A 52,308-nucleotide genomic window follows, 5' to 3' on the forward strand; every position below is an offset into this window, starting at 1 on the left:
CGGGCGGGCCGCCCCCCCCCCCCGCCCCCCCGCTTCATGTCTGGGCCCTGCGGGTTCATCCCCGCGGGCTCGCCCGGGCGATTAGCTCAGTTGGTAGAGCATCGGTTTTACACACCGAGTGTCGGCGGTTCGAGCCCGTCATCGCCCACCAGCTCCCGGCCGCTCCGGCGGCGTCGCGGCCTACGAATCCCAGGTCACTCCCCAGGGTTCGGACCGCCGCGAAAATACCGCTCCGCCCTCGGCAATTCGAGTTGACAGCCCCCGGTGGAGTGGGTATCTCAAGCGCCTCGCCGCGATGAGCGGCCAGATGCGCGGGTGTAGCTCAGTTGGTTAGAGCGCCGGCCTGTCACGCCGGAGGCCGCGGGTTCAAGTCCCGTCACTCGCGCCACGTCCTGTTTTCCGGTCTCGCTCCGGGTTTCGGCGGTCCGCCGAAGGCCCCGTGATCGTTGCCGGCACCCTGCGCGGGTGTAGCTCAGTTGGTTAGAGCGCCGGCCTGTCACGCCGGAGGCCGCGGGTTCAAGTCCCGTCACTCGCGCCACTTCCTCCCCGACTTCAATCGGTATTTCCGCCTCGCCGGTCTCATCCTGTCGCCAGGATCGCGCCCCGCACGGGACCGATGCAGGGCGTCCGGCGAAAGACCAAGGCGAGGACTGCTCGGCAGCTCGGATGTAACATCTCGCCTCTCCCCATCGTAGTCAGAGTGAGACGGCCGGGAAACGGCCGGCGAACCCTCCAGGGGAGAGACGTCATGTCCACAATGGCGAAGATCAGCGCGGCCGTCCTAGCCGGTGCCGTCGCGACCGCGCTCGCATCGATGGCGGCCGCGGCGCCGCTGACACAGGAGCAGGTCAAGGCGGCGATGGATGCGGGCAAGGAGAAGTGCTTCGGGGTCGCGCTCAAGGGGCAGAATGACTGCGCGGCCGGCCCGGGCACGACCTGCCAGGGGACCTCGACCGTCGACTACCAGGGCAACGCCTGGAAATTCGTTGATGGCGGGACCTGCACCACGATGGAGCTGCCCGACGGCCGCCACGGCTCGCCTCAAGCGCTGACCCGCGACCTTCCTTCGTAAGCAAAGCCAAACGTCGGAAAGCGGAGATCACGATGAGCCGCCCGGCAACACGCCCGGACCCCGGGACGTCGCACGGCCTCCGCTTTCCGGCCCATTCCGTCGCGGGCATGGCAGGCACCAGCCTCGAGCATGAGCATCTGCCCGCGATCCTGGCCGACAAGGAATGGGCGGGCTTCTTCGAGGTCCATGCCGAGAACTACATGGGGGCCGGCGGCCCGCCGCACGACGCGCTGACCCGCATCCGCCGCGACCACCCCGTCTCGCTCCATGGCGTGTGCATGTCGATCGGCGGTCCGCAGCCCCTGGACACCGCGCATCTCGCGCGCTTCAGGGCGCTTGTCGACCGTTACGAGCCGGCGCTGGTGTCCGAGCATCTCGCCTGGTCGACCCACGGCGGCACCTATTTCAACGATCTGTTGCCCTTGCCCTATACGCCGGCGACGCTCGTGCGCGTCGCCGATCACGTCGACCAGGTCCAGGAGGCGATCGACCGCCCGATCCTGATCGAGAATCCGTCAACCTACCTCCTGTTCCGGGACTCGACCATGAGCGAGACGGAATTCATTCGGGGGATGGTCCGGCGCACCGGATGCGGCCTGCTGCTCGACGTCAACAACGTCTTCGTCTCGGCCATCAACCACGGCACCTCGGCGTCGGCCTATCTCGCGGATTTTCCGCTGGACCATGTCGGCGAGATCCATCTGGCCGGGCACACCGAGCAGCTGGACGATGAAGGCGACCCGCTCTTGATCGATAGCCATGATCGCCCGGTCGCCGACCCGGTCTGGACCCTCTTCGAGACCGTGATCGACCGCGTCGGCCGCACCCCGACGCTGATCGAACGGGACAGCGAGATCCCCGACTGGCCGGCGCTGAAGGCCGAGGCCGAGGCCGCTCAGGCGATCCTCGACCGCCATGCCTGCGGCTCCATCCGGGGCGAGGTCCATGATGCCCGCTGACCATCGGACTCCGGATGGCGGCGACAGGCTCTCCTATCCGGCCGCCTTCGCCGCCGGTCTGCTCGATCCCGGTCACGCCACACCCGCTATGGTCACCGGGCCGAACGGCAAGTCCGCTGGCAGGCGCTACGATGTCTATCGGAACAACGTCACGGTCAGCCTCATCGACGCGCTGGCCGCGGTGTTTCCGGCGACGATGCACATCACCGGCGCGGAGTTCTTCCGCGCCATGGCGCGCTTCCACCTGCGCGCCTGCCCGCCGACCTCGCCGCTGCTGCTCGACTACGGCCGCGACTTTCCCGACTTCATCGAACGCTACGACTATGCGCGGCCGATGCCGTGGCTGGCGGATGTGGCGCGGATCGAGCGGGCCTGGCTCGACGCCTATCATGCGGCCGATGCGAACCCGTTGCCGTCGCAGGCCCTGGCGGCCGTCCCGACGGAACGTCTGGCCGACACTGTCTTTACGCCGCACCCGGCGATCCGGATCGTGCGCTCGCGCTTCCCGGCCGTCACCATCTTCGTGGCCAACCGGAACGACGGCCCAGTTGGCCGCATCGAGGCGGTTGAGCCGGAGGATGCGCTGGTGACCAGGCCTGGCCTGGAGGTCGCCGTCCGGCACCTCCCGCCCGGCGGTGCGGACTTCCTGGCCCGCCTGATCGCGGGCGAGCCTCTCGGCTCGGCTGCCGACGCTGCGTTCTCGGACAGCCCCGAGTTCGATCTTTCCGCCGCCATCGCCGCAATGCTCGAGGCGGGAGCCTTCACCGCCATCCAGCAGGGGCTTGAAGACGATGAGTGTCGAACGGCCAGTCGCCGCCGGTGACAGGCGGCGGGGAGTCGGCGGCGTCACCGCACGGGTGAACGCCGTCGTCCAGGCGATTGCGCAGCCGTCCCTGACGCAGTTCGTCCTGCGCTGCGGCCTCGCCGTCCCGTTCTGGCGGTCCGGCATCAACAAATGGGACGGTTTCCTGCAGCTGAACGATGTCGCCGTGCTGCTGTTCAGCTCGGAATTCCAGCTCCATCTCCCGGGCGGCCCCTATCCCTTCCCGGCCCCCGGCGTCGTGGCCTTCGCCGTCGGCTCGGCAGAGATCCTGCTGCCGAGCCTGCTCATCCTCGGGCTCGCGACACGGCTGGCTGCGCTCGGGCTGCTGGTGATGACGCTCGTCATCCAGCTGACCGTGCCGGATGGCTGGCCGATCCATCTGACCTGGGCGGCGATGGCGCTCGCCGTGATGCGATGGGGGCCAGGACGGCTTTCGCTTGACCGATGGCTCGGCGGACGCTCTGTCTGAACACCGATCGACCGCCTCGGCCCCCCGTCCGGTGTCAGTCCGGCCGGGCGCTGCCCTCGTACATGAAGGACATCGGCTTCGGCCCCGGCATGTAGCCGGTTTCGATGCGATCGACGCGGAACCCGCTCGACTCGATCATGGCCTGGATCGGCCGGTTGAGATGACAGCCGCCGCTGATGCGCCGCCAGGCGGGCGTCAGCCAATCCTGCCACCGGCGAACACCCGCGTCCGGTGCCAGCCCATGCTCGACGAAGAGCAGCCGCCCGGCCGGCCGAAGCACGCGGCGCATTTCGCCGAGCGCCCGGGAGGCGTCCAGGATCGTGCACAGGGTCCAGGTCGTGACGATGGTGTCGACGCTGCGGTCGTCCAGCGGGATCGCCTCCGCCGAGCCGCCGATGAAGGCGGCCGGCGTCCGCGTCCCGCGTGCCGTCTCCCGTGCCATGGCGATGAGCTGCGGGGCTGGCTCCAGGCCCAGCACCTCGCGCACGGACTCTCGATAGAACGGCAGGTTCAGCCCCGACCCGACGCCGATCTCCAGGACGCGCCCTTCAGCCGCACCGACCACCCGCTCGCGATAGGGCAGGAGGCCGCGATTGCGCATCGCCAGATGGCAGAGTCTCGGCAGGACGACGCTGCGGTAGAAACCCATGGCGCGCTTCTCCTCGATCCCGGGACGGCATTGCGGCATCGGTCCGGGCTGACCCGGGCAGTCTATGCGAGTTGCGCCGCCCGCGGACATCGGCGCGATATCCGGTCGGGACCCACGGCGCCCGCCCGGTCCGAGAGCCCGAAGATCCCAGCAAAATCATGCGGTTGAGAAGCATTCGCATTTACAAAATGTGGCGGAAATTCGCTTCTCTCGTCCGACATGCCGGCCTATAAAGGCCGCGCCGGAAGGGCGGCCAGACGGACGGCCTTCACGACGAAGAACGAGATTTGGGGTGGAGCGCCTGCCGATCAAGATCGCGCAGGCTCCACGTGTGACGGGTGAGCGATGACGACCTCTCTTGTGTCGGAGTACTTTCCGATCCTCGTCTTCCTGGCGATCGCCATCGTGATCGCCGGCGCCGCGGTCGGCGCATCCCTCGTCGTCGGGAAGCAGAATCCGGACAGCGAGAAGCTCTCGGCCTATGAGTGCGGCTTCGACGCCTTCGCCGATGCGCGCTCCAAGTTCGACGTCCGGTTCTACCTGGTCTCGATCCTGTTCATCATCTTCGACCTGGAAGTGGCCTTCCTGTTCCCCTGGGCCGTGGCGCTCAAGGACATCGGGATGTTCGGCTTCTGGTCGATGATGGTGTTCCTCGGCGTCCTGACCGTCGGCTTCATCTACGAGTGGAAGAAGGGAGCGCTGGAATGGGAGTGAGCGCGACGCAGCCGGGCAGCCCCGTGGGCGTCGGCACGCCGATCCCGCCGGGCGCCGGGCAGGACGCGGTGATCCGCGCCGCCAACGCCGAGATCCAGGACAAGGGCTTCCTGCTGACCCAGTTCGACTCGCTGATCGACTGGGCGCGCACCGGGTCGCTGTGGCCGATGACCTTCGGCCTGGCCTGCTGCGCGGTGGAGATGATCCACGCCTACATGCCGCGCTACGACCTCGACCGACTCGGGGTCATCCCGCGGCCCAGCCCGCGCCAGTCCGACGTCATGATCGTCGCCGGCACCCTGACCAACAAGATGGCCCCGGCCCTGCGCAAGGTCTACGACCAGATGCCGGAGCCGCGCTGGGTCATCTCGATGGGCTCCTGCGCCAATGGCGGCGGCTACTACCACTATTCCTATTCGGTGGTGCGCGGCTGCGACCGCATCGTCCCGGTCGACATCTATGTCCCGGGCTGCCCGCCGACGGCCGAGGCCCTGGTCTACGGCATCATGCAGCTGCAGAAGAAGATCCGGCGCGGCAACCGGATCGTCCGCTGAGGGATCGGGAAGCAAGAATGGCATCGATCCAGGAACTGACCGATCTCGGCACGGCCCTCGCGGCGGCGCTGGGCGAGGACGTGCTCGGCCATGCGGTGTCGCCGACGGCCGAGCTGACCCTGACCGTCCGGCGCGAGTCGATCGTCCGGGTGCTGACCCATCTGCGCGACGCGCCCGATACCCTGTTCGAGCAGCTGACCGACATCTGCGGCGCCGACTACCCGACCCGGCCGGAGCGGCTGGAGGTCGTCTACCATCTGCTCAGCTTCCGGCATAACCGCCGGATCCGGATCAAGCTGACGACCGACGAGGACACGCCGGTGCCCTCCGCCGCCGGCACCTTCCCGGCCGCGACCTGGTTCGAGCGCGAGGCCTGGGACCTGTACGGCATCTTCTTCGCCGACAATCCGGATTTGCGCCGCATCCTGACCGATTACGGCTTCGAGGGGCATCCGCTGCGCAAGGACTTCCCGCTGACCGGCTATGTCGAGGTCCGCTACGACAGCGAGCAGAAGCGAGTGGTCTATGAGCCGGTGAAGCTGACCCAGGATTTCCGCACCTTCGACTTCCTCAGCCCGTGGGAGGGCATGACGCGCGACGGCCCGGTGCTACCGGGCGACGAGAAGGCGGCGCTGAACGAGCCGAAGGCGTAAGCATCATGGTCGAGACCCAGATCAAGCCCTACACCATGAACTTCGGGCCGCAGCACCCGGCGGCGCACGGCGTGCTGCGCCTGGTGCTGGAGCTGGACGGCGAGGTGGTGGAGCGGGCCGATCCGCATATCGGGCTGCTGCATCGCGGCACCGAGAAGCTGATCGAGTACAAGACCTACATGCAGGCGACGCCGTATTTCGACCGCCTGGACTACGTCGCGCCGATGAACCAGGAGCACGCCTTCGCCCTGGCGGTGGAGCGGCTGCTCGGCGTCACCGTGCCGGAGCGCGGCCAGTACATCCGCGTGCTGTTCTCCGAGATCAGCCGCATCCTCAACCATCTGCTCAACATCACCACCTATGCGCTCGACGTCGGCGCGGTGACCCCGTCGCTGTGGGGCTTCGAGGAGCGCGAGCTCCTGATGGAGTTCTATGAGCGGGTGTCGGGCGCGCGGCTGCACGCCAACTATTTCCGTCCCGGCGGCGTCGCCCAGGACATGCCGGCCGGCTTGGCCGACGACATCTGGGCTTACACCGAGCGCTTCCCGAAATTCGTCGACGACCTCGAAAGCCTGCTGACCGAGAACCGGATCTTCAAGCAGCGCCTGGTCGATATCGGCGTGGTGACGGCGGAGCAGGCCAAGGCCTGGGGCTTCACCGGCGTCATGCTGCGGGCCTCGAACGTGTCCTGGGACCTGCGCAAGTCGCAGCCCTACGAGGTCTACGACAAGCTCGATTTCGACATCCCGGTCGGCCTGACCGGCGACTGCTATGCCCGCTATCTGCTGCGGATCGAGGAGATGCGCCAGTCCAACCGCATCATTCGGCAGTGCCTGGAGCGGATGCCGAAGGACGGCCCGGTGAAGACCACCGACCGCAAGGTGTCGCCGCCGCCGCGGGCCGACATGAAGCGCTCGATGGAAGCGTTGATCCATCACTTCAAGCTCTACACCGAGGGCTACCACGTCCCGGCCGGCGAGACCTATGCCGCGGTCGAGGCGCCGAAGGGCGAGTTTGGCGTCTATCTGGTCGCGGACGGCACCAACCGGCCGTATCGCTGCCGCATCCGCGCCCCGGGCTTCGCCCATCTGCAGGGGCTCGACTTCATGAGCCGGGGGCACATGCTGGCCGATGCCGTCGCGATCATCGGCAGCCAGGACATCGTGTTCGGGGAGATCGACCGATGACGGCCGCAGGGATTGCGCCGGAGGCGGACCAGCCGAAGGAATTCGCCTTCACGCCCGAGAATCTCGAGCGGGCGAAGAAGATCATCGCCAAATACCCCGAGGGCAAGCAGCAGAGCGCGGTGATCCCGCTGCTCGACATCGCCCAGCGCCAGCACCACAACTGGATCCCGCGGGTGGCGATGGACTACGTCGCCGACCTGCTGGAGATGCCGCGGATCCGGGTGTACGAGGTCGCCAGCTTCTACACCATGTTCAACAAGGCGCCGGTCGGCCGCCACTTCTTCCAGGTCTGCACCACCACCCCGTGCTGGCTGCGCGGCTCGGGCGAGGTGATGCGGGCGCTGCAGGACAAGGCCGGCTGCGGCAACCACGAGACCAGCGAGGACGGCCAGTTCTCGGTGCTCGAGGTCGAATGCCTGGGCGCCTGCGTCAACGCCCCGATGGTCCAGATCAACGACGACTTCTACGAGGATCTGGACTACGACAAGACGGTCGCGCTGATCGAGGCGCTGAAGGCCGGCCAGCAGACCACGCCGGGGCCGCAGAACGGCCGCACCAACTCCGAGGCCCTGTCCGGCGCCACCACGCTGCTCAACATGAAGCCCGGCCATCGCCCGGCGGTGCCGTCCTCGGCCACCGCCCCGGATCAGGGAGAGAAGTGATGCTGCGCGACGAAGACCGCATCTTCACCAATCTCTACGGCTGGGACGACTGGGGCCTGGACGGCGCCCGCCGCCGCGGCATCTGGAGCGACACCAAGGCGCTGGTCGATCTCGGCCGCGACAGGATCATCGAGGAGGTCAAGACCTCCGGCCTGCGCGGCCGCGGCGGCGCAGGCTTCCCGACCGGCATGAAGTGGTCCTTCATGCCGAAGGAGAGCAAGGACGGCCGCCCGAGCTACCTGGTCATCAACGCCGACGAGTCCGAGCCGGGCACCTGCAAGGACCGCGAGATCCTGCGCTTCGACCCGCACCGGCTGATCGAGGGCGCGCTACTGGCCTCCTTCGCCATGGGGGCGCACGCCTGCTACATCTACATCCGGGGCGAGTTCTACGGCGAAGCCTCGAACATGCAGGTCGCGATCGACCAGGCCTATGACGCCGGCCTGCTCGGCAAGAACGCGGCCGGCACCGGCTGGGACTTCGACCTGTACCTGCATCGCGGCGCCGGCGCCTATATCTGCGGCGAGGAGACGGCGCTGCTGGAGAGCCTGGAGGGCAAGAAGGGCCAGCCGCGCAACAAGCCGCCGTTCCCGGCCGGCGCCGGCCTCTATGGCTGCCCGACCACGGTGAACAACGTCGAGACCATCGCCGTCGTCGGCGAGATCCTGCGCCGCGGCGGCGCCTGGTTCGCCGGCATCGGCCGGCCGAAGAACCAGGGCACCAAGCTGTTCTGCATTTCCGGCCATGTGAACCAGCCCTGCAACGTCGAGGAAGAGCTCGGCATCCCGATGCGGGAGCTGATCGACCGCCATGCCGGCGGCATCCGCGGCGGCTGGGACAACCTGAAGGCGGTGATCCCCGGCGGCTCTTCCGCTCCGATCCTGCCGAAGGACATCTGCGACACCGTCCTGATGGACTTCGACGCACTGCGCGAGGTCAAGTCGGCGCTCGGCACCGCCGGGCTGATCGTCATGGACAAGTCGACCGACGTGATCTACGCGGTCGCCCGCCTGTCGCGCTTCTACATGCATGAGAGCTGCGGCCAGTGCACCCCGTGCCGCGAAGGCACCGGCTGGATGTACCGGGTGATGCAGCGCATGGTCACCGGCAATGCGCGGTCGGACGAGATCGACATGCTGCTCCAGGTGACCAAGCAGATCGACGGCCGCAGCATCTGCGCCCTGGGCGATGCGGCCGCCTGGCCGGTCCAGGCGCTGATCCGGCATTTCCGCGACGAGATGGAGGAGCGGATCCGCGACTATCGCGACCGCGCCCATCGCCGCGAAGCTGCGGAATAGGAAGGCACCGATGCCCAAGCTGACGATTGACGGGGTCGAGATCGAGGTCGAGCCGGGCACGTCGGTGCTGCAGGCCTGCGAGCGCCTCGGCATCGAGGTGCCGCGCTTCTGCTTCCACGACAAGCTCTCGGTGCCGGCGAACTGCCGCATGTGCCTGGTCGAGATGGAGAAGGCGCCGAAGCCGATCGCATCCTGCGCGATGCCGGCCGGCGACGGCATGGTGATCCGGACGAACACCGATGTCGTGCGCGACGCGCGCCGCGGCATCATGGAGTTCCTGCTGATCAACCATCCGCTCGACTGCCCGATCTGCGACCAGGGCGGCGAGTGCGACCTGCAGGACCAGGCCGTGGCCTATGGCTTCGACCGCGGCCGCTACACCGAAGGCAAGCGGGCGGTCACCGACAAGTATCTCGGGCCGCTGATCGAGACCTTCATGACCCGGTGCATCCAGTGCACCCGCTGCATCCGCTTCATCGACGAGATCGCCGGCGTGCCGGTGCTCGGCGGCGTGAACCGCGGCGAGCACATGGAGATCACCACCTATGTCGAGCAGGCGATCGCGTCCGAGCTGTCGGGCAACCTGGTCGATGTCTGCCCGGTCGGGGCGCTGACCTCCAAGCCCTACGCCTTCAGCGCCCGGCCGTGGGAGCTGCGCAAGACCGAGACGGTCGACGTGCTCGACGCCATCGGCTCGAACATCCGCATCGACGCCCGCGGCGGCGAGGTGATGCGCGTGCTGCCGCGGCTGAACGAGGACGTCAACGAGGAGTGGATCAGCGACAAGACCCGCTACGCCATCGACGGGCTGAAGCGGCGCCGCATCGACCGGCCCTATGTCCGGCGTGACGGCAAGCTGCAGCCGGCCAGTTGGGCCGAGGCCTTCCAGGCCATCGCCGACAAGGCCAAGGGGCTGGACGGCCAGCGCATGGCGGCGATCGCCGGCGACACCGTCGATGCCGAGGCTATGGTCGCGCTGAAGGACCTGATGACCGCCTTCGGCTCGCCGAACCTCGACTGCCGCCAGGACGGGGCCAAGCTGCCGGCCGGGCCGCGCGGCGCCTATCTGTTCAACAGCGGTATCGCCGGGATCGAACAGGCCGACGTCATCCTGCTGGTCGGCACCAACCCGCGCTCCGAGGCGGCGATCGTCAACGCCCGCATCCGCAAGCGCTGGCTGAAGAACGGCCTGACCGTCGGCGTGGTCGGCCCGGCCGTCGACCTGACCTACCGCACCCGCCATCTCGGCGCCGGGCCGGAGACGCTGGCGGCGATCGCCGACGGCACCGACGGCTTCGCCGAGGTGCTGCGCAACGCCAAGGCGCCGCTCTTGATCGTGGGGCAGGGGGCCCTGACCCGCGAGGACGGCGCCCAGGTGCTGGCCGCCTGCCGCCGGATCGCCGAGACCTACGGCCTGGTCCGCGACGGCTGGAACGGCTTCAACGTGCTGCACAGCGCGGCGGCGCGGGTCGGCGGGCTCGACCTCGGCTTCCTGCCGGGCCCGGGCGGCCGCGACGTCGCCGGCATCCTCGACGGCGCCGGCAAGGGCGAGATCGACTTCGTCTGGCTGCTCGCGGCCGACGAGATCGACACCGGCCGGCTGGGCAACGCCTTCGTGGTCTATCAGGGCCATCACGGCGACCGCGGCGCCCACCGCGCCGACGTGATCCTGCCGGGCGCCGCCTACACCGAGAAGAACGCCACCTACGTCAACACCGAAGGCCGCGTGCAGCAGGCCCGCATGGCGGTGTTCCCGCCGGGCGAGGCGCGCGAGGACTGGAAGATCCTGCGCGCCGCCAGCGACGTCCTGGGCCGCAAGCTGCCCTATGACAGCCTGCGCGAGGTGCGCCAGCGCCTGGTCGCGGTCAACCCGGTCTTCGGGACGCCGGACGTGCAGGCGGCGGGCGAGTGGGGGGCCTTCGGCGCCGAGGGCGCGATGGGCACGGCACCCTTCGTCTCGGCGGTCGAGAACTTCTACATGACGGACCCGATCACCCGCGCCTCGGAGACGATGGCGCAGTGCATCGACGAGATCCTGGGCCAGCACAAAGCGGCGGCGGAGTAACGCGGCGATGGACTTCTGGAGCGGATACGCCTGGCCGACGGTTCTCGTCGTCCTTCAGATCATCGCGATCATCCTGCCGCTGATCATCGCGGTGGCCTACCTGACCTACGCCGAGCGCAAGGTGATGGCGGCGATGCAGCTGCGCCAGGGCCCGATGGTGGTCGGCCCCTTCGGCCTGCTGCAGCCGATCGCCGACGGCCTCAAGCTGCTCAGCAAGGAGACGATCATCCCCTCCGGCGCCAACCGGATGCTGTTCATCCTGGCGCCGATGATCACCTTCTTCCTCAGCCTGGTGGCCTGGGCGGTGATCCCGTTCGACGATGGCTGGGTGCTGGCCGACATCAATGTCGGCGTGCTGTACCTGTTCGCGATCTCGTCGCTCGGCGTCTACGGCATCATCATTGCCGGCTGGTCTTCGAACTCGAAATACGCCTTCCTCGGCGGCCTGCGCTCCGCGGCGCAGATGGTGTCCTACGAAGTCTCGATCGGCTTCGTCATGATCACCGTGCTGCTCTGCGTCGGCTCGCTCAACATCTCCGATATCGTCAAGGCGCAGCAGACCATCTGGTTCGCGATCCCGCTGTTCCCGATGTTCGTGATCTTCTTCATCTCGGCGCTGGCCGAGACCAACCGGGCGCCGTTCGACCTGCCCGAGGGCGAATCCGAGATCACCGGCGGCTTCATGGTCGAGTACTCGTCCATGACCTACGCGCTGTTCTTCCTCGGCGAATACGCCAACATGATCCTGATGAGCGGGATGACCACCATCCTGTTCCTCGGCGGGTGGCTGCCGCCCTTCGGTATCGCGCCCTTCACCTGGATCCCCGGCGTGATCTGGTTCGTGGGGAAGATCCTGTTCTGCCTGTTCGTGTTCATCTGGGTCCGGGCGACGCTGCCGCGCTTCCGCTATGACCAGCTGATGCGGCTGGGCTGGAAGGTGTTCCTGCCGTTCTCGCTGGCCTGGGTGGTGATCACCGCCGGCGTGCTCACCGCCTTCGGCTGGCTGCCGAACTGAGAGGCCGAGACCATGGCATTCATCGACCGCACCGCCCGCAGCCTGCTGCTCAAGGAAATCCTGGGCGGGCTGGCACTGACCTTCAGCTACATGTTCAAGCAGAAGGCGACGCTGAACTATCCGTTCGAGAAGGGTCCGCTCAGCCCGCGCTTCCGCGGCGAGCACGCGCTGCGCCGCTATCCGAGCGGCGAGGAGCGGTGCATCGCCTGCAAGCTGTGCGAGGCGATCTGCCCGGCCCAGGCCATCACCATCGAGGCCGAGCCGCGCGCCGACGGCAGCCGCCGCACGACGCGCTACGACATCGACATGACCAAGTGCATCTATTGCGGCCTGTGCCAGGAGGCCTGCCCGGTGGATGCGATCGTCGAGGGGCCGAACTTCGAGTTCGCGACCGAGACGCGCGAGGAGCTTTTCTACAACAAGGAAAAGCTGCTGCAGAACGGGGACCGCTGGGAGGCGCAGCTGGCCGCGAACATTGCGGCCGACGCGCCGTACCGGTAAGACCCGCCTCGCCGGGGATTCGGCCCGGCTCCCGCAGGGGAGCGGCGCCGAGAGGGGTAGAGCAACCGTGACCTCGAGCGTCCGCAAGGGGACGACAGGGAGCACCGTGAGATGATCATCCAGGCCTTGGCCTTCTATCTGTTCGCCGCGATCACCGTGGCTGCCGCCGTGATGGTGATCTCGGCCCGCAACTCCGTGCATTCGGTGCTGTTCCTGATCCTCGCCTTCTTCAACGCGGCGGCGCTGTTCGTGCTGATCGGGGCGGAGTTCCTGGCGATGATCCTGGTCGTCGTCTATGTCGGCGCGGTCGCGGTCTTGTTCCTGTTCGTCGTGATGATGCTGGACATCAACTTCGCCGAGCTCAGGGCCGGCTTCCTGCGCTACCTGCCGATCGGCGCGCTGATCGGCGTGGTGCTGCTGGTCGAGCTGTTCCTGCTGTACGGCTCGGTCGGCGGCCCGTCGATCCTGGCCCCGGCGGCGCAGTCGGGCCCGACCAACACGGCGGCGCTCGGCCAGCTGATCTACACCCAGTACGCCTATCCGTTCCAGGCCGCGGGCCTCGTCCTTCTGGTCGCGATGATCGGGGCGATCGTGCTGACCCTGCGCCACCGCGCCGGCGTCCGCCGCCAGGTGATTTCGCAGCAGCTCGCGCGCCGCCGCGAGGAGGTGATGGTGATCAAGAAGATCGGCACCGGGGAAGGGGCCTGACGCCATGACGATCGGACTCGGGCACTACCTCGTCCTCGCGGCGATCCTGTTCACGCTCGGCATCTTCGGCGTGTTCCTGAACCGCAAGAACGTCATCGTCATCCTGATGTCGATCGAGCTGATGCTGCTCGCCGTCAACATCAACCTCGTCGCCTTTTCGGTCGCCCTCGGCGACCTGGTCGGGCAGGTGTTCGCGCTGTTCGTGCTGACCGTCGCCGCCGCCGAGGCCGCGATCGGCCTCGCGATCCTCGTCGTCTACTTCCGCAACCGCGGCTCGATCGCGGTTGAGGACATCAACATGATGAAGGGCTGAGGCGCCCCCGATGGACATCGCAGCAATCTTCCTGCCGCTGGCCGGCTTCCTGATCGCAGGACTGTTCGGCCGCCTCATCGGCGACCGCGCCTCGATGGCCGTGACGACGCTCGCCGTCTGCGTCGCCTGCGTCATCTCCTGGTGGCTGTTCTTCGACGTCGCCATCGAAGGCAACGTCCGCACCCATTCGCTGCTGCTGTGGATCAGCAGCGGCACCTTCGTCGCCGACTGGGCGCTGAAGTTCGACACGCTGACCGTCGTCATGCTGATCGTGGTCAACACCGTCTCCGCGATGGTGCACGTCTACTCGATCGGCTACATGTCGCACGACCACTCGAAGCCGCGCTTCTTCTCCTATCTCAGCCTGTTCACCTTCGCCATGCTGATGCTGGTGACGGCGGACAACCTGGTGCAGCTGTTCTTCGGCTGGGAAGGCGTCGGCCTGGCCTCCTACCTTCTGATCGGCTTCTGGCACGAGAAGGAGAGCGCCCGCGCTGCCGCGGTGAAGGCGTTCCTGGTCAACCGCGTCGGCGACTTCGGCTTCGCGCTGGGCATCTTCGCCGTCTACAAGATCTTCGGCACGGTGCGGTACGAGGAGATCTTCGCCGCCGCGCCGAACCTGGTGGATGCACGGATCGACTTCCTCGGCATGGACCTGCCGGCCCTGACCACCGCCTGCCTGCTGCTGTTCGTCGGCGCCATGGGCAAGTCGGCCCAGCTCGGCCTGCACACCTGGCTGCCGGACGCGATGGAGGGCCCGACCCCGGTCTCGGCCCTGATCCACGCCGCCACCATGGTCACCGCCGGCGTGTTCATGCTGGCGCGGATGTCGCCGCTGTTCGAATACGCCCCGGATGCGCTGGCCGTGGTCTGCGTCATCGGCGCGCTGACCGCCTTCGTCGCCGCGACGATCGGCCTGACCCAGTTCGACATCAAGCGGGTCATCGCCTATTCGACCATGAGCCAGCTCGGCTACATGTTTTTCGCCATTGGCGTCTCGGCCTACCAGGCGGCGATCTTCCACCTGCTGACCCACGCCTTCTTCAAGGCGCTGCTGTTCCTCGGCGCCGGCTCGGTGATCCATGCCATGGGCGGCGAGCAGGACATGCGCAAGATGGGCGGCATCTGGAAGCTGATCCCCTGGACCTACGCCCTGATGTGGATCGGCAGCCTGGCGCTGGCCGGCATCGGCATCCCCGGCGTGTTCGGCTTCGCCGGCTTCTACTCGAAGGACATGATCCTCGAGGCGTCCTGGGCGGCCCACACCAATGTCGGCGCCTTCGCCTACTGGCTCGGCATCCTGGCGGCGGTGATGACCGCCTTCTACAGCGGCCGCCTCCTGTTCCTGACCTTCCACGGCAAGCCGCGCGCCGACCACCACACCATGGACCATGTCCATGAATCCCCGCCGGTGATGCTGGTGCCGCTCTTGATCCTCGGCACCGGCGCGGTGCTGGCCGGCTTGATCGGCTACGACGTCTTCGTCGGCGAAGGGCGCGAGCACTTCTGGCGCGAGGCGATCCTGGTGCTGCACGGCCAGGACAGCATCGAGGAGGCGCACCACGTCGCCCTCTGGGTCAAGCTGCTGCCGCTGGTCGCCGGACTGATCGGGCTCGCCGCCTCCTGGGTGTTCTACATCCAGGCGCCGGGGCTGCCGGACGCGGTGGTGCGGGCGTTCAAGCCGGTCCACCAGCTGTTCTTCCGCAAGTGGTACTTCGACGAGATCTACGACGCCCTCTTCGTCAAGCCGGCCTTCGTCCTGGGCCGGGCCCTGTGGAAGGGTGGTGACGGGGCTATCATCGACCGGCTTGGGCCGGACGGCGTCGCGGCCACCTCGATCGGCATCGCCCGCCGGGCCAGCCGGCTCGAGAGCGGATATGTCTACCACTATGCCTTCGTCATGGTGATCGGCGTGGTCGCGCTGGTCTCCTGGTATGTCTTCGGCGGCCGGATGTGAGAGTGACTCATGGGTAACTGGCCGATCCTCTCGCTCGCCACCTTCCTGCCGCTGGTCGGAGCAGCCTTGATCCTGCTGCTGGCCCGCGGCAGCGACGCTGCCGTGGCCGCCACCTCCCGCTGGGTGGCGCTGTGGACCACGCTCGTCACCTTCGCCCTCTCGGTCGCCATCTGGCTCGGCTTCGACCCCTCGGTGGTCGGCTTCCAGATGGAAGAGAAGGTGGCCTGGTTCCCGGACCTCGACATCGCCTACCACATGGGCGTGGACGGCATCTCGGTGCTGTTCGTCGTCCTGTCGGCCTTCCTGATGCCGATCTGCATCCTCGCCAGCTGGGAGAGCATCCACAGCCGGGTGAAGGAGTACATGGTCTCGTTCCTGATCCTCGAGACCATGATGATCGGCATGTTCTGCGCGCTCGACTACGTGCTGTTCTACGTCTTCTTCGAAGGCGTGCTGATCCCGATGTTCGTGATCATCGGCATCTGGGGGTCGGGCGAGCGCCGCATCTATGCCGCCTTCAAGCTGTTCCTGTTCACCCTGCTCGGCTCGGTGCTGATGTTGGTGGCCCTTCTGGCCATGTACGTCCAGGCCGGCACCACCGACATCCCGACCCTGCTGGCGACCGATTTCGGCTACGACATGCAGGTCTGGCTATGGCTGGCCATGTTCGCCTCCTTCGCCGTCAAGGTGCCGATGTGGCCGGTCCACACCTGGCTGCCGGACGCGCATGTGGAGGCGCCCACGGCGGGCTCGGTGATCCTGGCCGGCGTGCTGCTGAAGATGGGCGGCTACGGCTTCCTGCGCTTCTCGATCCCGATGCTGCCGGAGGCGACGGCGCTCTTGACGCCGCTAATCTACGGCCTGTCGATCGTCGCGGTCATCTACACCTCCCTCGTCGCCCTGGCGCAGGAGGACATGAAGAAGATGATCGCCTACTCCTCGATCGCGCATATGGGCTTCGTCACCGCCGGCATGTTCTCGCTGACCCAGCAGGGCGTCGAAGGCTCGATCTTCCAGATGCTCAGCCACGGCGTGGTCTCGTCGGCGCTGTTCCTCTGCGTCGGCGTGGTCTATGACCGGCTGCACACCCGCGAGATCGCGCGCTACGGCGGCCTGGCCAACAACATGCCGAAATACGCCGTGTTCTTCATGATCATGCTGCTCGGCTCGGTCGGCCTGCCGGCCACCTCGGGCTTCGTCGGCGAGCTCCTGATCCTGACCGGCCTGTTCCAGGTGAACACCTGGGTCGCGACCCTGACCGCGACCGGCCTGGTGCTCGGCGCCACCTACATGCTGCTCTTGTACCGCAAGGTCATCTTCGGCGAGATCACGCGCGAGGATGTGCGGAAGATGACCGATCTCAGCCCGCGCGAGATCGTGCTCTTCGTGCCGCTGGCCCTGGTGGTGCTGTGGATGGGCATCTACCCGTCCAGCTTCCTGAACGTGATGTCGGTCTCGGTCGACCACCTCATCACCCAATACCACGCCGATCTCGGCCGCGCCGACGCGGTCGCGTTGGCCGTCCGCTGAGCCGGGGATCCGATCGCCATGGTGTCTTTTCCCGATCTGATGCCGGCCCTGCCGGAGATCTTCCTGGCCTGCGCCGGCATGGCGCTGCTGCTGATCGGTGTCTTCCTGGGCGAGAAGTCGACCCGGATCGTCGCCTCGCTGGCGGTGATGTCCTTCATCATCGCCGGCGCCCTGCTGGTGATGGGGTCGGGCGGCCGGACGGTGACCTTCAACGGCATGTTCGTGGCCGACGGCTTCGCCGTCTTCATGAAGATCCTGGTCTTGCTCGGCTCGGCGCTCGCCCTGATCCTGTCGCTCGACTACCTCGAGCATGAGGGCATGTCGCGCTTCGAGTTTCCGGTGCTGTTCGTGCTGGCCACCGTCGGCATGCTGCTGATGATCAGCGCCAACAACCTGATCTCGCTGTATCTCGGCCTCGAACTGCAGAGCCTGTCGCTCTATGTCGTCGCCGCCTTCAACCGGGATTCGGAGCGGTCGAGCGAGGCCGGGCTCAAGTACTTCGTGCTCGGCGCCCTGTCCTCCGGCCTGCTGCTGTACGGCATCTCGCTGGTCTACGGCTTCCTCGGCACCACCAGCTTCGAGGCGCTGGCCCAGGCCCTGTCCGGCCAGGCCGCGGCCGGTGGCGTGCTCGGCGGCAGCGCGATGGGTGTGATCATCGGCCTGGTCTTCATCTGCGCCGCTTTGGCCTTCAAGGTCTCGGCCGTGCCGTTCCACATGTGGACGCCGGACGTCTACGAAGGCGCGCCGACGCCGGTCACCGCCTTCTTCGCGGTGGCGCCGAAGGTGGCGGCCATGGCGCTGTTCGTCCGCGTGCTGGTCGAGCCGTTCGGCCATCTCACCAGCCAGTGGCAGCAGATCATCGTCGTCGCCTCGGCGCTGTCGATGATCCTCGGCGCCTTCGCCGCGATCGCGCAGACCAACATCAAGCGGCTGATGGCCTATTCCTCGATCGGCCATGTCGGCTTCGCCCTGCTCGGCCTCGCTGCCGGCACCCAGCAGGGCATCACCGGCGTGATCGTCTATATGGCGATCTACGTGCCGATGAGCCTGGGCGCCTTCGCCGTGATCCTGTCGATGCGGATCAATGGCAAGCAGGTCGAGGGGATCCAGGACCTCGCCGGCCTCGGCAAGTCCAGCCCCGGCCTGGCCTTCGCCCTGGTGGTCATGATGTTCTCGATGGCCGGCATCCCGCCGCTGGCCGGCTTCTTCGCCAAACTCTACGTGTTCAAGGCGGTGATCGAGCAGGGTTTCATCGTGCTCGCGGTGATCGGCGTGCTGGCCAGTGTGGTGTCGGCGGTCTACTACCTGAAGATCATCCGGGTGATGTATTTCGACGAGCCGAAGGTCGCCTTCGACAAGGCGGAAGGCGCGGCCATCCCGGCGATCCTGGCCGTCTCGACCCTGTTCATCGTCGTGTTCTGGCTGCTGCCGGCGCCGCTGACCGGGGCAGCCCAGGCGGCCGCGGCCAGCCTGTTCGGGGGCTGATGCCCGACAGTCCCACACAGGTCACGCTGCCGGCAGGCTGGCGGCTCGACGCAAGGGACAGCGTCGGCAGCACCAATGACGAGGCACGGGTGCTCGCCGCGGCGGGCGCCCCGCATGGCACCATCGTCTCGGCCCGGCGGCAGGACGCGGCCCGGGGCCGGCGCGGCCGCGCCTGGTCCGCGCCGGAAGGCAACCTCTACTGCTCGGCGATCCTGCGGCCGCAGGTGCCGTTCAGCCGGGCCGGGGAGCTGACCTTCGTGGTCGGCATCGCCGTGGCCGACGCGGTGGCCGGCTTCGGGCTCGAGCCGAAGCTGAAATGGCCGAACGATGTGCAGATCGCCGGCGACAAGATGTGCGGCATCCTGCTGGAAGCCGCGGTTGCGCCGGACAGGACGGTCGACTGGATCGTCGCCGGGATCGGGGTGAACGTCGCCCACCACCCCCAGCTCGCCGATTACAACGCCACCAGCCTGCACGCCGCCGGCGCCAAGGACGCGACGGTCGAGGCGCTGCTGGAGCGGCTGGCGGCGGCGCTGGACCGGCGCCTGGCGGAATGGCGGGCAGGGGGCTTCGACGCCACCCGGGCGGCCTGGCTGGGCCGTGCCGTCGGCCTCGGTGCCCGCATCAAGGTGCGGCTCGAGACCGAGACGCTGGAGGGCGTGTTCGAGCAGATCGACCCCAGCGGCGCTCTGATCTTGCGCACCGACACCGGCCGGCACAGCATCACCGCGGGCGACGTCTTCTTCGGGAGGGGCTGAGATGCTTCTCGCCATCGATGCAGGCAATACCAACATCGTCTTCGCGGTGTTCGACGGGGCGCAGCAGAAGGGCCAGTGGCGCATCGCCACCGACAGCCGCCGCACCTCCGACGAATACGCGGTCTGGCTGGTCTCGCTGATGGCGATGCGCGGGCTGCGCCCGGTCGACGTCACCCGCTCGATCCTGTCCAGCGTGGTGCCGGCCGCCACCTTCAACCTGGCCAAGCTGTGCCGCGACCATTTCGGCACCGACCCGATGCGGGTGGGCGACCCCGAGGTCCAGCTCGGCATCAAGAACCTGCTGCGCAACCCGCGCGAGGCCGGCGCCGACCGCCTGGTCAACGCCGTCTCCGCCGGCGCCGCCTATCCCAAGCCGCTGATCGTGGTCGATATCGGCACCGGCACCACCTTCGACGTGGTCAACGCCGATGGCGACTTCGTCGGCGGCATCATCGCCCCGGGACCCCAATTGGCGCTCGACGCGTTGCACAAGGTGGCGGCCCAGCTGCCCAAGGTCGAGATCGTGCGGCCGGAGCAGGTGATCGGCTACGGCACCATCAGCGCCATGCAATCCGGCATGTTCTGGGGCTATCTGAGCATGATCGAAGGGCTGATCACCCGCATCAAGGCCGAGCTGTCGCCGACCGGCACGCCGCCGGTGACGGTGATCACCACCGGCGGCCTCGGTAGCGTTTTCGCCCAGGCGACCCATATGATCGACCACATCGACAGCGAACTGACCCTGCGCGGACTGCGCCTCATCTACGAGCGAAACACCACCACATGAATGCATCTCCCGCGGCCGGCGCCAACGGCCCCGACGACGCCCTGTACTTCCTGCCGCTCGGTGGCGCCGGGGAGATCGGGATGAACCTCTATCTCTACGGTCATGCGGGCCACTGGCTGATGGTCGATTGCGGGGTCACCTTCGCCGACGAATCGGTGCCGGGCGTCGACCTGATCGTGCCCGACCCGGTGTTCATCGAGCAGCGGCGCGACAAGCTGCTGGCGCTCGTGATCACCCATGCGCATGAGGACCATGTCGGCGCCATCACCCATCTGTGGCCCGACCTGCGCTGCCCGATCTACGCCACGCCCTTCACCGCCGCGGTGCTGCGGATCAAGCTGCGCGAGACCGATTTCGCCGACCAGGTACCGATCATCGAAGTGCCGCTGGGAGGCGATGTCGAGATCGGCCCGTTCGGCGTCGGCTTCATCACCATGACCCATTCGGTGCCGGAGCCGAACGCCCTGGTGATCCGCACCAGGCACGGCAATGTCATCCACACCGGTGACTGGAAGCTGGACCCGGCGCCGCAGATCGGCGCCGTGACCGACGAAGCCAAGCTGCGCCGGCTCGGCGACGAGGGCGTGCTCGCGGTGATGGGCGACAGCACCAACGCCCTCAACCCCGGCCGTTCCGGCTCGGAGGAGGAGGTGCGCATCGGGCTGGCCGAGGTGATCAAGGCCCAGCGGAACCGCGTCGTCGTCACTTGCTTCTCCTCCAATGTCGCGCGCATCCACAGCGTGGCGCTGGCGGCACAGCAGGCCGGGCGGCAATGTGCCCTGGTCGGCCGGTCGCTGTGGAAGATCATGGAGGCGGCGCAGGCCACCGGCTACATGACCGACCTGCCGGAGCCCTTCGTGCGCGAGGACCAGGCCGGCTACATCCCGCGCGACAAGATCGTGCTGATCTGCACCGGCAGCCAGGGCGAGGCGCGGTCGGCCCTGTCCCGCATCGCCGGCGACAGCCATCCGCACATCACGCTCGAGGCCGGCGACACGGTGGTATTCTCGGCCCGCGAGATCCCGGGCAACGAGAAGGCGATCGGCCGGGTGCAGAATGCGCTGGTCGGGCAAGGCGTCACCCTGATCACGCCGGACGACGCCAATGTGCACTGCTCCGGCCACCCGGCGCGGGACGAGCTGACCACCCTCTACCAGTGGCTGAAGCCGCAGGCGGTGGTGCCGGTGCATGGCGAGGAGCGGCACATGCGCGCCCATGCGGCGCTGGCCGAGGCCGGGCAGGTGAAGCAGACGCTGATCCCCCGCAACGGCGCCCTGATCCGCCTGGCGCCCGGGCCGCTGGAGATCGTCGACAATGTCGAGCACGGGAAGCTGGCGCTGGACGGGCACCATCTGGTGCCGATCGGCGGCGAGGCGATCCGCGACCGCCAGCGCATCATCCACAACGGCGCCGCGGTGGTGACCCTGGTGCTCGACCGCGACGGCCGTCTGGCCGCCGACCCGCGGGTGGCGCTGCTCGGCATCGAGGACGCCGAGGACCAGGCCGACAGCGAGGCCGAGGTGGCGGACGAGGTGCGTTCGGCGATCGGGTCCCTGCCGCGGGCCCAGCGCAACGACGACACCGCGATCACCGAGGCGGCGCGGGTGACGGTGCGGCGCACGATCCGCAGCTGGCACGGCAAGAAACCGGTCACCGAAGTGCATCTGGTCCGGCTCTGATCATGATCGGCCGGCTCAACCATGTCGCCATCGCCGTGCCGGACCTTCCGGCCGCGGTGGCGCTCTATGGTGGGACGCTGGGGGCGGAGGTGTCGGCGCCGGTCGATCTGCCGGAGCACGGCGTGACCACCGTCTTCGTCACCTTGCCCAACACCAAGATCGAGTTGCTGCACCCGCTGGGCGAGGGCTCGCCGATCGCCAAGTTCCTGGAGCGCAACCCGAAGGGCGGCATCCATCACCTCTGCTACGAGGTCGAGGACATCCGGGCCGCGCGGGACCGTCTGGTCGCCGCCGGGCTGCGCGTGCTCGGCGACGGCGAGCCGAAGATCGGCGCTCATGGCAAGCCGGTGCTGTTCCTGCACCCGGCCGACCTGGCCGGCACCCTGACCGAGATCGAGCAGGTCTGAGGCCAGGACGAAAAGCCCCATGTCGCCCGGCACCACGGGCGGGTAAGAGGGCAGACACTCCGGGAGGGACCGCATGGGCCTGGTCAGCGGCATCGTCGTCTTCGTCATCATCTGGTGGACCGTGATCTTCATGGTCCTGCCCTGGGGCGTGCGGCCCGAGGTCGACGATGCGCAGCCGGGCCACCAGGTCGGGGCGCCGGCCAATCCGCGGATGTGGCGCAAGGTGCTGATCACCACCGCCATCACCATCGTGCTATGGGTGGTGATCGACATCCTCATCACCGAGAACGTGTTCTCCTTCCGGGACTGGGCGGAATCATGGACGAGAGCGCAGCAGTGAAGGATCCGGTGCCGGCGAAGACCTACTGTGCCTTCGCCAAGCGCGACCCGCTGCACAAGGCCTATCACGATACCGAATATGGCTTCCCGGCCCGCGACGATGCGGTGCTGTTCGAGCGGCTGATCCTCGAGATCAATCAGGCCGGGCTGTCATGGGACCTGATGCTGAAGAAGCGCGAGACCTTCCGTCGCGCCTATGCCGGCTTCGACATCGACAAGGTCGCGGCGTTCGGCGACGCCGACCGCGCCCGGCTGCTGGCCGATCCCGGGGTGATCCGCAACCGGCTGAAGGTCGACGCCGCGATCGACAACGCCAAGAGGCTGCAGGCGATCCGGGAGAGCCACGGCTGCTTTGCCGCCTGGCTCGACGCTCACCACCCGCTGGCCAAGGCGGAGTGGGTGAAGCTGTTCAAGAAGACCTTCCGCTTCACCGGTGGCGAGATCGTCGGCGAGTTCCTGATGAGCCTGGGCTACCTGGCCGGCACGCACCATCCCGGCTGCCCGGTCTACGCCACGATCCTGAAGCTCGATCCGCCCTGGCGGCGAGGAGCATGACGTCGTCGTCTCTGCCCTCTGCAGCATATGTAAGCATGCACAAAAAAACGGCAGGGCCGAAGCGCCTGCCGGTCGAAAACCTGTCTTTTTAATTGTGTCCAGCGGATTTTAATCCTGCCGGCACTCCCGACAGTTTCCTCCCTAAACTCGAGCCTGCCCTTGTCATTCTTTTTGTTCAGGCGAGGCGGACCTTAGCGAGGAATAGCGGGGCTGTCACGCAGAATCGCATGCCCCCCATGCGGTCAGATCGGGGCGAATTTGTGCACAAACAAATCCGCCGGAATCGCCGCCGCCGGACCCATGTCCCACACGCAGCCGGCGAGCGCTTCAATGCCCACCTAGGTGAGGAAGCCGGAGGCTATTCCATGGGCGATTGCGCAAGCCGGCGGCATCGCCGCGGCGCGGACCACGGAGGTCATTCATTCCGGTCGTGCATTGAACCATACCAAAACCGGGGCTGGCGATCTCGGCCGCTTCCGCTCACTCATTCTGGTCTGGGGGCTGCTCACCAGCAGATTCGTTCAATCATTCCTTCAGTTATTCCACGCTGATTCACAATTGGCTCTCAGGGCACAGCAACGGAGGACAGGCCGATGACGGATGCACCAGCGACCGGACAAGGGAATGGAGGCCGGAGCGGTGACGCCGACCTGGCGAACCAACCGAGATTTACCAGCTGGGTCGATGCCCTGACGAGGGCTAACGCCAGTGGCAACCTCCCCTCATCGTCCCGGGCGGGGAACGGCGGCGGTGGACAGCAGGAGGGGGCCATCACCGCGGCATCGCCGCAGCCTGCCCCGGGGGGCGAGTGGATCGAGATGCTGCCGTCCGGAGCGGAAGTGACAGCGGCAGTCACCGAGTTGCTCCACCGCGACCTCGAGCTCGCCCGGAAGGTGGACGCCGTCTTCAAGGATCCCGACTTCGTTGCCTTCATGGGCACTCGGACTGACTCGGACGATCCGGAACATACCGCTCCGGACCTGGAGGCGGTCCAGGCCGCTGTCCGGCAAATCATCAACGAGATTGGCGCGAGACCGTCCGACAAAAATGCCGCCATCCGCTGGGGGCTCAATTTCTGGCAGGTTGCCAAGACGACGGGCCTGATCAGCCTCCTGGGTTTCGGTCTCCGGCCAGGTTTCCAATCCTTGACCGCTCAGTCGCTGAAGCTTGGCCAGCCTGACGAAAATACCGGGCTTGCCGAAGGCGTCTACTACACAGGTCAGGCTGTCAGCTCTCTCATCATGCTGACCTCGGCCGCCTTGAACGCCAAAGACCAGAAGTGGGATGCGACCATCGGAGACCTTATCTATACCTTGTCCATGCTAGGCGGTATTGGATTCGCGAAAAGCTACGACGTCGCTGCCAGCCTTGCGCCGGCGACGGTGGGCGCCGCTTTCTATGCAACCTTCACTGAAATCTTAAAGACATTCAGGACGATAAAGGTGCCGCAGCTTGCCGGCGTCGACCCGACCGGTTGGAGAAAGATCGGAGTATATATGGCGGGGGCCACTACGTTTACCTTGAGTTTCATTCCTGCCACAGCTTGGTCATATTCAAACGATTACGTCGGGCCCGGCGGGTTCGCAGACCAGAATGCCGGCGACCTCATCCGAAGAGGAGCCCAGATCGGCGCCTTGTGGGCCGGAGCGCTGGTCGGTTACAGCACCCTGACGCCGCCGCTCGTGAAACTGGTCGCGGGCAACCAATTCGGAGCCATCGGCCCGCTCGAATACGAGGCCGAGTGGAAATCGAACAAGGAATTACTTGAGAAGAGTCCAAAGGAATTGCTAAAATCTGCATTTTCGGTTGCAAACGATAGCAATAAGTTCTTTGCATTCGTCCTGGTGTTCAATACGTATTTAGCGCTCAATGGAGGAGTGCGGCTAGGCCCAGCGGGGCGGGATGCCATTCCGAATGAAGCGCTCCGTATATTCGTCAATACAGTAATTTCAAGCATTTTTTGTCTAGGTCTCTGTTATATTTACGAAATGCAATACGGCACGAGGAAGCAGAAGCCAAGCGAGATCTTGACCGAAGGCAGCGAAGGACACGATCGGGTGGAGGCTGCCCTGGATGCGTTTTACGGTGAGGTGGTCGCAGCGGAAGAACCGATCCCGATAGCGGACCTGCCCGATCTGATCGCGCAACGTGCAGCCACTTTGGAGACCGACGCGGAGAGCGCATTGTTCACCGTACTTGTCTACACCCAGACAGTGCCCCGGGCGATCGAAGAGGACCGGATATCGAATGTGGCGTCCACGCCGCCGCGGTCGGAGGAGGGCGGATCTGACGCAGATGATCCGGAGCGAGCAGCCTTGCCGCCGGAGGACGATGTCAGTCCGGGCGGAACCCGATGACCGGCGGCCGCCCTGCTGGCGGCCTCCGACATCACTCCCCGGGGCACGAACATTGCGGCGAGTGTCGGGAGTTTCGCGATGCCGCGGAACCCCGCATGGACAGGCTGCCGGTCCTTCCCTAAAGTCGCGCGCCTGAAGTGTCCCAACGGTTCCAGACGAAGGCCCGCTCGATGCGCCTGTCCCAGTTCTTCCTGCCCACCCTGAAGGAGAATCCCAGCGAGGCGCAGATCGTGTCGCACCGGCTGATGCTGCGCGCCGGCATGATCCGCCAGCAGGCGGCCGGCATCTATTCGTGGCTGCCGCTTGGCTTCCGGGTGCTGAAGAAGATCGAGCAGGTGGTGCGCGAGGAACAGGACCGCTTCGGCTGTCAGGAGATCCTGATGCCGACGATCCAGCCGGCCGATCTGTGGCGCGAGAGCGGCCGCTACGACGATTACGGCAAGGAGATGCTGCGCATCCGCGACCGCAGCGACCGCGACATGCTGTACGGGCCGACCAATGAGGAGATGGTCACCGACATCTTCCGCTCGTCGGTGAAGAGCTACAAGCAGCTGCCGCAGCTGCTGTACCACATCCAGTGGAAGTTCCGGGACGAGGTGCGCCCCCGCTTCGGCGTGATGCGCGGCCGCGAGTTCCTGATGAAGGACGCCTACAGCTTCGACATCGACTACGAGTCCGCGCGGCGGTCGTACAACAAGTTCTTCGTCTGCTACCTCAGCACCTTCGCCCGGCTGGGGCTGAAGGCGGTGCCGGTGAAGGCCGACACCGGCCCGATCGGCGGCGATCTGAGCCACGAGTTCCAGATCCTGGCCGAGACCGGAGAAAGCCAGGTCTATGTCGATCCGCGGCTGCTGGAGCTGGACACCGAGGCGCGGCAGCTCGGCCCCGACGATGATCTGGCCGCCTTCGTCGACCGCGTCACCGGCCTCTACGCCGCGGCGGACGAGATGCACGATGCGGCCAACTGCCCGGTCCCGGCAGCCGAGCTGCAGACCCGGCGCGGCATCGAGGTCGGCCACATCTTCTATTTCGGCTCCAAATACTCGGCGCCGATGGGCGCGACCGTGGCCGGGCCGGACGGCACCCCGCGGCCGGTCGAGATGGGCAGCTACGGCATCGGCGTGTCGCGCCTGGCCGGCGCCATCATCGAGGCCAGCCATGACGAGGCCGGCATCATCTGGCCGGATGCGGTGGCGCCCTTCGATGTCGGGCTGATCAACCTGAAGCCGGGCGACGCCGCCTGCGACGCGGCGGCCCAGGACCTGTACCAGCGCTTCCAGGCCGCCGGCCTCGACCCGCTCTACGACGACCGCGACGAGCGGGCAGGGGCGAAGTTCGCCGAGATGGACCTGATCGGCCTGCCCTGGCAGGTGGTGATCGGGCCGCGCGGCGCCGCCAACGGCGTGGCCGAGATCAAGCGCCGGGCCACCGGCGAAAAGATCGAGCTGCCGCTCGACGCGGTGGTGGCGCGGATCAAGGGCTGAGCCCGCGATCCGCCGGTGCCAGCATGTTCAACGCCTTCGAACGGACCGTCGCCTTCCGCTACCTGCGGGCCCGCAGGAAGGAAGGCTTCATCTCCGTCATCGCCGGCTTTTCCTTCCTCGGCATCCTGCTGGGCGTGGCGACGCTGATCATCGTCATGTCGGTGATGAACGGCTTCCGCGCCCAGCTGGTGCAGCGCGTGCTCGGCTTCGACGCCCATCTCAAGGTCAGCGCCGCGGCCGGCGCCGGCCTGCCGGATTATGGCCCGCTGGCAGACCGGCTGCGGCAGGTGCCGGGCGTGGTGCGGGTGACGCCGGTGATCGAGGACCAGGCGCTGGTCAGCCGCGATTCCGACTTCACCAGCTTCCAGGGCGCGCCGGCGGCGGTTGAGGGTGTCGAGCCGGCGGATTTCCTCGGCCGTCCGGCGATCGCGAGGTCGATCCTGATCGACAGGCCGGAGGATTTCTCCGGCACCGACGGGGTCGCCATCGGCAGCGGCCTGGCCGGCCAGTTCGGCGTCCGTCTGGGCGACGAGCTGACGCTGGTCACGCCGCATTTCAACCGCACCGCCTTCGGCTTGGTGCCTCGGGCCAAGACCTACACCGTGGCCGCGATCTTCACGACCGGGCTGCAGGAGGTCGATTCCGCCACCGTCTTCATGCCGCTCGAGGCGGCGCAGCAGCTGTTCCAGATGAAGGACCAGGCCGGCGGCCTCGACATCTTCACCACCGATCCGGAGCGGCTCGACGCCGTGCGGGCGAAGGTGGCCGAGACGGTGGGGCCGGACCTCAAGGTGTCGGACTGGCGCGACGCCAACGCCACCATCTTCACGGCGCTGCAGGTCGAGCGCAGCGCCATGTTCATCATCCTGACCCTGATCATCCTGGTGGCGGCCTTCAACATCGTCTCCAGCCTGGTGATGCTGGTGAAGGACAAGGGCGGCGACATCGCCATCCTGCGCACCATGGGGGCTTCGCGCGGTGCCATCCTGCGCATCTTCTTCCTGGCCGGCGCCACCATCGGCACGGTCGGCACCCTGGCCGGGCTGGCGCTCGGCCTCGGGCTCGCCGCCAATGTCGACGCCATCCGCGAATGGCTGCAAAGCGTGCTCGGCCCCGGCACCTTCGCCGCCGAGTTCAGCTTCCTGGCCTCGCTGCCGGCGCTGGTCGATCCGGGCCAGGTGGTCGCGGTCTGCCTCCTTGCCATCGGCCTGACCTTCCTGGCCTCGATCTTCCCGGCCTGGCGGGCCGCCCGGCTCGATCCGGTGGAGGCCCTGCGCTATGAGTGACGCCGCCATGACCACCGCCGCCGAGGTGCTTCGCCTCGAAGGGATCCGCCGCAGCTTCCACCAGGGCGAAACCCGGCTCGACGTGCTGCGCGGCGCCGGGCTGTCGCTGGCCGGGGGCGAGATCGTCGCCCTGGTCGGCCCCAGCGGCGCCGGCAAGTCGACCCTGCTGCACATCGCCGGCCTGCTGGAGCAGCCGGATGGCGGCACCATCACCATCGCCGGCCAGCGCTGCGACGGGCTGGGCGACGGGCCGCGCACGGCGCTGCGCCGCTCGGCCATCGGCTTCGTCTACCAGTTCCACCACCTGCTGCCGGAGTTCAGCGCCATCGAGAACGTGGTGCTGCCGCAGATGATCGCCGGCCAGCCGCGGGCTGCCGCGCGCCAGCGGGGGCGCGATCTACTGGCCCGGGTCGGCCTGGCCGGGCGGCTGGAGCATCGCCCGGCCCAGCTGTCGGGCGGCGAGCAGCAGCGCGTCGCCATCGCCCGGGCGCTGGCCAACGCACCGAAGGTGCTGATCGCCGACGAGCCGACCGGCAATCTCGACCACACCACCTCGGACGCCGTGTTCGAGATGCTGGTCGAGGTGGTGCGGTCGACCGGCGTCGGCGCCCTGATCGCGACCCACAACCTGGATCTGGCCGCACGCATGGACCGGGTGGTGGAGATGCGCGACGGCGTGCTGGCGGCGCGGTAGGGGTGCGGCGAGCGCCCGTTCCATGATATACTTTGAAAAATGTATATGGATGGAGGGTTGCCGTGCAGGTTGCCAAATGGGGAAACAGCTTGGCCGTCCGCTTGCCTGCCGCCGTGGTCGAGGCGCTGAATCTGAAGGAAGGCGACGACATCGAAATCCACGTCCAGGACAAGCGGGAGTTCGGCGTGTCGCGCAAGCCCGGGCGGGAGGAGTGGCTGGCCCGGCTTCGAGCGTTCCGCGGCCGCCTGCCCGAGGATTTCAAGTTCGATCGGGACGAGGCGAATGCCCGGTAGCTTCTTCGATTCGAACGTGCTGCTCTACATCGCGTCCGCGGATAAGGCCAAGGCGGATCGGGCGGAACGCCTGATCGCCGAAGGCGGCACGATCAGCGTCCAGGTGCTGAATGAAATCGCGAATGTAGCTCGCCGGAAGATGACGTTGTCGTGGGACGAGACACGGGCGTTCCTGTCGATGGTGCGTGCCCTCTTGCCGGTGGAGCCGCTGACCGCGGCGCTTCACGACACGGGCCTCGCGATGGCCGAGCGATATGGCTTCTCGATCTACGACGCCATGATCGTCGCCGCGGCGCTTCAGGCCGATTGCGAGACGCTCTGGTCGGAGGATATGCAGCACGGGCTGATCGTCGAGGGTCGGCTGCGCATCGCCGATCCCTTCGCACCGGCATCCGGTCCCTGAGAGACCTATGTTCAACGCCTTCGAACGCACCGTCGCCTTCCGCTACCTGCGGGCCCGCCGCGGCCAGGGCTTCGTCTCGCTGATCGCCGGCTTCTCGCTGCTCGGCATCATCATCGGCGTCGCGACGCTGATCACCGTCACCTCGGTGATGAACGGCTTCCAGACCGAGCTGCTGGCCCGGTTCCTCGGCCTCAACGCCCATGTCAGCGCCGCTCCCCTGGGCGGGGCCGCCATCGCCGATTACGAGGCGGCGGCCGGGCGGCTGCGCGGGGTCGATGGCGTCACCCAGGTCGTGCCGGTGGTCGAGGGCCAGGCGCTGGCCAGCGCCGGCAAGGCCTCGGCCGGCGTCCAGATCCGCGGCGAAAGCCCGGAGGACTTCCTGGCCCGACCGCTGGTCGCCCAGAACTTGCAACTGCAGGCGCCCGGCGCCTTCGCCGGCGGCGACGCGGTGGCGATCGGCCGCGGCCTGGCCGAAAAGCTCGGCCTCGCCCTCGGCGGCAAGCTCACCCTGCTGGCGCCGGCCGCGGCCGGGCAGGGGGAGCAGTCCGCCGGTCCGACCGCGCGGGCCTTCACCGTGGTCGCGATCTTCGATGCCGGCCTCTACCAGTTCGACAGCGGCGTCGCCGTGCTGCCGTTGCCGGCGGCGCAATCGCTCCTCGGGCTCAAGGGCGTGTCCCGGCTCGACCTCTATGTCCGCGACCCGGACCGGATCGGCGAGATCGCCGCGGCCCTGCAGCAGGCCGCCGGCCCCGGAATCCGCTTTTTCGACTGGAAGCAGGCGCTGTCCGGCTATCTCGACATCGTCGCCGGGCAGCGCAACGTGCTCTTCGTGATCCTGTCGCTGATCGTGCTGGTGGCGGCCTTCAACATCATCTCCAGCCTGATCATGCTGGTGAAGGAGAAGGGCGCCGACATCGCCATCCTGCGCACCATGGGCGCCTCGCGCGGGTCGATCCTGCGCATCTTCTTCCTGGCCGGCGCCACCATCGGCATCATCGGCACCCTGGCGGGGCTCGGCCTCGGCATCGCCCTGGCCGACAGCCTGGAGACGCTGCGGCAAGGACTGCAGCAGCTGACCGGCACGCCGATCTTCGACCCCAGGCAATACTCCCTGACCCGGATCCCAACCGAGATCGACGCCGCCGAGGTGATGCTGGTCTGCGGCATGGCGCTGGCCCTGTCGCTGCTGGCCTCGATCTACCCCGCCTGGCGGGCCGCGCGCCTCGACCCGGTCGAGGCTCTGCGGTACGAGTGAGCGTTTGCCCGATGTGAGGAGAGGCCTTAAAATCGTGGCATGCGAACCGGACCAACGACGACCCCTGGGCGTAAGGCTATCGATCTCCTCGCCGAGTTGGATCGGAACCGGGAATCGGCCCTGATTGCGCAACTCGAAGGCATTGCCCGCGGAGATCAGGCAGTCGAGGCGGGGCGGACGCTGACGCAAAGCGAGGCCATGCAGCGCATGGCGCGATGGCTGAGCTAGAGGTCCGCTGAGAATATAGACGCCAAACGAGGCGACCTATTTATTGTCATTGCCAGGCTTGACCCGGCAATCCAGAAGATCCCGACAGTCTGTGGACGCCCGGGTCGAGCCCGGGCATGACAGTTTTGGGTTCGGTTGCTGTCCGAGATAGCCTATCAATAAACCGTCGCCCGATTCCCCGAACCGGGCCGTCCCCATTCCGTCGCCGCGGAGAGCCGCCGCATGCCACACGCCGATTTCGTCCATCTGCGCGTGCACAGCGCCTATTCCCTGTCGGAAGGGGCGATCAAGATCAAGGAGCTGGTCGGCATCTGCAAGAAGCTGCAGATGCCCGCCGTTGCGGTCACCGACACCGGCAACCTGTTCGGCGCGCTGGAATTCTCCTTCGCCGCCAAGGACTACGGCATCCAGCCGATCATCGGCACCATCCTCAGCATCACCCGGGCGGAGACGGAATCGGGCGCCCGCGTCGGCGGCCCGGCCATCGCCGAGCCCGACTGCCTGGTGCTGCTGGCCCAGAACGAGGCCGGCTACGAGAACTTGATGGCGCTGACCAGCCGCGCCTATCTGGAGACCGAGCAGGGGCTGGCGCCGCAGCTCGCGCTGGAAGCCCTGGAAGGCCACACCGAGGGCGTCATCGCCCTGACCGGCGGGCCGAAGGGCCCGGTCGGCCGCCTGCTGCTGGCCGAGCATCCGGAGCGGGCGCTGGCCACGCTGCGCTACCTGAAGACGCTGTTCCCCGGCCGGCTCTATGTCGAGCTGATGCGGCATGGGATGGAGGAAGAGGACCGGATCGAGGCCGGGCTGATCGACCTCGCTTATCAGGAGGACGTGCCGCTCGTCGCCACCAATGACTGCTTCTTCGCCGGCGAGGACATGTACGAGGCGCATGACGCGCTCTTGTGCATCGCCGACGGCACCTATGTGGTCGAGGCCAACCGCCGGCGGGTGACCCGCGATCACCGCTTCCGCTCGGCCGAGGAGATGCGGCAGCTCTTCGCCGACCTGCCGGAGGCGGTCGACAACACGCTGGTGATCGCCCGGCGCTGCGCCGTGATGCCGAAGAAGCGGAACCCGATCCTGCCGACCTTCCCGAGCGAGGCCGGCCGGACCGAGGCGGAGGAGTTGCGCGCCCAGGCGCATGACGGGCTCACGGCCCGGCTGGAAGCGCATGTCTACACGCCGGAGATGACGGCGGAGGAGCGCGAGGCGGTGCGGGAGAAATACACCGCCCGGCTCGACTACGAGCTCGACGTCATCGAGAAGATGGGGTTCCCGGGTTACTTCCTGATCGTCTCGGACTTCATCAAATGGTCCAAGGCGCACGACATCCCGGTCGGGCCGGGCCGCGGCTCCGGTGCCGGCTCGGTCGTCGCCTGGGTGCTGACCATCACCGATCTCGACCCGCTGCGCTTCGGCCTGCTGTTCGAGCGCTTCCTGAACCCCGAGCGCGTGTCGATGCCCGACTTCGACATCGACTTCTGCCAGGACCGGCGCGACGAGGTGATCACCTATGTCCGCGACAAATACGGCCACGACCGGGTCGCGCAGATCATCACCTTCGGAAAGCTGCAGGCCCGCGCCGTGCTGCGCGACGTCGGCCGGGTGCTGCAGATGCCGTACGGCCAGGTCGACCGCATCTGCAAGCTGGTGCCGAACAATCCGGCCAACCCGGTCACCCTGGCCCAGGCGATCGAGGGCGAGCCGGCGCTGCAGCAGGAGCGCGACAACGACCCGGCGGTGCGCCACCTGATCGATCTGGCGATGAAGCTTGAGGGCCTCTACCGCCACGCCTCGACCCACGCCGCCGGCGTGGTCATCGGCGACCGGCCGCTGCACCAGCTGGTGGCGCTGTACCGAGACCCGCGCTCACCGATCCCGGCCACCCAGTTCAACATGAAGTATGTCGAGCAGGCCGGGCTGGTGAAGTTCGACTTCCTCGGCCTGAAGACGCTGACGGTGCTGCGCACCGCCGAGAACCTGATCAAGGCCAGCGGCGTCGAGATCGACCTGGCGCATATCCCGCTCGACGACACGCCGACCTACACCATGCTCGGCCGGGCGGAGGCGACCGGCGTGTTCCAGCTGGAAAGCTCGGGCATGCGCGATGTGCTGCGGCGGATGAAGCCGAACCGCATCGGCGACATCATCGCGCTGGTGGCGCTGTACCGCCCCGGCCCGATGGACAACATCCCGACCTTCATCGAGGTCAAGAACGGCACCAAGGCGCCCGACTACCTGCACCCGTCGCTGCAGCCGATCCTGGAAGAGACCTACGGCATCATGGTCTACCAGGAGCAGGTGATGCAGGTGGCGCAGACGCTGGCGGGCTACTCGCTCGGCGGCGCCGACCTGCTGCGCCGCGCCATGGGCAAGAAGATCAAGGCGGAGATGGACGCCCAGAAGGCCACCTTCGTCGAGGGCGCTGTGGCCCGCGGCGTGCCGGCCGGCCAGGCCTCCACCATCTTCGACCAGGTCGAGAAGTTCGCCGGCTACGGCTTCAACAAGTCGCACGCCGCCGCCTATGCCATCGTCGCCTACCAGACCGCTTATCTGAAGGCCAACCATCCGGTCGAGTTCCTGGCGGCGTCGATGACGCTCGACCTCGGCAACACCGACAAGCTGAACGTTTTCCGGCAGGAGCTGACGCGCCTGCGCATCAAGCTGCTGATCCCCGACATCAACAAGTCCGATGCTGTCTTCGCGGTCGAGACCCTGCCCGACGGCAGCAAGGCGATCCGCTACGCCCTCGGCGCGATCAAGGGGGTGGGGCCGGAGGCGATGCGCAGCCTGGTGATCGAGCGCGAGCGCGGCGGACCCTTTAAAGACCTGTTCGACCTGGCCCGGCGGCTCGACCTCAAGCTCCTGAACAAGCGCCAGCTGGAGAACCTGGCCCGGGCCGGAGCCTTCGATTCGATCGACGGCAACCGCGCCCGCGTTGTCGCCTCCTTCGAGACGCTGCTGCGCTACGCCCACACCATGGCGGCGGAGCGCGAGAGCGGCCAGATCGGCCTGTTCGGCGGCCCTGCCGGCGGGGGCTTGAGCGCACCGCCGCTGCCGACCATCCCGGACTGGGATTCGATGGAGCGGCTGCGGCAGGAGTTCGACGCGGTCGGCTTCTACCTCTCGGCCCATCCGCTCGACACCTACAACACCAAGCGCCTCGGCTCGGTGCGCTCGGCCGAGATCGGCCAGAAGATGCGGATGGGCCACACCCAGCTCCGCCTCGCCGGCATCCTGATGGCCAAGCGCGAGATGACGACCAAGACCGGCAATCGCATGTGCTTCGGCACCTTCTCCGACGCCAGCGGCGTGTTCGAGGTCACCTTCTTCGCCGAGACCCTGGCCACGGCCCGGCAGCTGCTCGAGGTCGGCGCCGCTTTGGCCATGGCGGTCGAGATCCAGAGCCGCGGCGAGGAACTGCGGCTGACCGCGCTGTCGGTCGAGCCGATCGACCAGGCCCTGGCCCGCAGCGCCGCCCGCTTCGTCGTCTATGTCGACGGGGTGCAGGCGATCCAGCCGCTGCACGGGCTGCTCGACCGCGAAGGGCAGGGGCGCTGCAAGGTCAACCTGCAGCTGCTGCTGTCGCCGACCAAGGAGGTCGAGATCGAGCTGCCCGGCGGCTACGCTGTCGGCGGCCGGGCCAAGGCGGCGCTGAAATCGGTCCCCGGCGTGCTCGGCGTCGAGGAGTTCTGAGGCTTCGCCATAACCGCCCGGCGCGACATCCCGCAACCGCCCAAGTCAGGCCCCGCCGGCGAAAGCCCGTGGGGCTTTTCCGTTTTGCGCAACGGACGCCTCGACTTTGCTGGTTGACTCATCATACCAGCACACCATAATGCCGGTAACCAACAGGCGGCCGAACCGCCGGGCATAGACGACCTCAACGTCTCCATCGCCGGGGGAGGGCGACATGCAGGCTCTGACGCGTCGATCCATGGTCGCGGGCGCAGCGATGCTAATGGCGGCTTTCGTCGCTGGCCCCGCCTGGGCGCAGGAGGCACCGGCCAAGCCGGTCACGATCGAGTTCTTCGGCCTCGCCTCGCACAATTGGCCACTGGTGATCGAGCGCTTCCAGGCCGATTACCCGACCGTCACCGTGCATTTCACCAAGTTCGGCACCGACGAGCTGAAGCAGGCGCTGCGGGTGGGCGCGTCGTCGGGCAAGCTGCCGGATGCCTGGTGGAACTGGGGCGGGTCGCTGGCCTCGCCCTACAACCGGGCCGGTCATGCGCTGAAGCTGACGCCGGAGCTGCTGGCGGCGCTCGGGGTCGAGGCCAATGTGACGCCGGCGGCGCTCGACATCACCCGCGACGGCGCCGACCTCTACGGCATCCCGAACAAGATCGGGCCCTTCGGCTTCGTCTACAAGAAAGCGCTGTTCGACAAATACGGGCTGCAGCCGCCCCAGAGCTTCGCCGAGCTGGAGAAGGTCGCCGAGACGCTGAAGGCGAACGGCGTCACGCCGTTCTCGATCGGCGGCAAGTTCAGCTGGATGACGATGCGCTTCTTCGACTTCTTCCTGGAGCATTATGCCGGGCCGGAAGGGCATGACGCGCTGCTGGACATGGCGGAGTCCTGGGAGTCCGAGCCGGTCATCCAGTCCTTCACCAAGCTGAAGGAATGGGCCGACAAGGGCTACTTCCCGGACGGATTCCTGACCGTCGACCCGGCCACCAACATGCCGCTGCTCTACAACGACCAGGCGGCGATGGTGTTCGACACGCCGAGCCTGGAGTTCAGCCGCATCGTCCGCGAGGGCAAGTCGCCGGCCGATTACGGCACCTTCCCGCTGCCGACCGACCGGACGCCGAAACGGGTGCCGGGTTCGCCGTCGCAGATCCAGGTCAATGCCGAGGCCTCCGACGACGTGCGCAAGGCCGCGCTGCTGTTCGCCAGCTATGTCGTGCGGCCGGAGATCGCGCCGGTCACGGCGCAGGCGGTCGGCTTCCCGAGCGCGACCAAGGGCATCCTGCCGGCCGAGGACCTGCCAATCCAGCGGCAATGGTCGACATGGACCCAGGGCGAGATCGGCTTCTACCGGCTGACCGACCAGGGCCTGCCGCAGGATGTCGTCGCCGCCTATTTCGAGGCGCAGGATTCGGTGCTGCTCGACCTGATGTCGCCGGAGGAGGCGGCGGCCCAGGTGCAGGAGGCGATCGACCGCAGCAAGAGCCGCGCCAGCAACTGACGGGAGGCCCGCGGCATGGCCGACGCCAGCCTGCAGACGAGCCGGAGGCGGCCACCGCGGCGGCTGCCGCGCAAGCTGGTCGAACAGGTGCTGGCGCCCTGGCTGTTCCTGGCCCCGGCGGCGCTGATCTTCGCCATCGTTCTGGTCTATCCGATGGCGTATTCGAGTTGGCTCAGCCTGTTCCGATGGGACGGCGTGTCGCCGGACAAGCTGTGGGTTGGGCTCGGCAACTATGTCGAGCTGTTCACCCGCAACCGGGTGTTCTGGATCGCGCTCAAGAACAACGTGATCTGGAGCCTGCTGTCGCTGGTGGTCCCGACCGGCATCGGCCTGGCCCTGGCGCTGGCCCTCGAAGGCCGGTTCCGCGGCAGCGCCTTCTTCCGCAGCGTCTTCTACTTCCCGGCGATCCTGTCGATGAGCATCGTCGGGCTGATCTGGAGCTGGATGTACCACCCCAGCCTCGGTCTGGTGAATCAGATGCTGGAGGTGCTGAGCCTCTCCGGCCTCGAGCGCAACTGGCTGTCGGACCCGAAGATCTCGCTCTACTCCGTCTTCGTCGCTGCCGCCTGGCACAATGCCGGCCTGCCGATGTTGCTGTTCCTGGCCGGGCTGCAGACCATCTCCAGGGAGGTGCTGGACGCCGCCCGCATCGACGGTGCCGGCCGGTTCCAGCGCTTCTGGTACGTGACCTTCCCGCTGCTGCGCGAGACCACCATGGTCGTGGTCGCGATCACCGCCATCAACTCGCTGAAGGTCTACGACATCATCTACGTCATGACCTATGGCGGCCCGGCCAACCGCACCCAGGTACTGGGCAGCTGGATGTATTTCCTGACCTACAACCACAACGAGGTCGGGCTCGGCACCGCCATCGCCGTCATCCTGTTCCTGCTGACCCTGGTCTTCGCCGTCCCCTACACCCGCCACATGGTGCGCACCCGATGACGGCCGTCTCCCTCGCCGGCGCGGCGGTCCGGGGCCGGCCGTTCCGGCTGCGCTTCGGGTCGCTCGGCTTCTACGCCGCGCTGGCCATCGGCGGCATGGTCTGGACCGCGCCGCTGATCATCCTGGTGTTCACGGCGCTGAAGAGCGCCGGGGATTTCGCCCAGAACGGCGCCTTCGCCCTGCCGCAGTCGCTCGAATTCGGCAACTTCGCCAAGGCCTGGGCGATCGGCATCCAGACCTATTTCTGGAACTCGATGGTGCTGACCGTGCTCAAGGTCCCGGCCGGGATCTTCATCTGCTCGCTCGCCGCCTTCGCTTTGACCAAGATGAAGATGCGCGGCAGCAGCCTGGTCTTCACCATCTTCCTGCTCGGCCTGATCGTGCCGATGCAGATGACGCTGGTGCCGTTGACCCTGCTGTACCAGCGCCTCGACCTGATCGACAGCCTGCCGGGGCTGTTCTTCCTCTATCTCGGCTTCGGCCTGCCGCTCGGCATCCTGGTGCTGCGCGGCTTCTTCCGCGCGATCCCGGCCGAGATGATCGAGGCGGCGCGGATCGACGGCTGCTCCTGGTGGGGCGTGTACCGGCGGGTGGTGATGCCGCTGGCCACGCCCGCGGTGGTCTCGCTGCTGATCCTCGACGGCATCGCCACCTGGAACGAGTTCATCCTGGCCCAGATCTTCATCCGCACCGAGGCGCAGCGCACCCTGCCGCTCGGGGTGGTGCAGTTCAGCACCGAATTCTCGACCGCCTACGACCTGCTCGCGGCCGGCCAGCTGATCACCATCGCGCCCTTGCTCCTGCTCTACCTGTTCTTCCAGCGCTACTTCGTCCACGGCATGGCCGGGGCGGTGAAATGAGCGCGCCAGCGAAAGGGAACTGATACGTGCTGCCCCCGGAGAAGAAGGCCCGCCTCATCCTCAACACCGACGCCAAGAACGAGGCGGACGACCAGTACACCATCGTCCATGCGCTGCTGACGCCGAGCCTGGACCTGCACGGCATCAGCCCGGCGCATTTCGGCACACTGAAGTCGAAGACCAGCCTCGAGGACAGCCATGACGAGGTGGCCAGGCTGCTGCAGCTGATGGACCTGTCCGGCCGGGTCCGGGTCGCCGACGGCGCCGAGGGGGCGCTGCCGGACGAGCGGACGCCGGTGCCCTCCGCCGGCGCCCATCTCATCGTCGAGGAGGCGATGAAGGACGATCCGCGCCCGCTCCACGTCGCCTTCCTCGGGCCGCTCACCGACATGGCCTCGGCGCTGCTCATGGAGCCGCGGCTGAACCAGCGCAACGTCGTCGTGGTCTGGATCGGCGGCGGGCCATGGCCGACCGGCGGCCGGGAATACAACCTGTCCAACGACATCGCCGCCGCCAATGTGGTGATGCGGTCGAAGGTCCAGCTCTGGCAGATCCCGATGACCGTCTACCGGATGATGGCGGTCGGCTATGCCGAGCTGTACGAGCGGGTCTACGACAAGGGGCCGATCGGCAAGTACCTGGTCGACCAGCTGGTGGAGTGGAACCTGAAGGTCCATCCCGGCCCGATCGAGCACCGCTCGCTCGGCGACACGCCGGCCCTGTCGGTGATCCTCAACCCGAATGGCGGGATCTCGGAATGGGTGCCGGCGCCGGAGTTCAGCCCGCAAATGCACTACATCCACACCGGCGCGCACCGGCCGATCAAGCTGTACCACTCGATCGACGTGCGCTGGATTCTGGAGGACTTCTTCGCCAAGCTCGCCCGCTTTGCTCGCGGCGAGCAGGAGTTCGCCACCTTCGGCTGACGGGGAGGGCGGCGGCTGCGTGTCTCAGATCAGCGCGCGCAGCTTCTTGCGGACATCCGTGATCTCGCTCGCCGAGGCCCGGCCCTTGAACACCGCTCCGCGCGCCCGCCAGTCGAGCGACTTGACCTGATCGGCCAGCACCGCGCTGGGGATGCCACCGGCGATTGGCACCTCGAAGGGGTAGCCCTTCAGCTTGGTCGTCATCGGGCAGGCGATCAGCAGCCCGATCTTGGCGTTGTAGGGGGCCGGGGAGAGGACGAGGGCCGGGCGGTGCCCGGCCTGCTCGTGCCCTGCCTGGGGGTCGAAATCGATCCAGATGATGTCGCCACGGTCGGGGACGTAGGCCGGCGGCTTCGCCATTTACCAGACTTCCTTGCCGACAGCCGGCCCGAAATCCACCGGATCGTGCCGGTTCTCGTCGGTGACACCGGCCAGGAGGGTGTCAAGGTCGTCGCCGGCAATACCGTCATCCAGGATCGGCTCGATGACGATGCGGCCGCTTTCCAGCCGGACATCCACCGGCTGGTCGATCGAGATCTGGGCAACCTCCATGATCGCGGCAGGGATGCGCACGGCGGCGCTGTTGCCCCACTTTTTGACGGTCATCCGCATGCGGACCCTCGCATGGCCAACTGTAGATACATCTGTATAAACATTGGTCGAGAGCCGCTCCGTGTCAACAGCTGTCGATACGTCGGCGGGGATCGGCATCACGATCCGATCGGACGCGTTGTCGCGCCCCTTGTTGCCGCGCCGCGCGTGCGCTTGAGTGGAGGCATCGCGGAGAATCGGGGCGGGCATGGCTGAGACCGCAGCGGATGTGGCGGCGCCGGTCGGTCCGCCGGGACTGGGGCAGATCTTCCTGGCCTTCGCCAAGATCGGGCTGACCAGCTTCGGCGGGGGGCTGAGCGGGTGGATGCTGCGGGAGTTCGTGCAGAACCGGCGCTGGATCAGCGAAGCCGACTTCCTCAACGGCCTCGCTTTGGCGCAGGCCTTTCCCGGGGTCAACGTCGTCAACCTGTCGCTCTGGATCGGATTCCGCCTGCGCAGCGGGCCAGGGGCGCTGGCGGGCGTGCTCGGCATGGTGATCCCGGCGATGCTGGTCGCCATTGCCGCCGCCGCGGCCTTCGCCGAGGTGGCGCAAGTCCGCTCCGTCCACCTGGCCTTGGCCGGCGCGGCCGCGGCGGCGGTCGGGCTGTCGCTGCAGATGGGCGTCCGCGCCGCGCGCCGGGCAGCCCGCTCCGCCGTGCCGGTCGCGATCATCCTCATCACCTTTCTAGCGATCGGCGTGCTGCACCTGCCGCTGCTGCCGGTGATGGCGGTGCTGGCACCACTCAGCATCGCTTACGCCGCCTGGCGGCCGCGGAAGGACTGAGCCGATGGACAGCATCCTGCTGCGGCTGCTGATCGTCTTCGTGCCGCTGTCCTTCCTCAGCGTCGGCGGCGGCCAAAGCATCATCGCCGACATCCATCGCCAATCGGTCGGCGTCTATGGCTGGATGACCGACGCCCGCTTCCTCGACCTGTTCGGCCTGTCGCGGATGACGCCGGGGCCGGGGTCGCTGCTGGTGACGCTGGTCGGCTGGCAGGCCGCCGGCTGGGCCGGGGCGCTGGTGGCGACGGCGGCGATCTTCGTGCCGTCCTCGCTGCTGGTCTACGGCTTGGCGCGGCTGTGGGCGCGATATCGCGGCGCGTCGTGGCAGCGTGCGGTCGAGACCGGGCTGGCGCCGGTCGCCGCCGGCATGGTGCTGGCCGCCTCCTTCACCCTGCTGCAGGCGGCGGAGGGCGGGATGCTGGCCTGGGCCGTGGCCGTGGTCTCCTGCCTGTCCCTGCTGTTCACCCGGGTCAGCCCCTTCCTGCTGCTGGGTGCCGGCGCGGTCGTGTTCCTGCTGGTCCAGCCCTGACCGTTCCGGAGATTGCCACAATACCGGCTTATGCCCGATCCTGAGCGAAACGGGGGAGGCGGCGATGGCACGAGTCACCGGCGTCAGGGCTATATCGACGGTCGGTCTGATTTTTGTCTGTCTCGGCCTGCTGGGGCTGATCGCCGCCGGCGTGCTGGGCCTGCTGGAGATGAACAGCAGCCGGCAGGCCAGGGCTAACGGCGTCATCGTCGATTTCGCCATCGGTCCGGTGGTCGAGTACACGACGGGGCAGGGGGCAACGGCGCAGTTCCGCAGCGGCGTGCGCAACACCTCCTTCGTGCTCGGCCAGCGCGTGCCGGTCGCCTACGACCCCGCCGATCCGGCCGACGCGTCGATCGACGGCTTCGTCGGGCGCTGGTTCCTGCCCGGCCTGTTCGCCATGATCTTCGGCGTCTTCCTGGGGATCGGAATTGTGCTGTTCCTGCTAGGGCGGATGCTGCGGCCCCGCTTGGCGTGATCACGCCTGGCGTAAGGGTGGCCAAGCCGGCCGAGTTGCGCTAAAAGCCCCACCGGACCCGGGCGCCGAGGGCTGCGCCGCGGGCGCTTTTTGTTGGAAGAACCTGTCTTGCGCACCGAAACCCGCGGCATGGGCCTGGCACTGATCGCGATGATCACCGTCGTGGTGGCCTCGAACTACCTGGTCCAGTTCCCGATCAACGACTGGCTGACCTGGGGTGCCTTCACCTATCCGGTCACCTTCCTGGTCACCGACCTGACCAACCGCTTCTTCGGTCCGCGCCGCGCCCGCCAGGTCGCCTATGCTGGTTTCGCGCTCGCCGTGGTGCTGTCGCTGTGGCTGGCCGACTGGCGCATCGCCGTCGCCTCCGGCACCGCCTTCCTGGTCGGGCAGCTGCTCGACATCCACATCTTCGACCGGCTGCGCCGCGCCGCCTGGTGGCGCGCGCCCTTCATCGGCTCGGCCCTCGGCTCGGTGGTCGACACCGCGATCTTCTTCACCATCGCCTTCGCCGGCACCGGCCTGCCGATCCTGACCCTGATGGCCGGCGACCTGGCGGTGAAGCTGGCCTGCGCCCTGCTGTTCCTGGCCCCGTTCCGGGCGCTGATGAACCTGGTCATGCCGATGCCGGCGCTGCAGAACGGCTGACCCAGGCCTTCGCCATGCGTGTCGACGAGTTCGATTTCGACCTGCCGCGGCGACTCATCGCCGACCGGCCGGCCGAGCCGCGCGACGCCGCCCGGATGCTGGAGGTCGCGGCCGGCGGCCTCGCCGACCGCCGGATCGGCGACCTGCCGGGGCGGCTCAGGGCCGGCGACCTGCTGGTGGTCAACGATACCCGCGTCATCCCCGCCCGGCTGCATGGCAAACGCGGCCTGGCGGGGATCGAGATCATGCTGCACCAGCCGGCCGAGGCCGGGCGCTGGCGCGCCTTCGCCCGCCCGGCCAAGAAGCTGAAGCCCGGCGACGTGGTCCGCTTCGCCGACGATTTCGCCGCCACCGTCGTCGCCAAGGGCGAGGCCGGCGAGGTCGAGGTCGAGTTTAACGTTGAAGGGGGCGACGACCCTTCCGGCCTGGCCGGCCAGCTGCAGCGCCATGGCGAGATCCCGCTGCCGCCCTATATCGACCGGCCGGACGGGCCGGACGAGCGCGACCGCGCCGACTACCAGACCGTCTTCGCCCGGCATGACGGTGCCGTCGCCGCGCCGACCGCAGGGCTGCACTTCACCCCGCCCCTGCTCGACGTGCTGGCCGCGCGGGGCGTCGACACCGTCCGCCTGACCCTGCATGTCGGCGCCGGCACCTTCCTGCCGGTGAAGAGCGACACGGTCGAAGGCCATGTCATGCATGCCGAGCGCGGCGTGCTGACCGCGGAGGCCGCCGACCGGATCAACGCCGTGCGCGCCGCCGGCGGCCGCATCGTCGCGGTCGGCACCACCAGCCTGCGCCTGTTGGAAAGCGCCGCGGCCGAGGACGGCACCGTGCGGCCCTTCGACGGGTCGACCGCGATCTTCATCACCCCGGGCTACCGCTTCCGCGCCGTCGACCTGCTGGTGACCAATTTCCACCTGCCGCGGTCGACCCTGTTCATGCTGGTCTGCGCCTTCGCCGGGACGGAGCGGATGAAGCAGGCCTATGCCCATGCCATTTCCGCAGGCTACCGTTTCTACTCCTATGGCGACGCCTGCCTGCTGCACCGTTCGGACAGAGATGACTGAGCCCTTCCGTTTTGAGCCCCTGGCCCGCGACGGCGCCGCCCGCACCGGCCGCCTGCACACCGCCCATGGCGTGGTCCAGACCCCGACCTTCATGCCGGTCGGCACCGCCGCGACGGTGAAGGCGATGCGGCCGGAGGAGGTGGCCGCCACCGGCGCGCAGATCGTGCTGGGCAACACCTACCACCTGATGCTGCGCCCGGGGGCGGAGCGGGTGGCCCGGCTGGGTGGCCTGCACCGCTTCATGAACTGGCCCGGCCCGATCCTGACCGATTCCGGCGGCTTCCAGGTGATGTCGCTGTCCCAGCTGCGGCGCATGGACAAGGACGGCGTGACCTTCCGCTCGCATCTCGACGGCAGCGAGCACCGGCTGTCCCCGGCGCGGTCGACCGAGATCCAGCACCTGCTCGACGCCACCATCACCATGGCCTTCGACGAGTGCACGCCGTTCCCGGCGGAGCCGGAGGTGGCGGCCAGCTCGATGCGCCTGTCGATGGGCTGGGCCCAGCGCTCGCGCGACGCCTTCGTCGCCCGGCCCGGCTACGGCCAGTTCGGCATCGTCCAGGGCAGCGTCTTCCCCGAGCTGCGGCTCGAATCCGCGGCGGCGCTGACCGCGATCGGCTTCGAGGGCTACGCCATCGGCGGCCTGGCGGTGGGCGAGGGGCAGGAGCGGATGTTCGCCGCCCTCGACGTCACCGTGCCGGCGCTGCCGGACGACCGGCCGCGCTATCTGATGGGCGTGGGCAAGCCTTCGGACCTGGTTGGCTCGGTCCGCCGCGGCGTCGACATGTTCGACTGCGTACTGCCGACCCGCTCCGGCCGCACCGGCCAGGCCTTCACCCGGCGCGGCACGGTCAACCTGCGCAACGCCCGGCACCAGGACGACCAGCGGCCGCTGGACGAAGCCTGCCGCTGCCCGGCCTGCCGCAGCTACAGCCGCGCCTATCTGCACCATCTGGTGCGCAGCGAGGAGGTGCTGGGGCTGATGCTGCTGACCCAGCACAATTTGACCTATTATCAAGACCTGATGGCCGGGCTGCGCGGCGCCATCGCCGCCGGCACGCTCGACGCCTTCGCCGCCGCCTTCGAGGCTGAGCAGGCGCTGGGCGACATCGCGGCCCTCTGAGGAGACACCATGGCCCGCAAGGCGAAAGGCACGGAAGCGCTCACCCAGCTCGGCCAGGCCACGGCGCTGCCGGCCTCGCCCGAGGCGGCGGTGCTGGAGACGGTGCCGAACCCGCGTCCGAAGCAGCTGTACCTGGTGCGCTTCACCGCGCCGGAGTTCACCTCGCTGTGCCCGATCACCGGCCAGCCCGACTTCGCCCATCTGGTGATCGACTACGCCCCGGCGGCGAAGATCGTCGAGAGCAAGTCGCTGAAGCTGTTCCTCGGCTCGTTCCGCAACCACGGCGCCTTCCACGAGGACTGCACCGTCTATGTGGCGGAACGGCTGATCAAGGCGATGAAGCCGCGCTGGCTGCGCATCGGCGGCTACTGGTACCCGCGCGGCGGCATCCCGATCGACGTGTTCTACCAGAGCGGGCCGGCGCCCGAGGGCCTGTGGCTGCCCGACCAGGGCGTGCCGCCCTATCGCGGACGGGGATGACCGGCGCCGCCGACATAAAAGACCGTATCCGGGCCGAGGCCTTCGCCCTCGGCTTCGACAGCGCCGGCTTCGCCGCCGCGGCGCCCGACCCGAGGCTGAGGGAGCGGCTGGAGCTGTTCCTCGGCGAGGGCCAGCACGGCGACATGGGCTGGCTGGAGGCGAATGCCGACCGCCGCGCCGACCCGCAGACGCTGTGGCCCGACGCCCTGACCGTGCTGTCGCTCGGCCTCAACTACGGCCCGGCCGAGGACCCGCTGCCGCTGCTGCAGGAGCGGGAGAGGGGGGTGATCTCGGTCTACGCCCAGGGCCGCGACTACCACGACGTGGTCAAGAAGAAGCTGAAGGCGCTGGGCGGCTGGATCCACCGCACGTTCAAGACGGAGCTCAAGGTCTTCGTCGACACCGCGCCGGTGATGGAGAAGCCGCTGGCGATGCGGGCCGGGCTGGGCTGGCAGGGCAAGCACACCAACCTGGTGTCGCGCGACTGGGGCTCCTGGCTGTTCCTGGGCGAGATCTACCTGGCGATCGAGCTGCCACCGGACGCGCCGGAGCGCGACCGCTGCGGCTCCTGCCGGTCCTGCCTCGACATCTGCCCGACCGCGGCCTTCCCGGCGCCCTACCGGCTCGACGCCCGGCGCTGCATCTCCTACCTGACCATCGAGCACAAGGGCCCGATCCCGCGCGAGCTGCGGCCGCTGCTCGGCAACCGCATCTATGGCTGCGACGACTGCCTGGCGGTCTGCCCCTGGAACAAGTTCGCCGCCGCGGCGCGCGAGGCGGCGCTGGCGCCGCGGCCGGAGCTGAACGGCCCGGCCCTGGCGTCGCTGCTGGGCTTCGACGATGCCGGCTTCCGCTCGGCCTTCTCCGGCTCGCCGATCAAGCGCATCGGCCGCGACCGCTTCCTGCGCAACGTCCTGGTCGCCATCGGCAACAGCGGCGACCCGGCGCTGGCGCCGGCCGCCGAGCCGCTGCTGGACGACGCCTCGCCCCTGGTTCGCGGCGCCGCGGTCTGGGCCCTCGGCCGCCTGCTCGGCCCGGACGGGCTGCGCCGGCTGGCGGCGGCTCGGACCGACGACCCGGAGGCGGATGTGCGCGACGAATGGCAGGCGGGGCTCGTCCCTGCGTAGGTTGGGTTCGCGATCGCGAACCCGACATCTCACGCCGCCACGCTTGGCCTGTTGGGTTCGCTTGCCGCGAACCCAACCTACGAAGCTGATACCGGCAGCGCATAGCTCGCCCGCGCCGTCGGGCAAAAGCTGGCGCGGCACAGGCGAAGCGCGGTAGAAGGCGCGTTTTCCTGCTACGCTCCGGACCATGACCCCCTCCGCCCGCATCCAGGCCACGATCGACATTCTCGAACGCCTCGGCATCGAGAACCGCCCCGCCGACGCCCTGGTCTCGGCCTATTTCCGCACCCGCCGCTTCATCGGGTCCAAGGACCGCAGCGAGATCGCCGCCCGCGTCTATGCCGTGCTGCGCCACCACGCCCGGCTGGGCTGGTGGCTGGCCCGGGTCGAGGCCGAGGACACGCCGCGCAACCGGGTGATCGCCGAGCTGACCCTGGCCGAAGGCGTCGCGGTCAAGGATATGGGCCGGCTGTTCTCCGGCGAGACCTACGCCCCGATCCCGCTGGACGGTCCGGAGGACAAGCTGGTCAAGGCCACGGCTGGCCAGCCGCTCGACCATCCCGACATGCCGAAGCCGGTGCGCAGCGAGATCCCGGACTGGGCCGCGGCCTCGCTGGAGGCCAATTTCGGCGACCGCTTCGAGGCGGAGGTGGCGGCGCTGCTCGACCAGGCGCCGCTCGACCTGCGGGTCAACGAGCTGCGCGGCACCCGCGACGAGGTGCTGCAGACGCTGGCCGCCGGCAAGCTCGACGTGGTGGCGACGCCGCTGTCGCCGCTGGGCATCCGGGTCAAGGGCCGCCCGCAGCTCGGCCGCCATCCCGCCTTCCAGTCCGGCCTGATCGAGGTGCAGGACGAGGGCTCGCAGCTGATCGCGCTGCTGGTCGACGCCCGGCCGGGCCAGCAGGTGGTGGATTTCTGCTCCGGCGCCGGCGGCAAGGCGCTGGCCCTGGCGGCGCGGATGAAGGGCAAGGGCCGGGTGGTGGCCTGCGACGTCTCCAAGGGCCGGCTCGACCGCGGCAAGGAGCGGCTGCGCCGCGCCGGCATCGACAATGTCGAGCCGCGCCTCCTGGAGAACGAGCGCGACCGTTGGGTGAAGAAGCAGCGCGGCAAGTTCGACCGGGTGCTGGTCGACGCGCCCTGCAGCGGCACCGGCGCCTGGCGCCGCAACCCGGACGCGCGCTGGCGGCCGATGGATTTGCAGCGGCTGCTCGGCGTCCAGCGCGAGATCCTGGACAGCGCCGCCCGCCTGGCCAAGCCGGATGGCGGCCGGGTGATCTACGCCACCTGCTCGCTGCTGCGCGAGGAGAACGAGGCGCAGGTCGAGGGTTTCCTCGCCGCCCATCCCGACTACCGGCTGGTGCCGGTGGAGACGGTGTGGGACGAGGCGGTGGGCACCGGCCCGGCCCCGACCGACGGCATGCTGCGCCTGTCGCCCGCGGCCAATGGCACCGACGGCTTCTTCGTCGCGGTGCTGGAGCGCGGGCCGAGGGCCGAAGCGGCCCCCGGCGAGGCGGCCGATCCGTTGGAAGGCGAGGAAGGCTGACATGATCCGCCGCGCGATCCTGGCCGACGCGCCGGCGATCGCGCGGATCCATGTCCAGTCCTGGCAGGAGACCTATCGCGGCCTGGTGCCGGACGAGTATCTCGACCGCATGACCGTGACCCAGCGCGAGCGCGGCCATGAACGCTCGCTGGCGCATGAGGACGGCACCGCGACCTTCCTGGCGCTGGACCCGACCCCGGCCGGCGGGGCGGTGCCGGTCGGCTTCGCCCTGTGCGGCCGGGCCCGCGGCGCGCCGGGCTGGAACTGGGGCGAGATCTACGCCCTCTACCTGCTCGACCGGGCGAAGGGCAGGGGCCACGGCCGGGCGCTGATGGCCGCATCCTCCGGCTGGTTCGCCGAGCGCGGCATGAATCCCTTCATGCTGTGGGCCCTGACCGCGAATTTCCGCGCCACCGGCTTCTACCGCCATCTCGGCGGCGAGCCCTATGCCGACCGGCTGGAGCATTTCGGCGGCGCGGTGCTGGCCGAGAGCGCCTTCCGCTTCGACCGGCCCATCCTTCCGGCCGCATGACCGCCCTGGCGCTCTACCTCCTCGCCGCCAGCGCGGCCGCCTTCGTGCTGTTCGCCTGGGACAAATGGTGCGCGGCCGCCGGCCGCCGGCGGATCCCCGAACGGACGCTGCTGACCCTGGCCGCGATCGGCGGCACGCCCGGCGCCATCGCCGGGCAGCGGCTGCTGCGCCACAAGACGTGGAAGGAGCCGTTCCGCACCCGGCTGCTGTGGATCGCCGGGACGCAGCTGGTCCTGATCGCCGTCGTTGCCGCGCTGGCGCTGGCGTAAATGCGGGATGAGTTCAGGCCAGATCGGGTCGTCCGATCGCATCGAGGCGGTGAGACAACGCTCGCTGCGATCCCGTAAACCATCGGCCTGAAATATTGGTCCGTCATGGCGAGCCCCGCAGGGGCGTGGCCATCCAGGGCCGCTCGCACCCGGCCTCCTGGATGGCCACGTCGGCTTCGCCTCCTCGCCATGACGGAAAGGAACCGCAGAGTCGATCTCGAAGGCCGCTGATGTGATCCGACCCGAAATCGCGCTCAGCTGCTGTCGAGCAGGGCGCCGGGGCCGTTCTCGAGGCAGATGTCGGAGTCGAGGTCGATGCCCAGGGAGCGGCAGAGGCGGACCGTGGCCTTCTCGGTGCTGGCGGTGTCGAGCAACGTGTCGATGTCGGGCTCCTGCAGCCGCACCGCCAGCCCGGCCTTGAGGTCGGCGATCCGGGTAGGGTCGGCGACCTCGTCGATGGCCTCTTCGACCATGGCGACGACCGCGGCCCGGCGGCTGGCGCGCTCGGCCCGGATCTCGGCCGGGCTGCCGGCCGGCAGGCCCGGGCGGCCGTTCTCGTAGCGCGGCTGGTAGCGGCGCCATTGCCGGACCAGGCCGAGGCCGCAGACGAGCCCGGCCACGACCGACGGGACCGTGCGGTTCTCGACCGGGTCGTCCTGGTCGCCATAGAGCTCGACCAGCGCCTGGTCGAGCTGCATCCTGACATCGGCGAAGCGGGTGCGGTCGGTGCCACGGTCGTCCCCGATCAGGCGGATGATGACGTCCTCGACCTCCTCCCGGTGGCGGGCGCGGCGAGCCTCGCGGCCACCGTCGCGGGCGCAGAGGTCCTGCACGGCGCGGGCGCGCTGGGCCAGGGTCTGGCGCACCAGATGGGCGTAGCGGGCGAAGGCGAGACCGGGGTCCGGGGCCTGAGCCTCCGCGGACTGGGCCCCAGCCGTGGGCTGGGCCTGGGCGGCGAGGGCACGGGCCCCGGCCGTCTCGGCCAGCCGCATGCCGATCTCGGCCAGGCGCGTGAGCATCTCGCACTGCTGCAGCGAGCAGCCGCGGCCATAGGCCTGGACATCGAAATCGGCGGGGATCTCCTTCATAGAACGTATCATGAACGAGATTACGAATTAACACAATTGCACATTGTGTTTAGAGCGGAATGACACCGGCGAGATTGAGTATCCGATCCCTTCCCCGTCATGGCGAGGAGCGCAGCGACGTGGCCATCCAGGGGCGGTGCCGCTGGATGGCCAGTCCCTTCGGGGCTCGCCATGACGGGTCAGTATTTCGGGCCGGTGGTATCAATCCGCTCTAAAGACTGCCAGCGAGATCCTGCCGGATCATCTCGACCAGCCTGTCGAACCCGGTCTCGGTGCCGCCGACGCGCTGGCGGCGGGCGCCGTCGCCGCCGACGAGGAAGGCCGCCTGCTCGGTGAACTTCATCCGGGTGCGCGGCCCGGCCGACAGCAGTTCGACCGTAGCCAGCGAGGCCGAGACCCGCTGGCCGCCGAAGCTCATCTCATAGGCGTAGAGGATCCGCTGGCCGGGTACGATGTCGAGGTATTGGGCGCGGAAGGTCATCTCCTGGCCATCGGGCATCCGCCAGCGCTTGGCCTCGACGCCCTCGACCCGGAAGTCGAACAGGTCTTCGAGCACCGCCCAGTCGGGGTGGCAGTCGGTCCAGCGCCGCTTGAGTTCCGGCTCCGCCCAGAAGCGGAAGGCGTGGGCCGGGCTGCCGGGCAGCTCGCGCTCGACGACGAAGGTGTGATGGTCGATGGTGGTCACGGTTCCTCCTCGGGGATTTCGCGCATCGCGGCGTCCAGGCGGTCGAAGGCGGCGTACAGGGCGGCCTCGCGGTCGCGCACCCAGTCGGTGATCACGGCCAGGGCGGCGGGCCGCAGGCTATAGGTGCGCTCGCGGCCCGCCTTGCGCGACACGACGATGCCGCTGTCCTCCAGGATCCGCAGGTGCTTGACGGCCGAGGGCAGCCGCATCCCCGCCGGCTCGGCCAGCTGCGTGACCGTCGCCGGGCCGCGGCTCAGGCGTTCGGCCATGCCTCGCCGGTTCGGGTCGGACAGGGCGACGAAGATGCGGTCGAGGGGCTGCATGCCTCAGTCCAATAGTTTCCTCATATGGAAACTATCCGAAACCGATCGCGAAGGCAACAACAGTTTCCATTCTCGGAAACCGTCAGCCCTTCACCGCTCCGGCCGACAGGCCCTCGACCAGGAAGCGCTGGAGATAGACGAAGCCGAGCGCGATCGGCACCACGGCGAGGACCGAGGCGGCCATCAGCCCGCCCCAGTCGGTCAGGTGCGAGCCCTTGAACAGCATGATGCCGGGCGTCAGCGTCCGCCGCGCGTCGCTGTTGATCAGCACATAGCCGAACATGAACTCGTTCCAGGCGGTGACGAAGGCGAAGACCGCGGTGGCGAAGATGCCGGGCGCCGAGACCGGCAGCAGCACCCGCAGGATGAAGCCGGTGCGGGAGCAGCCGTCGATCTCCGACGCATCCTCCAGCTCGCGCGGCACGGCGTCGAAGAAGCCCTTCAGCATGAAGGTGCAGAGCGGGATGGTGAAGGTGCAGTAGACGATGATCAGCGCCGCATAGGTCGACAGCAGGCCGAGGCGCTGCATCAGGATGTAGAGCGGCACCAGGAGCAGTACGCCCGGGATCATCTGCGACAGCAGCAGCGCCCCGCCGACCAGCCGCGACAGCGACAGATAGGCCCAGCGGCTGAGGGCGTAGCTGCAGAAGACCGAGACGGTGATGGTCAGGATGGTCGATCCGGCGGCGACGATCAGGCTGTTGCGGAAATAGGTCAGGAACTCGCTGTCCAGCAGCACCCGGGTGAAGTTCGACAGGGTCGGCGCGTCGATCCAGAAGCTGGGATCGGCGCTGCGCACCTCCGCCACCGGCTTCAGCGCCGTGTCGATCATCCACAGGAAGGGGAACAGGCTGTAGGCCGCGAACAGGATCAGCGTGCCGTAGGTCAGCACGCCGCGGAGCGACCGCTGGGAGGCGCCGACGACCATCAGCCCTCCCGCCGGCGCCGGGCGACGCCGTAGTGGTAGACGAAGAACAGGCTGGCCAGGAACGCCATCGACATCGAGGCCACGGCGCAGGCGGCGCCGACGTCGAAATCCTGCATGGCGTAGCGGTAGATCATGATCGGCAACGTCTCCGACGCGTTCAGCGGGCCGCCCTGGGTCATCACCCAGATGAAGTCGAAATTGATCGCGGTCCAGACGATGTGGATGAAGATCAGGGTCAGCGACACGGTGCGCAGATGCGGCAGGGTGATCACCCGGAAGCGGCGCCAGGCCCCTGCCCCGTCCACCGCCGCGGCCTCGTGCAGCTCGCGCGGGATCGCCTGCAGCGCGGCCAGCAGGCTGAGGGTGTAGAACGGATAGCTGCGCCAGATGTTGACGAAGGTAACGGTCAAGAGCGCCGTGTCCATCTGGCCGAGCCAGGGATAGGGCGCGTCGAGCAGGCCCAGCTTGACCATCCAGATGTTCAGGATGCCGTAGTCCGGCGTCAGCATCCAGGTCCAGTTCAGCCCGGCGACGGCGATCGGGATCACCCAGGGGATGATGATCAGGCCGCGGAAGATCGCCCGGGCCCTGACCGGCTGGGCCAGCGCCACGGCCGAGGCGAGGCCGAGTGCGTATTCCCCGGCCACCGACAGCCCGGTCCAGACCGCGGTGTTCCACAGCGCCGGCAGGAAGTCGCCGTCCTCCCAGACGGTCAGGTAGTTGTCCCAGCCGGCGAAGCCGGTGACCGAGGGGTTGACCAGGTTGACGTAGCGCAGGCTGTCCCACAGCACCCGCAGCAGCGGATAGGCGACCAGCACCAGGACCAGGATCCCGGCCGGCGCCAGGAACACCAGCGCGGTGCGCCGGATCCGGGCGGCGCGGGTCGGATGGCGGCGGGCATCGACGGGCCTCGTCGGCGCCGATGCGCGTATTCCGATCTCCGCCGCAGCCTTCATGACGCGATATCCCCAGGCGCTTGCTTCAGTGGAAGGGCCGGAGCCGCCCCCTCACCCTCCCGCCGCCTTCGGCATCGGGCCCCTCCCTCTCCCCGA

Annotated in this window: 55 protein-coding genes and 3 tRNA genes; 50 read left to right on the plus strand and 8 right to left on the minus strand. The window is 68.1% G+C overall.

All coding sequences use genetic code 11. From position 1 onward, the window contains the following. Window positions 1-75 precede the first annotated feature (75 nt). From AAHM41_RS11030 to AAHM41_RS11060, 7 genes are all read left to right on the plus strand, one after another. Window positions 76-151 (plus strand) — tRNA-Val (locus AAHM41_RS11030). 160 nt (window positions 152-311) lie between these two features. After that, window positions 312-388 (plus strand) — tRNA-Asp (locus AAHM41_RS11035). 73 nt (window positions 389-461) lie between these two features. Further along, window positions 462-538, plus strand: a tRNA-Asp gene (locus AAHM41_RS11040). Between the two features lie 210 nt (window positions 539-748). Further along, a complete protein-coding gene (locus AAHM41_RS11045; RefSeq protein WP_342236587.1) occupies window positions 749-1,072 on the plus strand; it encodes a BufA1 family periplasmic bufferin-type metallophore in 324 nt (107 codons plus the stop codon). 32 nt (window positions 1,073-1,104) lie between these two features. Continuing rightward, the gene (bufB, locus tag AAHM41_RS11050) at window positions 1,105-2,031 is read left to right on the plus strand and encodes an MNIO family bufferin maturase (RefSeq protein ID WP_342236588.1); all 927 of its coding nucleotides are present in this window, start codon (window positions 1,105-1,107) and stop codon (window positions 2,029-2,031) included. Next, window positions 2,021-2,854 (plus strand): HvfC/BufC N-terminal domain-containing protein, encoded by an 834-nt coding sequence (locus tag AAHM41_RS11055; RefSeq protein ID WP_342236637.1) that lies wholly within the window; start codon window positions 2,021-2,023, stop codon window positions 2,852-2,854. Before bufB ends, AAHM41_RS11055 begins: the two co-directional genes overlap by 11 nt. Continuing rightward, window positions 2,823-3,323: a DoxX family protein gene (locus AAHM41_RS11060; RefSeq protein ID WP_342236589.1), complete on the plus strand. Its 501-nt coding sequence runs from the start codon at window positions 2,823-2,825 to the stop codon at window positions 3,321-3,323. The genes AAHM41_RS11055 and AAHM41_RS11060 overlap by 32 nt, the downstream gene beginning before the upstream one ends. A gap of 34 nt (window positions 3,324-3,357) precedes the next feature. Here the strand turns inward: AAHM41_RS11060 and AAHM41_RS11065 are convergent, their stop codons facing one another. After that, window positions 3,358-3,972 carry a class I SAM-dependent methyltransferase gene (locus tag AAHM41_RS11065; protein ID WP_342236590.1) on the minus strand — a complete coding sequence of 205 codons (615 nt, stop codon included), beginning with the start codon at window positions 3,970-3,972 and terminating at the stop codon, window positions 3,358-3,360. Between the two features lie 345 nt (window positions 3,973-4,317). Between AAHM41_RS11065 and AAHM41_RS11070 the strand changes: the two genes are divergently transcribed. From AAHM41_RS11070 to AAHM41_RS11225, 32 genes are all read left to right on the plus strand, one after another. Beyond that, window positions 4,318-4,686: an NADH-quinone oxidoreductase subunit A gene (locus AAHM41_RS11070; protein WP_034832298.1), complete on the plus strand. Its 369-nt coding sequence runs from the start codon at window positions 4,318-4,320 to the stop codon at window positions 4,684-4,686. Further along, window positions 4,677-5,240 (plus strand): NuoB/complex I 20 kDa subunit family protein, encoded by a 564-nt coding sequence (locus AAHM41_RS11075; RefSeq protein WP_342236591.1) that lies wholly within the window; start codon window positions 4,677-4,679, stop codon window positions 5,238-5,240. Before AAHM41_RS11070 ends, AAHM41_RS11075 begins: the two co-directional genes overlap by 10 nt. Window positions 5,241-5,257: 17 nt before the next feature. Then, the gene (locus AAHM41_RS11080) at window positions 5,258-5,893 is read left to right on the plus strand and encodes an NADH-quinone oxidoreductase subunit C (protein ID WP_342236592.1); all 636 of its coding nucleotides are present in this window, start codon (window positions 5,258-5,260) and stop codon (window positions 5,891-5,893) included. 5 nt (window positions 5,894-5,898) lie between these two features. Further along, entirely contained in the window at window positions 5,899-7,080 is a 1,182-nt protein-coding gene (locus AAHM41_RS11085; protein ID WP_342236593.1) for an NADH-quinone oxidoreductase subunit D, read from the plus strand. Further along, complete coding sequence (gene nuoE, locus AAHM41_RS11090) at window positions 7,077-7,742, plus strand: NADH-quinone oxidoreductase subunit NuoE (protein ID WP_342236594.1); 666 nt, start codon at window positions 7,077-7,079, stop codon at window positions 7,740-7,742. The genes AAHM41_RS11085 and nuoE overlap by 4 nt, the downstream gene beginning before the upstream one ends. Then, window positions 7,742-9,040 (plus strand): NADH-quinone oxidoreductase subunit NuoF, encoded by a 1,299-nt coding sequence (nuoF, locus tag AAHM41_RS11095; protein ID WP_342236595.1) that lies wholly within the window; start codon window positions 7,742-7,744, stop codon window positions 9,038-9,040. Before nuoE ends, nuoF begins: the two co-directional genes overlap by 1 nt. Before the next feature lie 10 nt (window positions 9,041-9,050). Next, window positions 9,051-11,105 carry an NADH-quinone oxidoreductase subunit NuoG gene (nuoG, locus tag AAHM41_RS11100; protein WP_342236596.1) on the plus strand — a complete coding sequence of 685 codons (2,055 nt, stop codon included), beginning with the start codon at window positions 9,051-9,053 and terminating at the stop codon, window positions 11,103-11,105. A 7-nt stretch (window positions 11,106-11,112) separates the two neighbouring features. Beyond that, window positions 11,113-12,120: an NADH-quinone oxidoreductase subunit NuoH gene (gene nuoH / locus AAHM41_RS11105; RefSeq protein WP_342236597.1), complete on the plus strand. Its 1,008-nt coding sequence runs from the start codon at window positions 11,113-11,115 to the stop codon at window positions 12,118-12,120. Window positions 12,121-12,132: 12 nt separating this feature from the next. Beyond that, a complete protein-coding gene (gene nuoI / locus AAHM41_RS11110; RefSeq protein ID WP_342236598.1) occupies window positions 12,133-12,621 on the plus strand; it encodes an NADH-quinone oxidoreductase subunit NuoI in 489 nt (162 codons plus the stop codon). A 111-nt stretch (window positions 12,622-12,732) separates the two neighbouring features. Beyond that, window positions 12,733-13,329 (plus strand): NADH-quinone oxidoreductase subunit J, encoded by a 597-nt coding sequence (locus AAHM41_RS11115; RefSeq protein WP_342236599.1) that lies wholly within the window; start codon window positions 12,733-12,735, stop codon window positions 13,327-13,329. Between the two features lie 4 nt (window positions 13,330-13,333). Further along, a complete protein-coding gene (gene nuoK, locus AAHM41_RS11120) occupies window positions 13,334-13,642 on the plus strand; it encodes an NADH-quinone oxidoreductase subunit NuoK (protein WP_309796378.1) in 309 nt (102 codons plus the stop codon). 10 nt (window positions 13,643-13,652) lie between these two features. After that, window positions 13,653-15,599, plus strand: a complete 1,947-nt coding sequence (nuoL, locus tag AAHM41_RS11125) for an NADH-quinone oxidoreductase subunit L (RefSeq protein ID WP_342236600.1) — start codon at window positions 13,653-13,655, stop codon at window positions 15,597-15,599. A gap of 9 nt (window positions 15,600-15,608) precedes the next feature. After that, window positions 15,609-17,129 (plus strand): NADH-quinone oxidoreductase subunit M, encoded by a 1,521-nt coding sequence (locus AAHM41_RS11130; RefSeq protein ID WP_342236601.1) that lies wholly within the window; start codon window positions 15,609-15,611, stop codon window positions 17,127-17,129. 21 nt (window positions 17,130-17,150) lie between these two features. Next, a complete protein-coding gene (nuoN, locus tag AAHM41_RS11135; RefSeq protein ID WP_342236638.1) occupies window positions 17,151-18,614 on the plus strand; it encodes an NADH-quinone oxidoreductase subunit NuoN in 1,464 nt (487 codons plus the stop codon). After that, window positions 18,614-19,372, plus strand: a complete 759-nt coding sequence (locus tag AAHM41_RS11140) for a biotin--[acetyl-CoA-carboxylase] ligase (protein ID WP_342236602.1) — start codon at window positions 18,614-18,616, stop codon at window positions 19,370-19,372. The genes nuoN and AAHM41_RS11140 overlap by 1 nt, the downstream gene beginning before the upstream one ends. Window position 19,373: 1 nt before the next feature. After that, complete coding sequence (locus tag AAHM41_RS11145) at window positions 19,374-20,159, plus strand: type III pantothenate kinase (protein WP_342236603.1); 786 nt, start codon at window positions 19,374-19,376, stop codon at window positions 20,157-20,159. After that, window positions 20,156-21,838 (plus strand): ribonuclease J, encoded by a 1,683-nt coding sequence (locus AAHM41_RS11150; protein WP_342236604.1) that lies wholly within the window; start codon window positions 20,156-20,158, stop codon window positions 21,836-21,838. Before AAHM41_RS11145 ends, AAHM41_RS11150 begins: the two co-directional genes overlap by 4 nt. A 2-nt stretch (window positions 21,839-21,840) precedes the next feature. Next, on the plus strand, window positions 21,841-22,245 hold the full coding sequence (mce, locus tag AAHM41_RS11155; RefSeq protein ID WP_342236605.1) for a methylmalonyl-CoA epimerase: 405 nt from the start codon (window positions 21,841-21,843) through the stop codon (window positions 22,243-22,245). 73 nt (window positions 22,246-22,318) lie between these two features. Next, a complete protein-coding gene (locus tag AAHM41_RS11160) occupies window positions 22,319-22,585 on the plus strand; it encodes a DUF1467 family protein (RefSeq protein WP_138890698.1) in 267 nt (88 codons plus the stop codon). After that, window positions 22,564-23,139, plus strand: coding sequence for a DNA-3-methyladenine glycosylase I (locus AAHM41_RS11165; RefSeq protein ID WP_342236606.1), 576 nt, complete (start codon window positions 22,564-22,566; stop codon window positions 23,137-23,139). The genes AAHM41_RS11160 and AAHM41_RS11165 overlap by 22 nt, the downstream gene beginning before the upstream one ends. A gap of 593 nt (window positions 23,140-23,732) precedes the next feature. After that, a complete protein-coding gene (locus AAHM41_RS11170) occupies window positions 23,733-25,496 on the plus strand; it encodes a hypothetical protein (RefSeq protein WP_342236607.1) in 1,764 nt (587 codons plus the stop codon). Between the two features lie 170 nt (window positions 25,497-25,666). Then, entirely contained in the window at window positions 25,667-26,980 is a 1,314-nt protein-coding gene (proS, locus tag AAHM41_RS11175) for a proline--tRNA ligase (RefSeq protein WP_342236608.1), read from the plus strand. A gap of 23 nt (window positions 26,981-27,003) precedes the next feature. Continuing rightward, window positions 27,004-28,266, plus strand: a complete 1,263-nt coding sequence (locus AAHM41_RS11180) for a lipoprotein-releasing ABC transporter permease subunit (protein ID WP_342236609.1) — start codon at window positions 27,004-27,006, stop codon at window positions 28,264-28,266. Further along, a complete protein-coding gene (locus AAHM41_RS11185) occupies window positions 28,259-28,960 on the plus strand; it encodes an ABC transporter ATP-binding protein (RefSeq protein WP_342236610.1) in 702 nt (233 codons plus the stop codon). The genes AAHM41_RS11180 and AAHM41_RS11185 overlap by 8 nt, the downstream gene beginning before the upstream one ends. 62 nt (window positions 28,961-29,022) lie before the next feature. Beyond that, the gene (locus tag AAHM41_RS11190) at window positions 29,023-29,253 is read left to right on the plus strand and encodes an AbrB/MazE/SpoVT family DNA-binding domain-containing protein (protein WP_342236611.1); all 231 of its coding nucleotides are present in this window, start codon (window positions 29,023-29,025) and stop codon (window positions 29,251-29,253) included. Beyond that, window positions 29,243-29,656, plus strand: a complete 414-nt coding sequence (locus AAHM41_RS11195) for a PIN domain-containing protein (protein ID WP_342236612.1) — start codon at window positions 29,243-29,245, stop codon at window positions 29,654-29,656. Before AAHM41_RS11190 ends, AAHM41_RS11195 begins: the two co-directional genes overlap by 11 nt. Window positions 29,657-29,663: 7 nt before the next feature. Next, on the plus strand, window positions 29,664-30,911 hold the full coding sequence (locus tag AAHM41_RS11200) for a lipoprotein-releasing ABC transporter permease subunit (RefSeq protein ID WP_342236613.1): 1,248 nt from the start codon (window positions 29,664-29,666) through the stop codon (window positions 30,909-30,911). A 450-nt stretch (window positions 30,912-31,361) separates the two neighbouring features. Continuing rightward, window positions 31,362-34,835 (plus strand): DNA polymerase III subunit alpha, encoded by a 3,474-nt coding sequence (gene dnaE / locus AAHM41_RS11205; RefSeq protein ID WP_342236614.1) that lies wholly within the window; start codon window positions 31,362-31,364, stop codon window positions 34,833-34,835. Between the two features lie 262 nt (window positions 34,836-35,097). Further along, window positions 35,098-36,327: an ABC transporter substrate-binding protein gene (locus AAHM41_RS11210; RefSeq protein ID WP_342236615.1), complete on the plus strand. Its 1,230-nt coding sequence runs from the start codon at window positions 35,098-35,100 to the stop codon at window positions 36,325-36,327. A 15-nt stretch (window positions 36,328-36,342) separates the two neighbouring features. Next, window positions 36,343-37,272 carry a carbohydrate ABC transporter permease gene (locus tag AAHM41_RS11215; RefSeq protein ID WP_342236616.1) on the plus strand — a complete coding sequence of 310 codons (930 nt, stop codon included), beginning with the start codon at window positions 36,343-36,345 and terminating at the stop codon, window positions 37,270-37,272. After that, window positions 37,269-38,132, plus strand: coding sequence for a carbohydrate ABC transporter permease (locus AAHM41_RS11220; RefSeq protein ID WP_342236617.1), 864 nt, complete (start codon window positions 37,269-37,271; stop codon window positions 38,130-38,132). The genes AAHM41_RS11215 and AAHM41_RS11220 overlap by 4 nt, the downstream gene beginning before the upstream one ends. Before the next feature lie 26 nt (window positions 38,133-38,158). Continuing rightward, window positions 38,159-39,058 (plus strand): nucleoside hydrolase, encoded by a 900-nt coding sequence (locus AAHM41_RS11225; RefSeq protein ID WP_342236618.1) that lies wholly within the window; start codon window positions 38,159-38,161, stop codon window positions 39,056-39,058. A gap of 24 nt (window positions 39,059-39,082) precedes the next feature. Here the strand turns inward: AAHM41_RS11225 and mazF are convergent, their stop codons facing one another. After that, the gene (mazF, locus tag AAHM41_RS11230) at window positions 39,083-39,418 is read right to left on the minus strand and encodes an endoribonuclease MazF (RefSeq protein WP_342236619.1); all 336 of its coding nucleotides are present in this window, start codon (window positions 39,416-39,418) and stop codon (window positions 39,083-39,085) included. After that, on the minus strand, window positions 39,419-39,670 hold the full coding sequence (locus AAHM41_RS11235; RefSeq protein WP_342236620.1) for an AbrB/MazE/SpoVT family DNA-binding domain-containing protein: 252 nt from the start codon (window positions 39,668-39,670) through the stop codon (window positions 39,419-39,421). A gap of 187 nt (window positions 39,671-39,857) precedes the next feature. Between AAHM41_RS11235 and AAHM41_RS11240 the strand changes: the two genes are divergently transcribed. The 11 genes from AAHM41_RS11240 (at window position 39,858) to AAHM41_RS11290 (ending at window position 48,232) form a co-directional block, all read left to right on the plus strand. After that, on the plus strand, window positions 39,858-40,433 hold the full coding sequence (locus tag AAHM41_RS11240) for a chromate transporter (RefSeq protein WP_342236621.1): 576 nt from the start codon (window positions 39,858-39,860) through the stop codon (window positions 40,431-40,433). A 4-nt stretch (window positions 40,434-40,437) separates the two neighbouring features. Further along, on the plus strand, window positions 40,438-40,962 hold the full coding sequence (locus tag AAHM41_RS11245) for a chromate transporter (RefSeq protein WP_342236622.1): 525 nt from the start codon (window positions 40,438-40,440) through the stop codon (window positions 40,960-40,962). A 64-nt stretch (window positions 40,963-41,026) separates the two neighbouring features. Then, complete coding sequence (locus AAHM41_RS11250) at window positions 41,027-41,440, plus strand: DUF3592 domain-containing protein (RefSeq protein ID WP_342236623.1); 414 nt, start codon at window positions 41,027-41,029, stop codon at window positions 41,438-41,440. Between the two features lie 108 nt (window positions 41,441-41,548). Next, entirely contained in the window at window positions 41,549-42,088 is a 540-nt protein-coding gene (locus tag AAHM41_RS11255; protein WP_342236624.1) for a queuosine precursor transporter, read from the plus strand. A 14-nt stretch (window positions 42,089-42,102) separates the two neighbouring features. Next, entirely contained in the window at window positions 42,103-43,158 is a 1,056-nt protein-coding gene (queA, locus tag AAHM41_RS11260) for a tRNA preQ1(34) S-adenosylmethionine ribosyltransferase-isomerase QueA (RefSeq protein WP_342236625.1), read from the plus strand. Continuing rightward, window positions 43,151-44,281, plus strand: coding sequence for a tRNA guanosine(34) transglycosylase Tgt (gene tgt, locus AAHM41_RS11265; protein WP_342236626.1), 1,131 nt, complete (start codon window positions 43,151-43,153; stop codon window positions 44,279-44,281). The genes queA and tgt overlap by 8 nt, the downstream gene beginning before the upstream one ends. A 9-nt stretch (window positions 44,282-44,290) precedes the next feature. Next, on the plus strand, window positions 44,291-44,761 hold the full coding sequence (gene queF, locus AAHM41_RS11270; RefSeq protein ID WP_342236627.1) for a preQ(1) synthase: 471 nt from the start codon (window positions 44,291-44,293) through the stop codon (window positions 44,759-44,761). Next, a complete protein-coding gene (queG, locus tag AAHM41_RS11275) occupies window positions 44,758-45,888 on the plus strand; it encodes a tRNA epoxyqueuosine(34) reductase QueG (RefSeq protein ID WP_342236628.1) in 1,131 nt (376 codons plus the stop codon). The genes queF and queG overlap by 4 nt, the downstream gene beginning before the upstream one ends. Before the next feature lie 187 nt (window positions 45,889-46,075). Then, window positions 46,076-47,431 (plus strand): RsmB/NOP family class I SAM-dependent RNA methyltransferase, encoded by a 1,356-nt coding sequence (locus AAHM41_RS11280; RefSeq protein WP_342236629.1) that lies wholly within the window; start codon window positions 46,076-46,078, stop codon window positions 47,429-47,431. A 1-nt stretch (window position 47,432) separates the two neighbouring features. Next, complete coding sequence (locus tag AAHM41_RS11285) at window positions 47,433-47,963, plus strand: GNAT family N-acetyltransferase (RefSeq protein WP_342236630.1); 531 nt, start codon at window positions 47,433-47,435, stop codon at window positions 47,961-47,963. Beyond that, entirely contained in the window at window positions 47,960-48,232 is a 273-nt protein-coding gene (locus AAHM41_RS11290) for a DUF1294 domain-containing protein (RefSeq protein WP_342236631.1), read from the plus strand. Before AAHM41_RS11285 ends, AAHM41_RS11290 begins: the two co-directional genes overlap by 4 nt. A 254-nt stretch (window positions 48,233-48,486) precedes the next feature. Here the strand turns inward: AAHM41_RS11290 and AAHM41_RS11295 are convergent, their stop codons facing one another. From AAHM41_RS11295 to AAHM41_RS11315, 5 genes are all read right to left on the minus strand, one after another. Further along, window positions 48,487-49,320, minus strand: coding sequence for a hypothetical protein (locus AAHM41_RS11295; protein ID WP_342236632.1), 834 nt, complete (start codon window positions 49,318-49,320; stop codon window positions 48,487-48,489). Window positions 49,321-49,531: 211 nt separating this feature from the next. Further along, window positions 49,532-50,005 (minus strand): SRPBCC family protein, encoded by a 474-nt coding sequence (locus AAHM41_RS11300; RefSeq protein ID WP_342236633.1) that lies wholly within the window; start codon window positions 50,003-50,005, stop codon window positions 49,532-49,534. Continuing rightward, window positions 50,002-50,328, minus strand: a complete 327-nt coding sequence (locus tag AAHM41_RS11305; protein ID WP_342236634.1) for an ArsR/SmtB family transcription factor — start codon at window positions 50,326-50,328, stop codon at window positions 50,002-50,004. Before AAHM41_RS11305 ends, AAHM41_RS11300 begins: the two co-directional genes overlap by 4 nt. A gap of 82 nt (window positions 50,329-50,410) precedes the next feature. Next, complete coding sequence (locus AAHM41_RS11310; RefSeq protein ID WP_342236635.1) at window positions 50,411-51,256, minus strand: carbohydrate ABC transporter permease; 846 nt, start codon at window positions 51,254-51,256, stop codon at window positions 50,411-50,413. Next, window positions 51,256-52,212 (minus strand): carbohydrate ABC transporter permease, encoded by a 957-nt coding sequence (locus AAHM41_RS11315; RefSeq protein ID WP_342236636.1) that lies wholly within the window; start codon window positions 52,210-52,212, stop codon window positions 51,256-51,258. Before AAHM41_RS11315 ends, AAHM41_RS11310 begins: the two co-directional genes overlap by 1 nt. Window positions 52,213-52,308 lie beyond the last annotated feature (96 nt).

It is taken from the genome of Inquilinus sp. OTU3971 (assembly GCF_038440215.1).

Bases quoted from the DNA above. Each gene is read 5' to 3' on its own strand.
- AAHM41_RS11045 (WP_342236587.1), top strand. From the start codon at position 749: ATGTCCACAATGGCGAAGATCAGCGCGGCCGTCCTAGCCGGTGCCGTC.
- bufB (WP_342236588.1), top strand. From the start codon at position 1,105: ATGAGCCGCCCGGCAACACGCCCGGACCCCGGGACGTCGCACGGCCTC.
- AAHM41_RS11055 (WP_342236637.1), top strand. From the start codon at position 2,021: ATGCCCGCTGACCATCGGACTCCGGATGGCGGCGACAGGCTCTCCTAT.
- AAHM41_RS11060 (WP_342236589.1), top strand. From the start codon at position 2,823: ATGAGTGTCGAACGGCCAGTCGCCGCCGGTGACAGGCGGCGGGGAGTC.
- AAHM41_RS11065 (WP_342236590.1), bottom strand. From the start codon at position 3,972: ATGGGTTTCTACCGCAGCGTCGTCCTGCCGAGACTCTGCCATCTGGCG.
- AAHM41_RS11070 (WP_034832298.1), top strand. From the start codon at position 4,318: ATGACGACCTCTCTTGTGTCGGAGTACTTTCCGATCCTCGTCTTCCTG.
- AAHM41_RS11075 (WP_342236591.1), top strand. From the start codon at position 4,677: ATGGGAGTGAGCGCGACGCAGCCGGGCAGCCCCGTGGGCGTCGGCACG.
- AAHM41_RS11080 (WP_342236592.1), top strand. From the start codon at position 5,258: ATGGCATCGATCCAGGAACTGACCGATCTCGGCACGGCCCTCGCGGCG.
- AAHM41_RS11085 (WP_342236593.1), top strand. From the start codon at position 5,899: ATGGTCGAGACCCAGATCAAGCCCTACACCATGAACTTCGGGCCGCAG.
- nuoE (WP_342236594.1), top strand. From the start codon at position 7,077: ATGACGGCCGCAGGGATTGCGCCGGAGGCGGACCAGCCGAAGGAATTC.
- nuoF (WP_342236595.1), top strand. From the start codon at position 7,742: ATGCTGCGCGACGAAGACCGCATCTTCACCAATCTCTACGGCTGGGAC.
- nuoG (WP_342236596.1), top strand. From the start codon at position 9,051: ATGCCCAAGCTGACGATTGACGGGGTCGAGATCGAGGTCGAGCCGGGC.
- nuoH (WP_342236597.1), top strand. From the start codon at position 11,113: ATGGACTTCTGGAGCGGATACGCCTGGCCGACGGTTCTCGTCGTCCTT.
- nuoI (WP_342236598.1), top strand. From the start codon at position 12,133: ATGGCATTCATCGACCGCACCGCCCGCAGCCTGCTGCTCAAGGAAATC.
- AAHM41_RS11115 (WP_342236599.1), top strand. From the start codon at position 12,733: ATGATCATCCAGGCCTTGGCCTTCTATCTGTTCGCCGCGATCACCGTG.
- nuoK (WP_309796378.1), top strand. From the start codon at position 13,334: ATGACGATCGGACTCGGGCACTACCTCGTCCTCGCGGCGATCCTGTTC.
- nuoL (WP_342236600.1), top strand. From the start codon at position 13,653: ATGGACATCGCAGCAATCTTCCTGCCGCTGGCCGGCTTCCTGATCGCA.
- AAHM41_RS11130 (WP_342236601.1), top strand. From the start codon at position 15,609: ATGGGTAACTGGCCGATCCTCTCGCTCGCCACCTTCCTGCCGCTGGTC.
- AAHM41_RS11140 (WP_342236602.1), top strand. From the start codon at position 18,614: ATGCCCGACAGTCCCACACAGGTCACGCTGCCGGCAGGCTGGCGGCTC.
- AAHM41_RS11145 (WP_342236603.1), top strand. From the start codon at position 19,374: ATGCTTCTCGCCATCGATGCAGGCAATACCAACATCGTCTTCGCGGTG.
- AAHM41_RS11150 (WP_342236604.1), top strand. From the start codon at position 20,156: ATGAATGCATCTCCCGCGGCCGGCGCCAACGGCCCCGACGACGCCCTG.
- mce (WP_342236605.1), top strand. From the start codon at position 21,841: ATGATCGGCCGGCTCAACCATGTCGCCATCGCCGTGCCGGACCTTCCG.
- AAHM41_RS11160 (WP_138890698.1), top strand. From the start codon at position 22,319: ATGGGCCTGGTCAGCGGCATCGTCGTCTTCGTCATCATCTGGTGGACC.
- AAHM41_RS11165 (WP_342236606.1), top strand. From the start codon at position 22,564: ATGGACGAGAGCGCAGCAGTGAAGGATCCGGTGCCGGCGAAGACCTAC.
- AAHM41_RS11170 (WP_342236607.1), top strand. From the start codon at position 23,733: ATGACGGATGCACCAGCGACCGGACAAGGGAATGGAGGCCGGAGCGGT.
- proS (WP_342236608.1), top strand. From the start codon at position 25,667: ATGCGCCTGTCCCAGTTCTTCCTGCCCACCCTGAAGGAGAATCCCAGC.
- AAHM41_RS11180 (WP_342236609.1), top strand. From the start codon at position 27,004: ATGTTCAACGCCTTCGAACGGACCGTCGCCTTCCGCTACCTGCGGGCC.
- AAHM41_RS11185 (WP_342236610.1), top strand. From the start codon at position 28,259: ATGAGTGACGCCGCCATGACCACCGCCGCCGAGGTGCTTCGCCTCGAA.
- AAHM41_RS11195 (WP_342236612.1), top strand. From the start codon at position 29,243: ATGCCCGGTAGCTTCTTCGATTCGAACGTGCTGCTCTACATCGCGTCC.
- AAHM41_RS11200 (WP_342236613.1), top strand. From the start codon at position 29,664: ATGTTCAACGCCTTCGAACGCACCGTCGCCTTCCGCTACCTGCGGGCC.
- dnaE (WP_342236614.1), top strand. From the start codon at position 31,362: ATGCCACACGCCGATTTCGTCCATCTGCGCGTGCACAGCGCCTATTCC.
- AAHM41_RS11210 (WP_342236615.1), top strand. From the start codon at position 35,098: ATGGCGGCTTTCGTCGCTGGCCCCGCCTGGGCGCAGGAGGCACCGGCC.
- AAHM41_RS11215 (WP_342236616.1), top strand. From the start codon at position 36,343: ATGGCCGACGCCAGCCTGCAGACGAGCCGGAGGCGGCCACCGCGGCGG.
- AAHM41_RS11220 (WP_342236617.1), top strand. From the start codon at position 37,269: ATGACGGCCGTCTCCCTCGCCGGCGCGGCGGTCCGGGGCCGGCCGTTC.
- mazF (WP_342236619.1), bottom strand. From the start codon at position 39,418: ATGGCGAAGCCGCCGGCCTACGTCCCCGACCGTGGCGACATCATCTGG.
- AAHM41_RS11235 (WP_342236620.1), bottom strand. From the start codon at position 39,670: ATGCGGATGACCGTCAAAAAGTGGGGCAACAGCGCCGCCGTGCGCATC.
- AAHM41_RS11240 (WP_342236621.1), top strand. From the start codon at position 39,858: ATGGCTGAGACCGCAGCGGATGTGGCGGCGCCGGTCGGTCCGCCGGGA.
- AAHM41_RS11245 (WP_342236622.1), top strand. From the start codon at position 40,438: ATGGACAGCATCCTGCTGCGGCTGCTGATCGTCTTCGTGCCGCTGTCC.
- AAHM41_RS11250 (WP_342236623.1), top strand. From the start codon at position 41,027: ATGGCACGAGTCACCGGCGTCAGGGCTATATCGACGGTCGGTCTGATT.
- queA (WP_342236625.1), top strand. From the start codon at position 42,103: ATGCGTGTCGACGAGTTCGATTTCGACCTGCCGCGGCGACTCATCGCC.
- tgt (WP_342236626.1), top strand. From the start codon at position 43,151: ATGACTGAGCCCTTCCGTTTTGAGCCCCTGGCCCGCGACGGCGCCGCC.
- queF (WP_342236627.1), top strand. From the start codon at position 44,291: ATGGCCCGCAAGGCGAAAGGCACGGAAGCGCTCACCCAGCTCGGCCAG.
- queG (WP_342236628.1), top strand. From the start codon at position 44,758: ATGACCGGCGCCGCCGACATAAAAGACCGTATCCGGGCCGAGGCCTTC.
- AAHM41_RS11280 (WP_342236629.1), top strand. From the start codon at position 46,076: ATGACCCCCTCCGCCCGCATCCAGGCCACGATCGACATTCTCGAACGC.
- AAHM41_RS11285 (WP_342236630.1), top strand. From the start codon at position 47,433: ATGATCCGCCGCGCGATCCTGGCCGACGCGCCGGCGATCGCGCGGATC.
- AAHM41_RS11290 (WP_342236631.1), top strand. From the start codon at position 47,960: ATGACCGCCCTGGCGCTCTACCTCCTCGCCGCCAGCGCGGCCGCCTTC.
- AAHM41_RS11295 (WP_342236632.1), bottom strand. From the start codon at position 49,320: ATGAAGGAGATCCCCGCCGATTTCGATGTCCAGGCCTATGGCCGCGGC.
- AAHM41_RS11305 (WP_342236634.1), bottom strand. From the start codon at position 50,328: ATGCAGCCCCTCGACCGCATCTTCGTCGCCCTGTCCGACCCGAACCGG.
- AAHM41_RS11310 (WP_342236635.1), bottom strand. From the start codon at position 51,256: ATGGTCGTCGGCGCCTCCCAGCGGTCGCTCCGCGGCGTGCTGACCTAC.
- AAHM41_RS11315 (WP_342236636.1), bottom strand. From the start codon at position 52,212: ATGAAGGCTGCGGCGGAGATCGGAATACGCGCATCGGCGCCGACGAGG.